At 32.3% G+C, this 57,671-nt stretch carries 52 protein-coding genes and 1 rRNA gene (1 of these 53 running past the window's edge); 23 read left to right on the top strand and 30 right to left on the bottom strand.

Annotation, left to right across the window (positions count from 1 at the left end):
• The 3 genes from rrf to EV144_RS00015 all read left to right on the top strand — a co-directional run.
• Nucleotides 1–79: ribosomal RNA gene (rrf, locus tag EV144_RS00005) — 5S ribosomal RNA — on the top strand; the annotation flags it as partial.
• A 160-nt stretch (nt 80–239) separates the two neighbouring features.
• Nucleotides 240–692, top strand: coding sequence for a DUF1569 domain-containing protein (locus EV144_RS00010; RefSeq protein ID WP_134144940.1), 453 nt, complete (start codon nt 240–242; stop codon nt 690–692).
• A 20-nt stretch (nt 693–712) separates the two neighbouring features.
• On the top strand, nt 713–1,147 hold the full coding sequence (locus EV144_RS00015; RefSeq protein WP_134144941.1) for a nuclear transport factor 2 family protein: 435 nt from the start codon (nt 713–715) through the stop codon (nt 1,145–1,147).
• Between the two features lie 4 nt (nt 1,148–1,151).
• On the opposite strand, the gene EV144_RS00020 is transcribed toward EV144_RS00015, so the two are convergent.
• Both EV144_RS00020 and EV144_RS00025 read right to left on the bottom strand, forming a co-directional pair.
• A complete protein-coding gene (locus tag EV144_RS00020) occupies nt 1,152–1,796 on the bottom strand; it encodes an endonuclease III domain-containing protein (protein ID WP_134144943.1) in 645 nt (214 codons plus the stop codon).
• 44 nt (nt 1,797–1,840) lie between these two features.
• The gene (locus tag EV144_RS00025; RefSeq protein WP_134144945.1) at nt 1,841–2,707 is read right to left on the bottom strand and encodes an alpha/beta fold hydrolase; all 867 of its coding nucleotides are present in this window, start codon (nt 2,705–2,707) and stop codon (nt 1,841–1,843) included.
• 139 nt (nt 2,708–2,846) lie between these two features.
• On the opposite strand from EV144_RS00025, the gene EV144_RS00030 reads away from it, so the two are divergent.
• The 6 genes from EV144_RS00030 (at nt 2,847) to EV144_RS00055 (ending at nt 12,483) form a co-directional block, all read left to right on the top strand.
• Nucleotides 2,847–4,274, top strand: a complete 1,428-nt coding sequence (locus EV144_RS00030; protein ID WP_134144947.1) for a glycogen synthase — start codon at nt 2,847–2,849, stop codon at nt 4,272–4,274.
• Nucleotides 4,264–5,544, top strand: coding sequence for a glucose-1-phosphate adenylyltransferase (locus EV144_RS00035; protein ID WP_134144949.1), 1,281 nt, complete (start codon nt 4,264–4,266; stop codon nt 5,542–5,544). The genes EV144_RS00030 and EV144_RS00035 overlap by 11 nt, the downstream gene beginning before the upstream one ends.
• A 63-nt stretch (nt 5,545–5,607) precedes the next feature.
• Nucleotides 5,608–7,518 carry a 1,4-alpha-glucan branching protein GlgB gene (gene glgB / locus EV144_RS00040; RefSeq protein ID WP_134144951.1) on the top strand — a complete coding sequence of 637 codons (1,911 nt, stop codon included), beginning with the start codon at nt 5,608–5,610 and terminating at the stop codon, nt 7,516–7,518.
• Between the two features lie 195 nt (nt 7,519–7,713).
• Nucleotides 7,714–10,113: a glycoside hydrolase family 31 protein gene (locus EV144_RS00045; RefSeq protein ID WP_134144953.1), complete on the top strand. Its 2,400-nt coding sequence runs from the start codon at nt 7,714–7,716 to the stop codon at nt 10,111–10,113.
• Nucleotides 10,114–10,198: 85 nt separating this feature from the next.
• Entirely contained in the window at nt 10,199–11,008 is an 810-nt protein-coding gene (locus EV144_RS00050; RefSeq protein ID WP_134144955.1) for a M48 family metallopeptidase, read from the top strand.
• Between the two features lie 149 nt (nt 11,009–11,157).
• Nucleotides 11,158–12,483, top strand: coding sequence for an MFS transporter (locus EV144_RS00055; RefSeq protein WP_134144956.1), 1,326 nt, complete (start codon nt 11,158–11,160; stop codon nt 12,481–12,483).
• A 183-nt stretch (nt 12,484–12,666) separates the two neighbouring features.
• Here EV144_RS00055 and EV144_RS00060 read toward each other — a convergent pair whose 3' ends face one another.
• From EV144_RS00060 to EV144_RS00075, 4 genes are read right to left on the bottom strand one after another with little or no spacing between them, the layout of a single operon-like run.
• Nucleotides 12,667–13,392, bottom strand: a complete 726-nt coding sequence (locus tag EV144_RS00060; protein WP_134144958.1) for a head GIN domain-containing protein — start codon at nt 13,390–13,392, stop codon at nt 12,667–12,669.
• Between the two features lie 17 nt (nt 13,393–13,409).
• Nucleotides 13,410–14,471 carry a hypothetical protein gene (locus EV144_RS00065; protein WP_134144960.1) on the bottom strand — a complete coding sequence of 354 codons (1,062 nt, stop codon included), beginning with the start codon at nt 14,469–14,471 and terminating at the stop codon, nt 13,410–13,412.
• Nucleotides 14,455–14,991, bottom strand: coding sequence for an anti-sigma factor (locus tag EV144_RS00070; protein WP_134144962.1), 537 nt, complete (start codon nt 14,989–14,991; stop codon nt 14,455–14,457). The genes EV144_RS00065 and EV144_RS00070 overlap by 17 nt, the downstream gene beginning before the upstream one ends.
• Nucleotides 14,988–15,542, bottom strand: a complete 555-nt coding sequence (locus EV144_RS00075; protein ID WP_134144964.1) for an RNA polymerase sigma factor — start codon at nt 15,540–15,542, stop codon at nt 14,988–14,990. The genes EV144_RS00070 and EV144_RS00075 overlap by 4 nt, the downstream gene beginning before the upstream one ends.
• Before the next feature lie 384 nt (nt 15,543–15,926).
• Between EV144_RS00075 and lon the strand changes: the two genes are divergently transcribed.
• From lon to rpsA, 7 genes are all read left to right on the top strand, one after another.
• Nucleotides 15,927–18,380, top strand: a complete 2,454-nt coding sequence (lon, locus tag EV144_RS00080; protein ID WP_134144966.1) for an endopeptidase La — start codon at nt 15,927–15,929, stop codon at nt 18,378–18,380.
• Nucleotides 18,381–18,675: 295 nt separating this feature from the next.
• On the top strand, nt 18,676–19,695 hold the full coding sequence (porQ, locus tag EV144_RS00085; protein ID WP_134144968.1) for a type IX secretion system protein PorQ: 1,020 nt from the start codon (nt 18,676–18,678) through the stop codon (nt 19,693–19,695).
• A gap of 5 nt (nt 19,696–19,700) precedes the next feature.
• Nucleotides 19,701–20,303, top strand: a complete 603-nt coding sequence (locus tag EV144_RS00090; protein ID WP_134144970.1) for a murein L,D-transpeptidase catalytic domain-containing protein — start codon at nt 19,701–19,703, stop codon at nt 20,301–20,303.
• A 51-nt stretch (nt 20,304–20,354) separates the two neighbouring features.
• Entirely contained in the window at nt 20,355–21,047 is a 693-nt protein-coding gene (gene cmk, locus EV144_RS00095) for a (d)CMP kinase (RefSeq protein WP_134144971.1), read from the top strand.
• 68 nt (nt 21,048–21,115) lie between these two features.
• A complete protein-coding gene (locus tag EV144_RS00100; protein ID WP_134144973.1) occupies nt 21,116–22,492 on the top strand; it encodes a nucleoside permease in 1,377 nt (458 codons plus the stop codon).
• Between the two features lie 92 nt (nt 22,493–22,584).
• A complete protein-coding gene (locus EV144_RS00105) occupies nt 22,585–23,127 on the top strand; it encodes a hypothetical protein (RefSeq protein WP_134144975.1) in 543 nt (180 codons plus the stop codon).
• Nucleotides 23,128–23,444: 317 nt separating this feature from the next.
• A complete protein-coding gene (gene rpsA, locus EV144_RS00110; RefSeq protein WP_134144977.1) occupies nt 23,445–25,223 on the top strand; it encodes a 30S ribosomal protein S1 in 1,779 nt (592 codons plus the stop codon).
• A 147-nt stretch (nt 25,224–25,370) separates the two neighbouring features.
• Here rpsA and EV144_RS00115 read toward each other — a convergent pair whose 3' ends face one another.
• From EV144_RS00115 to EV144_RS00125, 3 genes are read right to left on the bottom strand one after another with little or no spacing between them, the layout of a single operon-like run.
• Entirely contained in the window at nt 25,371–25,898 is a 528-nt protein-coding gene (locus tag EV144_RS00115) for an ExbD/TolR family protein (protein ID WP_134144979.1), read from the bottom strand.
• 11 nt (nt 25,899–25,909) lie between these two features.
• Nucleotides 25,910–26,434 (bottom strand): ExbD/TolR family protein, encoded by a 525-nt coding sequence (locus EV144_RS00120; protein ID WP_134144981.1) that lies wholly within the window; start codon nt 26,432–26,434, stop codon nt 25,910–25,912.
• Nucleotides 26,435–26,445: 11 nt separating this feature from the next.
• Nucleotides 26,446–26,979 carry an ExbD/TolR family protein gene (locus EV144_RS00125; RefSeq protein ID WP_410501171.1) on the bottom strand — a complete coding sequence of 178 codons (534 nt, stop codon included), beginning with the start codon at nt 26,977–26,979 and terminating at the stop codon, nt 26,446–26,448.
• A 292-nt stretch (nt 26,980–27,271) separates the two neighbouring features.
• Between EV144_RS00125 and EV144_RS00130 the strand changes: the two genes are divergently transcribed.
• Complete coding sequence (locus EV144_RS00130; RefSeq protein WP_134144985.1) at nt 27,272–27,826, top strand: fasciclin domain-containing protein; 555 nt, start codon at nt 27,272–27,274, stop codon at nt 27,824–27,826.
• An 82-nt stretch (nt 27,827–27,908) separates the two neighbouring features.
• On the opposite strand, the gene EV144_RS00135 is transcribed toward EV144_RS00130, so the two are convergent.
• From EV144_RS00135 to EV144_RS00165, 7 genes are all read right to left on the bottom strand, one after another.
• The gene (locus EV144_RS00135; protein WP_134144987.1) at nt 27,909–28,751 is read right to left on the bottom strand and encodes an EamA family transporter; all 843 of its coding nucleotides are present in this window, start codon (nt 28,749–28,751) and stop codon (nt 27,909–27,911) included.
• 126 nt (nt 28,752–28,877) lie between these two features.
• Entirely contained in the window at nt 28,878–29,018 is a 141-nt protein-coding gene (locus tag EV144_RS00140; RefSeq protein WP_134144988.1) for an SsrA-binding protein, read from the bottom strand.
• Nucleotides 29,019–29,147: 129 nt separating this feature from the next.
• Nucleotides 29,148–30,959, bottom strand: coding sequence for a M56 family metallopeptidase (locus EV144_RS00145; protein ID WP_134144990.1), 1,812 nt, complete (start codon nt 30,957–30,959; stop codon nt 29,148–29,150).
• 7 nt (nt 30,960–30,966) lie between these two features.
• Nucleotides 30,967–31,335, bottom strand: a complete 369-nt coding sequence (locus EV144_RS00150; RefSeq protein WP_134144992.1) for a BlaI/MecI/CopY family transcriptional regulator — start codon at nt 31,333–31,335, stop codon at nt 30,967–30,969.
• Between the two features lie 30 nt (nt 31,336–31,365).
• On the bottom strand, nt 31,366–32,958 hold the full coding sequence (locus tag EV144_RS00155) for a M56 family metallopeptidase (protein WP_134144994.1): 1,593 nt from the start codon (nt 32,956–32,958) through the stop codon (nt 31,366–31,368).
• A gap of 21 nt (nt 32,959–32,979) precedes the next feature.
• Nucleotides 32,980–33,348: a BlaI/MecI/CopY family transcriptional regulator gene (locus EV144_RS00160; RefSeq protein ID WP_134144996.1), complete on the bottom strand. Its 369-nt coding sequence runs from the start codon at nt 33,346–33,348 to the stop codon at nt 32,980–32,982.
• Nucleotides 33,349–33,512: 164 nt separating this feature from the next.
• Entirely contained in the window at nt 33,513–34,730 is a 1,218-nt protein-coding gene (locus EV144_RS00165; protein WP_134144997.1) for an MDR family MFS transporter, read from the bottom strand.
• A gap of 96 nt (nt 34,731–34,826) precedes the next feature.
• Between EV144_RS00165 and EV144_RS00170 the strand changes: the two genes are divergently transcribed.
• From EV144_RS00170 to EV144_RS00190, 5 genes are all read left to right on the top strand, one after another.
• On the top strand, nt 34,827–35,426 hold the full coding sequence (locus EV144_RS00170) for a DUF1684 domain-containing protein (protein WP_134144999.1): 600 nt from the start codon (nt 34,827–34,829) through the stop codon (nt 35,424–35,426).
• Nucleotides 35,426–36,073 carry a TatD family hydrolase gene (locus EV144_RS00175; RefSeq protein ID WP_134145001.1) on the top strand — a complete coding sequence of 216 codons (648 nt, stop codon included), beginning with the start codon at nt 35,426–35,428 and terminating at the stop codon, nt 36,071–36,073. The genes EV144_RS00170 and EV144_RS00175 overlap by 1 nt, the downstream gene beginning before the upstream one ends.
• A gap of 104 nt (nt 36,074–36,177) precedes the next feature.
• Nucleotides 36,178–36,891 (top strand): ThiF family adenylyltransferase, encoded by a 714-nt coding sequence (locus EV144_RS00180; protein WP_134145003.1) that lies wholly within the window; start codon nt 36,178–36,180, stop codon nt 36,889–36,891.
• A 136-nt stretch (nt 36,892–37,027) separates the two neighbouring features.
• Nucleotides 37,028–37,690: an HAD family hydrolase gene (locus EV144_RS00185; RefSeq protein ID WP_134145005.1), complete on the top strand. Its 663-nt coding sequence runs from the start codon at nt 37,028–37,030 to the stop codon at nt 37,688–37,690.
• Between the two features lie 71 nt (nt 37,691–37,761).
• Nucleotides 37,762–38,604 (top strand): DUF2911 domain-containing protein, encoded by an 843-nt coding sequence (locus EV144_RS00190; RefSeq protein WP_134145007.1) that lies wholly within the window; start codon nt 37,762–37,764, stop codon nt 38,602–38,604.
• Nucleotides 38,605–38,918: 314 nt separating this feature from the next.
• On the opposite strand, the gene EV144_RS00195 is transcribed toward EV144_RS00190, so the two are convergent.
• From EV144_RS00195 to EV144_RS00260, 14 genes are all read right to left on the bottom strand, one after another.
• On the bottom strand, nt 38,919–39,545 hold the full coding sequence (locus EV144_RS00195; RefSeq protein ID WP_134145009.1) for an MCP four helix bundle domain-containing protein: 627 nt from the start codon (nt 39,543–39,545) through the stop codon (nt 38,919–38,921).
• 40 nt (nt 39,546–39,585) lie between these two features.
• A complete protein-coding gene (locus EV144_RS00200; protein ID WP_134145011.1) occupies nt 39,586–40,314 on the bottom strand; it encodes an alpha/beta hydrolase in 729 nt (242 codons plus the stop codon).
• A 67-nt stretch (nt 40,315–40,381) separates the two neighbouring features.
• A complete protein-coding gene (locus tag EV144_RS00205) occupies nt 40,382–40,873 on the bottom strand; it encodes a hypothetical protein (protein ID WP_134145012.1) in 492 nt (163 codons plus the stop codon).
• Nucleotides 40,874–40,941: 68 nt separating this feature from the next.
• Nucleotides 40,942–42,672, bottom strand: coding sequence for a sodium:solute symporter (locus tag EV144_RS00210; protein WP_134145014.1), 1,731 nt, complete (start codon nt 42,670–42,672; stop codon nt 40,942–40,944).
• 122 nt (nt 42,673–42,794) lie between these two features.
• Entirely contained in the window at nt 42,795–45,326 is a 2,532-nt protein-coding gene (locus tag EV144_RS00215) for a PIG-L family deacetylase (protein ID WP_134145016.1), read from the bottom strand.
• Between the two features lie 324 nt (nt 45,327–45,650).
• Nucleotides 45,651–47,282, bottom strand: a complete 1,632-nt coding sequence (locus tag EV144_RS00220; protein WP_134145018.1) for a hypothetical protein — start codon at nt 47,280–47,282, stop codon at nt 45,651–45,653.
• 218 nt (nt 47,283–47,500) lie between these two features.
• Nucleotides 47,501–48,019 (bottom strand): hypothetical protein, encoded by a 519-nt coding sequence (locus EV144_RS00225; protein ID WP_134145020.1) that lies wholly within the window; start codon nt 48,017–48,019, stop codon nt 47,501–47,503.
• Between the two features lie 188 nt (nt 48,020–48,207).
• Nucleotides 48,208–50,037 carry a hypothetical protein gene (locus tag EV144_RS00230; RefSeq protein ID WP_134145022.1) on the bottom strand — a complete coding sequence of 610 codons (1,830 nt, stop codon included), beginning with the start codon at nt 50,035–50,037 and terminating at the stop codon, nt 48,208–48,210.
• 58 nt (nt 50,038–50,095) lie between these two features.
• Nucleotides 50,096–51,196 carry an AI-2E family transporter gene (locus tag EV144_RS00235; RefSeq protein ID WP_134145024.1) on the bottom strand — a complete coding sequence of 367 codons (1,101 nt, stop codon included), beginning with the start codon at nt 51,194–51,196 and terminating at the stop codon, nt 50,096–50,098.
• Nucleotides 51,197–51,299: 103 nt separating this feature from the next.
• Nucleotides 51,300–51,830, bottom strand: a complete 531-nt coding sequence (locus tag EV144_RS00240; protein WP_134145026.1) for a mechanosensitive ion channel domain-containing protein — start codon at nt 51,828–51,830, stop codon at nt 51,300–51,302.
• Between the two features lie 10 nt (nt 51,831–51,840).
• Nucleotides 51,841–52,425, bottom strand: coding sequence for a Maf-like protein (locus EV144_RS00245; RefSeq protein WP_134145028.1), 585 nt, complete (start codon nt 52,423–52,425; stop codon nt 51,841–51,843).
• Complete coding sequence (locus EV144_RS00250) at nt 52,418–53,344, bottom strand: geranylgeranylglycerol-phosphate geranylgeranyltransferase (protein ID WP_134145030.1); 927 nt, start codon at nt 53,342–53,344, stop codon at nt 52,418–52,420. The genes EV144_RS00245 and EV144_RS00250 overlap by 8 nt, the downstream gene beginning before the upstream one ends.
• A gap of 133 nt (nt 53,345–53,477) precedes the next feature.
• Nucleotides 53,478–54,005: a KdsC family phosphatase gene (locus EV144_RS00255; RefSeq protein ID WP_134145032.1), complete on the bottom strand. Its 528-nt coding sequence runs from the start codon at nt 54,003–54,005 to the stop codon at nt 53,478–53,480.
• The gene (locus tag EV144_RS00260) at nt 53,989–54,750 is read right to left on the bottom strand and encodes a Rossmann-like and DUF2520 domain-containing protein (protein WP_134145033.1); all 762 of its coding nucleotides are present in this window, start codon (nt 54,748–54,750) and stop codon (nt 53,989–53,991) included. The genes EV144_RS00255 and EV144_RS00260 overlap by 17 nt, the downstream gene beginning before the upstream one ends.
• A gap of 258 nt (nt 54,751–55,008) precedes the next feature.
• Between EV144_RS00260 and ccsA the strand changes: the two genes are divergently transcribed.
• Nucleotides 55,009–57,671 carry the 5' portion of a cytochrome c biogenesis protein CcsA gene (ccsA, locus tag EV144_RS00265; RefSeq protein ID WP_134145035.1) on the top strand. The gene runs 538 nt beyond the window's last position, so only the first 2,663 of its 3,201 coding nucleotides appear in the window; the start codon lies at nt 55,009–55,011; its stop codon lies beyond the right edge, outside the window.

Below are 57,671 nucleotides of genomic sequence, written 5' to 3' on the forward strand. Positions count from 1 at the left end.
TCCCATCCCGAACAGAGTAGTTAAGCCCGCCTGCGCAGATGGTACTGCAGTATTGTGGGAGAGTATGTCGTCGCCTTTCTTTTGAAAAACCCTGTCCTAACCGGATAGGGTTTTTTGTTTTATATTGATTTTGGATAATTTGTGAAAAGTTATCATTTGTAATATATTACGGATTAATTATGGATTTAATTTTAAAATTTTAATACTTTTGTTTATCGTAATTTTGAATTTCCAAATAAATGAATAATATTTTTTTAAAAGAAGATTGTCAAACCATCATTAATCGAATAAATCAACTGAAACCTGATTCTGTCGCGTTATGGGGAAAGATGAGTGTTTCGCAAATGCTTGCACATTGTAGTGTATCTTATGAAATGGTTTACGAAGATATTCATAAGAAGCCAAATGGTTTTATGAAATTGATTTTAAAATCATTTGTAAAAAATAAAGTGGTTAGTGATAAACCTTATCCTAGAAACAATCCGACGGCTCCACAGTTTATTATAAAAGATGATCGTAATTTTGCTATTGAAAAATCAAGATTAATAAATTATATTATTAAAACTCAGGAATTAGGGGTAAATGAATTTGAAGGTAAAGAATCTCATTCGTTTGGAAAATTAACTGCCATAGAATGGAATAATATGTTTGCTAAACATTTAGATCATCATTTAAGTCAATTTGGCGTTTAATCTAATCTCTCAAATTTGCCATGAAACAAAATATAATTTTAATTTTTCTTTTTATCGGATTCTCAGCGACTGCTCAAAAACAAGATGTGCAGAAAGTTATTGAAGATTTCTTTATTGGATTTCATCAAAAAGATACAGTTAAACTACAATCTGTCTGCTCAGATAAAATTATTTTACAATCTATCAGTGAGAGTAAAGTAAAAGGAAATAAATTGTCTAATGAATCTAGAGCTGAATTTTATAAATCAATTTCATCGATTCCTTCAAATATGAAATTCAACGAAAAAATATTAAGTTATACTATTCAGATTGATGGTAGTATGGCTCATGTTTGGGCTCCGTATGAATTTTATATCAATGATAAACTAAGCCATTCAGGAGTAAATACTTTTACTTTATTCAAAGAAAAAGATAATTGGAAAATTATTTATCTAATTGATACACGAAGAAAATAGCTTTTTAAACAACGTGAGTTTTATAATATAGACAGTCATCTGCCATTAAGCAAATTTCGCATTTAGGTGTTGGTCTGCAGATTTCTCTTCCCAAAAAGGAAATAGCCATTCCGATTTCTGACCAGATGGATTTTGGAAGGACTTTCATAAGGTCTTTTTCAACTTTATTTCCGTCTTTAGCTTCTTTAATTATTCCCAGTCTTGGCGCTACTCGTATTACATGTAGATCTGCAATTATTCCTTCAGCCGGTTTACCTGTTTCTCTCAAAATAACATTGGCCGATTTTCTGCCAATTCCTTTTAATGCTGTCAGGCCTTCCATTGTAGATGGTATATTTTCATCTTTTTTAATGATTTGTGCTATTTCTAGCAGCCAATTTGCTTTGGTTGGATAATTTCTAACTTTACTTATATATGGAATAAATGTTTCAATATCTGTTTTTGATAGACTTTGAAGGGTAGGAAACTTTTCAAATAAAGCCGGAGCAATTTTATTTATATTAGCATCAGAATCTTGTGCAGACAAAACTACCATTACAAGTAGTTGGTAGGTATTGTGGTAATCTAAAGGATGTTTTTCACCTTTATATTTTTTTATAAGAGGTTTCAATTTTTCTCCCCAATCTGATGTTTCTTCAAATAAATCCATTGTATCTCTCTTTAATTTGATTAAAAAATGTAACTATTATAAAGTTAATTACTTTTTATAAAATCCAGGACTTTTTTAATAACATTTTGATTTCCAAGTATCTTTCTATGTCCTAGTTTATCTGTCAAAAATAAAGTTCCATTTTCTAAATGTTCGTGAATATGTATTCCTGCTTTTACAGCAACTTCGGGATCATCATTATCATGAATTACTAAAACGGGAGTTTTAATTTGCATTGCTGCTCTATACGCAGAATAATTATCCATTTTGGTTTGGTATTTGTTTTCAAAATAAGCACACAGAAGATTGCTCATTTTTGGTTTTAAACCCAATTTTGAAATAAAGTCATCTAAAATATCCTGCACAATATCACCACTGCCAATAATAACTGCTTTCTCTACTTTTAAACCATTTTTTATTGCATTTAAAACTGACATTCCCCCTAATGAATGTCCAATTGCAACATCAAAAGGACCGTATTGCTTTTCGATTTCCAGAATAGATTCTATAAAATCGGACATTATTGTAGTTCTACCTTCTGATTTTCCGTGAGCTGGAGCATCAAAACTTATGGTAGAATATCCGTTTTGTAAAAGTTCATCAGCAATTTTAAATAATTGAGTTCCTCTTCCAGACCAACCATGAACTAATAAAATCTTCCTTTCGCTTTTTCCATATTCATAGGTAATAATGCTTTTTTCTATTGCAGGAACGTACATTTTATTTTGGATGCTTTTACGATCCATTTCTAATTCTCTTTTAGGAACTTTATGTTTTATGGGAGTTGTAAAAAGTTTTGCAGCATATTTTGTAGCCAATTTAGTAGAAATAAAAGCGCATATTTTGCTGGATATTATAATAAAGCGTGGAATTTTTAAAGATTGAATAGGATTAGAAGTCTTTTTTGACATATTGATAAATTTTATTTCAAGTCCAAATTTCGTTTATTTTTTCCTAAATTTAAAGAACATAAAAGTAGTATAATTAATGACTGCTTACTGAAAAGAAGCGGTGATTTAATTTTAGTAAAATGTTTTATAAAATTCTATAATGGAAATATTTCATATTAGTGCAGAATGTTACCCTATGGCAAAAGTCGGTGGTTTGGCCGATGTGGTAGGAGCATTACCTAAATATCAAAATAAGGCTGGTCATAAAGTCCGGGTAGTTATACCGTGTTATGATACTAAATTTAAAAAAGAAAATGAATTTGAATGCGTTCATTGGGCCAATATCAAATTAGGAAACTTTGATTTTCCTTTTAGTATTTTAAAAGAAACTACCAATAAATTAGGATACGAATTGTATTTGGTTGAAATCAAAGAATTATTCGATCGTCCGAATATATATGGGTATGAAGATGATATTGAGCGATTTTTATCTTTTCAGATCGCAGCATTAGATTGGATTTCGGGTAGAGAAACTATTCCCGAAATTATAAACTGCCATGATCATCATACAGGTGTAATTCCGTTTATGATTAAATATGCTTATAAATATGAAAATTTAAGAAGCATTAAAACAGTGATTACCATTCATAATGGTTTATATCAAGGATGGTTTGGATTTGATAAATTACATTATCTGCCAGAATTTAATTTAATGCACGTTGGTTTTTTAGAATGGAATAATTCTATTAATTCATTAGCTGTTGGAGTTAAATGTGCTCAGGCAGTTACGACAGTTTCGCCTAGTTATTTAAATGAAATTAATATTGCAGCAAACGGTCTGGAAGATTTATTTAAATCTGTAAGAAATAAATCTAAAGGGATTTTAAACGGAATAGATATTGAAGTTTGGGATCCATCAAAAGACATAATGATTAATGAAAATTACTCCATTAAAGATTTTGAAGCTGGAAAACAAAAGAATAAAGAAAAACTGTGTGAGCAATTTGACTTAGATCCTTCAAAACCTTTATTTAGTTTTATTGGACGTTTGTTTGAAGAAAAAGGTGGTGATTTATTGCCTCAAGCTTCGGCTTTGGCTTTATCAGAGAATTTTGAAAATATAAATATCCTGATTTTAGGATCTGGAAATTCAGAAATAGAATCTCAATTGCTGCAATTGAGGAATGATTACAATGGCAATTACAACGTATTTATTGGTTATAATGAAGAATTAGCACATTTGATTTATGCAGGTTCAGATTTTATTTTGATGCCTTCTCGCGTTGAACCGTGCGGTTTAAACCAAATGTATGCACTGCGTTACGGAACGGTGCCGATTGTGAGAAGAACAGGCGGTTTGCGTGATACTGTGATTGATTTTGGTGATGATGGAAATGGGATTTGTCACGATCAGGCGTCTGTTGGAGATATTTGTTATTCTATAAATCGAGCTGTAAAATTATATGCCGACAAAATAAATTTCAATACTATTATTGAAAGAGGAATGAATACTGATCATTCCTGGGAAAGAGTATGTGAGGAATACATAGAGATATACAACTTAATAATTCAGAAAAATGAAGTTTAAAAAGAAAAATGTAGTTGCGATTATTTTAGGAGGCGGGCAAGGATCACGCTTGTTCCCATTAACAGAAACAAGATCTAAACCAGCTGTGCCAATTGGAGGAAAATACAGATTGGTAGATATTCCGATTTCAAATTGTATCAATTCAGATATTTTTAAAATATTTGTATTAACGCAGTTTAATTCTGCGTCTTTAAATGCGCACATCAAAAACACTTTTAATTTTAGTATTTTCAGTCAGTCATTTGTCGATATTTTGGCGGCTGAGCAAACTCCCGATAATCCAACTTGGTTTCAGGGAACTGCAGATGCTGTTCGCCAATGTATGGCGCATTTTCAAAAACACGATTTTGATCATGCTTTAATTTTATCTGGAGATCAATTGTATCAAATGGATTTTAATGAAATGCTGGAAGCTCACATCGCAAGTAATGCAGAAATTTCGATCGCTACGTTGCCTGTAAATGCTAAAGATGCCCCGGAATTTGGAATCCTTAAAACGAATCATGAAAATTGTGTAGAAGCTTTTATAGAGAAACCAGATGCTTCGCTTTTACCTGAATGGGAATCTGAAGTAAGCGAAGAAATGCACGCAAAAGGTAAAAAATACCTGGCATCAATGGGAATTTATATCTTCAATAAAGGACTTTTAGAAGATCTAATGGCTGATCCTCATACTAAAGATTTCGGAAAAGAAATTATTCCTCATGCCGTTGGAAAACATAAAATATTAAGTTACCAATACGAAGGTTATTGGACAGATATCGGAAATATCGAATCTTTCTTTGAAGCTAATATTGGTTTAACGGCTGATATTCCGGAGTTTAATTTGTTTGATAATGACAACAAAATCTTTACACGTCCGAGATTATTACCGCCATCAAAATTTAGAAATTCGATTATCAATCAATCTTTAATTTCTGAAGGTTGTATTATTAATGCTAAAGAAATTAAAAGTTCTGTGATTGGTATTCGTTCCCGAATTGGAGAAGGAACTATTTTAGAAAATTGTTATGTAATGGGGAACGATTTTTATCAGGATCTTGACGAATTGCATGAGGATACTCATAATAATAAAATTCATGTTGGTATCGGAGAAAATTGTTTTATAAAAAATGTTTTGGTCGATAAAAACGTGCGTATTGGAAACAATGTTCACATTAATGGCGGTAAGCATTTAGACAATTTTACAAATGAATTATACACGATAAAAGACGGAATTGTTGTCATTAAAAAAGGAGTTGTCCTTTCGGATAATTTTAGAATAGAATAACATTTAAAATTCCAATATAAAAAATCCAAATTCCAAATTTCACCATTGCCTTAAAAACCAAATATGAATAAAGTTATTACGCATTCTCTTTTTACTGATTTTGATATTGATTTATTCAAAGCTGGGAAACATTTTAAATTGTATGAAAAGCTTGGTGCACATTTAATTGAAGTAAATGGAGTAAAAGGTGTTTATTTTGCGGTTTGGGCTCCAACAGCGGCTTCTGTTTCGGTTGTTGGTGATTTTAATTATTGGACACAAAACGAACATCAATTGCAGGTAAGATGGGATTCTTCTGGAATTTGGGAAGGTTTTATTCCTGAAATTGAAAAAGGAGCACTTTATAAATATAAAATTGAGTCGAATATTGATGGAATAGTAACCGAAAAAGCAGATCCTTTTGCTTTGTATTGCGAAAAACCGCCACATACCGCTTCTGTTGTCTGGGATTTAAATCATGATTGGAAAGATGAAAAATGGATGCAATCACGCAAGGAAAGCAACCGTTTAGACAAACCGTATTCAGTTTACGAAATACATTTGGGTTCCTGGAAACGCGGCGATCATAACCGATTTTTGACTTATCTGGAACTTGCCGACGATTTAGTTAAATATGTAAAAGAAACTGGTTTTACGCATGTTGAATTTATGCCAATTATGGAATATCCTTATGATCCTTCTTGGGGTTATCAACTAACAGGATATTTTGCGCCGACTTCCAGATTTGGGAAACCACAGGATTTTATGGTTTTGGTTGATAAATTACATCAGGCTGGAATTGGAGTTATTCTAGATTGGGTACCGTCGCATTTTCCTGATGATGCGCATGGTTTAGGTTTCTTTGACGGATCACATTTATACGAACATCCAGATCGCAGAAAAGGCTATCATCCGGATTGGAAAAGTTTGGTTTTTAATTACGGACGAAATGAAGTTCGTGCTTTTTTGATTAGTAATGCCGTTTTTTGGTTGCAAAATTATCATGCCGACGGATTACGTGTTGATGCCGTAGCGTCAATGTTATATCTTGATTATTCAAGAGAAGAAGGCGAGTGGGAACCTAATATTTATGGAGGAAGAGAAAATCTGGACACGATTAGTTTTCTTAAAGAATTTAATGAAGTAATCTATGCTAATTTTGATGGAGTTCAGACCATTGCAGAAGAAAGCACTTCTTTTCCGATGGTTTCAAGACCAACTTTTACAGGTGGTTTAGGATTTGGAATGAAATGGATGATGGGATGGATGCACGATACTTTAAAATACTTTCAGAAGGAAACGGTATATAGAAAATATCATCAGAACGAGTTGACTTTTTCTATGACGTATGCTTTTACGGAGAATTTTATGCTCCCGTTTTCGCATGATGAAGTGGTTTACGGAAAAAAATCTATTGCCAATAAAATGCCGGGTGATGAATGGCAGAAATTTGCCAATTTACGTTTATTATATGGCTATATGTTTACACATCCCGGAACTAAATTATTGTTTATGGGTTCTGAATTTGGTCAAAGCGGCGAATGGAATTTTGAAAATAGTTTAGACTGGCATTTACTTCAATATGATTATCATTCGGGAATAAAAAATGTAATTACAGATTTAAATCAATTGTATAAATCGCAGCCGGCATTGTACGAAAAACAGTTTAGCGGAGAAGGTTTTGAATGGATTAATTATTCCGATCACCAAAATGCGGTTTTGTCGTACATCCGTAAAGGAAATAATGCAAAAGAAAATTTAATTATTGTCTGCAATTTCACTCAAGTGGTACGAGAAAATTATAGAATCGGAATTCCGGTTAAAGGTACATTAGAAGAAGTTTTTAATAGTGACTCTAAATCTTATGGCGGAAGTGGTATTAAAAATTCTAATGTTTTAAAAACGGAATCTGTGCCGTATGACGGAAGAGATTTTTCAATAGAATTAATTTTGCCTCCATTAAGTGTAGTCGTTTATTCGATATCAGAAAAATAAGATATTCTTTTTGGGCCTTAAGATTTTATCATTTTTGAGCTTTAAAATTGATGAATTATTGATTTTTGTATTCGTAATTTAAAACTCATATAGAAAAAACGTTTTCGTTAATAAACCTTTTATTCATAGGACGTTACTAAGTTTTTTTATATGTTTGAAATAGCATTACGTTAGTATAATTAATTCATTAGTATTATGATTACAAATACATCATTAGAATATAAAGGCGATTTATATCCATCTAGAATTGTTTCTTTTGATCATCAGGGAGATTCTATTTCTTTTCATACCGATAATAAAGTAATCTTAAAAGTTACTGTTTTAAGAGATAGTTTAATTCGATTTCGTTTTACAACTAAAGTGTATTTTAGTAACGACTTTTCGTATGCTATCGATAAAACGCAGCTTCATGGTTATAATTTTTTAGAATTAACCGAAGAAGAAACGTATTTTCAAATCCAGACCAGTAAAGTAAAATGTAAAATTCAAAAAGCAGATTTGCGTTTGTCTATTTACGATTTAAACGATTTTCTTGTTTTAGAAGACGAACTTGGTTTTCATTGGGAAGAAAGTTATGAATATGGCGGAAACATCGTAAAAATGAGCAAATCTTCTAAAGACGGAGAATGTTTTTACGGTCTTGGCGACAAAGCCACTCAAATGAATTTAAAAGGCAAAAGAGTCGAGAATTTTGCCACAGATCAATATGCTTATCAAAAAGATCAGGATCCTTTGTATAAAGTGGTTCCGTTTTATATTGGTTTGCAAAACAAACAATCTTACGGTATTTTCTTTGATAATACTTTTAGAACCTTTTTTGATTTTTGTCAGGAAAGAAGAAATGTTACGAGTTTTTGGGCAGAAGGTGGTGAGATGAATTATTATTTCATTTATGGCCCGCAGATGCAGGATGTTGTAACAACTTATACAGATTTAACAGGTAAACCAGAATTACCGCCGCTTTGGGTTTTAGGATATCACCAATGTAAATGGAGTTATTATCCGGAAAGCAAAGTAAAAGAAATCACTTCAAAATTTAGAGAACTAAAAATTCCGTGCGATGCCATTTATCTGGACATTGATTATATGGAAGGTTTTCGATGTTTTACCTGGAGCAAAGATTATTTTCCAGATCCAAAACGAATGGTTGCAGAGCTGGCAGAAGATGGTTTTAAAACCATTGTAATCATCGATCCGGGAATTAAAATTGACAAAGATTATTGGGTTTATAAAGAAGGTTTAGAAAAAGATTATTTCTGCAAAAGAGCCGACGGACCTTATATGAAAGGAAAAGTTTGGCCGGGAGAATGTAATTTTCCAGATTATACAAATCCCGCAGTTAGAGAATGGTGGGCAGGATTATTTAAAGAATTAATTTCAGATATTGGTGTAAAAGGTGTTTGGAATGATATGAACGAACCTGCTGTTATGGAAGTTCCAAATAAAACTTTCCCAATGGATGTTCGCCACGTTTACGACGGAAATCCTTGCAGCCACAGAAAAGCACATAATATTTACGGTACTCAAATGGCACGTGCTACTTATCACGGTGTAAAACGATTTGCATACCCGAAAAGACCTTTTGTAATTACAAGATCAGCTTATTCTGGAGCACAGCGTTATACGTCGTCGTGGACAGGCGATAACGTAGCCACTTGGGAACATTTGTGGATTGCCAATATTCAGGTACAGCGCATGTCTATTTCAGGAATGGGTTTTACAGGTTCTGATATTGGAGGTTTTGCAGAACAGCCAACTGGAGAATTATACGCGCGTTGGATTCAGCTTGGCGTTTTTCATCCTTTCTGCAGAACACATTCATCTGGAGATCACGGAAATCAGGAACCTTGGGCTTTTGATGAAGAAGTGATCAATATTACAAGAAAATTTGTGAGCCTTCGATATCAATTACTTCCGTATTTATATACGATGTTTTGGCAGTATATAGAAGAAGGAGTTCCGATGCTGAAACCGTTGGTTTATTATGACCAAGACGATACGCAGACACATTATAGAAATGATGAATTTATCTTTGGAAATCAAATATTAGTATGTCCGATTCTTGAACCTAATGCTGTAGGTAGACGTATGTATATACCAAGAGGTGAATGGTATAACTATTGGACAAATGAGTTTGCAATAGGAGGAAAAGAAGTTTGGATTGATACTAAATTTGATGAAATTCCGGTTTTTGTAAAAGCAGGAGCTGTGATTCCAAAATATCCCGTACAGCAATATGTTGGCGAATTAGAATTTGATGAATTAACCCTTGATTTATACTTCAAAAACGGGAAAGAGAAATCTGTTGTTTATGAAGATGCACAAGACGGCTATGATTACAAAAAAGGACGTTATAGTTTCTTATCTTTTAGAACTATCGGGAAAGAAAAAGAACTGATTGTACAATTGCATAAAGAAGGGAAATACGATACAAATTATAGTAAATACAAAATCAATTTGATTGGTCTTCCTTTTAAAGTTGCCGAAATTGAAATTGATAATGAGAAAATCGAATTTGATAAAACAGCCTTTGAATTAAACCATTTTTTAATTGTAGATAAAGAATTTAATGAGCTTCATATTATTGGAGAATAGTCTAATTCTGATACTTTTTTGCCGAATTGTATAAATTGATATTTTAGAATAATTATTATTTTTGTGTTATAAAAAACTAAAAATTATGAAAAAATATTTGCTTTTAGGAATCTTCAGTGCTCTTGTAGTGGCTTGTGCAACCAACCCAATTACAGGAAAGCAGAATCTGAATTTTGTTTCAAACAGCGAATTATTTCCAACTTCATTTCAACAATACAGCACGTTTTTAACTGAAAATAAAGTTATTACAGGAACAGCTGATGCAAAAAGAGTTGAACTGGTAGGTTCGAGAATTAAAGCCGCTGCAGAAAAATATCTTATTTATTTAGGTCAGTCACAATATCTAAAAGATTATCGTTGGGAATATAAATTGGTTGAAAACAAAGAAGTAAACGCATGGTGTCTTCCGGGTGGAAAAATCGTGGTTTATTCGGGTATTTTACCGGTAACACAAAACGAATCAGGCTTAGCGACAGTAATGGGACACGAAGTTTCGCACGCATTAGCCAATCACGGTGCGCAAAGAATGAGTGCAGCACAATTGCAAGAAATTGGCGGACAGGTTTTAGGCGCAGCAACAAGTGGTAAATCAGCACAGACGCAAGCGATCTTTTCTCAGGCTTATGGTATGGGAACAGAAGTAGGAGTGATGCTGCCTTTTAGCAGAAGCAACGAAACAGAAGCAGACAAAATAGGATTGACACTTATGGCGATTGCCGGTTACAATCCAGATGATGCTGTAACTTTTTGGAGCAGAATGGCTGCAAACTCAGGAGCAGCAGGAACACCAGAATTTATGAGCACACACCCGTCTGATGCAACAAGAATTGCTAATTTAAAAGCATTAATTCCAGAAGCAAAAGCAACAGCGCTTAAAGTTGGCGTTGTTAGATAAAATCAAAATACAATTAGACATAAAAGATCAAAGCTATTCTATAAAAAGAGTAGCTTTTTTTTTGAAAAAAAATAGCGTTCTTAACGCTCAAATAATCAATTCTTAATAAAAAAGAGATAAATTCGCATTCAATTAACAAAACCATTTCTATGAAAAACCTACAAAAAGGAGATAAAAAACTGCTAAACGCCTGGGCATTTTACGATTGGGCCAATTCAGTTTATACACTTACCATTGCTTCGGCAGTATTTCCAATTTTTTACGAAGCGCTATTTTCAGAACGTGATCATTATATTGATGTTTTTGGAATGCACTTAAAAAATTCAGCTTTAATAAGTTTCATTACAGCTTTTGCTTTTTTGGTTGTTTCTTTTATTTCTCCTTTTTTATCTGGAATTGCAGATTATGTAGGGAATAAAAAGGCTTTTATGAAGTTCTTTTGTTATTTGGGAGCTTTATCTTGTATGGGATTGTATTGGTTTGATCTCGATAATATTTATCCGGGTTTACTTTTTTATTTTCTTGGATTAATTGGATTTTGGGGAAGTTTAGTTTTCTATAATTCGTATCTGCCAGACATTGCTTTTCCAGAGCAGCAAGATAAAATTAGTGCCAAAGGATATTCTTTAGGATATATTGGAAGCGTTATTTTATTGATTATCAATCTGGCAATGATCATGAAACCAAAACTTTTTGGAATCACAGGAACAGACGGAGAAGCGGCAATGAAAGCCATGCGATATTCTTTTGTAATGGTAGGAGTTTGGTGGATTTTATTCAGCCAATATACTTATTATTATCTGCCAAAAGGAAGTAAAGAAACAACACAAAAATTAACCAAAAGTGTTTTCTTTAATGGTTTTAAAGAATTAAAGAAAGTTTGGGCTTTATTAAAAGAAAACATTCCATTAAAACGTTACTTAGGAGGTTTCTTTGTTTATAGCATGGCAGTACAGACTGTAATGCTTGTAGCTACTTATTTTGGAGCTCAGGAAATTCAGTGGTCATCAAAAGAAGAAAGTACCATAGGTTTAATTATTTGTATTTTATTAATACAGCTTGTAGCAGTTTTAGGTGCTGTTTTAACGTCTAGAGCTTCAGATAAATGGGGAAATATTCCAACTTTAATTGTAATTAATATTATCTGGGCCGTGTTTTGTGCACTTGCTTATTTTATCACTTTACCAATGCATTTTTATGCAATGGCAACAATGGCAGGACTTGTAATGGGCGGAATTCAGGCTTTATCACGATCAACCTATTCCAAATTATTACCAGAAACAGAAGATACCGCTTCGTTTTTTAGTTTTTATGATGTTGCCGAAAAAATAGGAATCGTAATCGGAATGTGTGTTTACGGGATTATCGATCAAATTACAGGAAGTCCGCGCGCGGCAATTGTAATATTAGGAGCTTTCTTTGTAATAGCAATTTTTCTTTTAAGAAGAATACCAAAAAATGCGACTTCAAAATAAGAGCATTTTAAAATTATAAAAAAAACGTCACAAATTCTTCATTTAGAACTTGTGACGTTTTTTGATTTTAACCTTTTATATATTGATTGATGAATGAAACTCGATAATAAAAGAGAAATAATACTGTTCTTTTTTGAGTTTGATTTGATGAGTTTAAATCTTTTATTATCGAGCTTTTTAAAATTATGCTTTTGATATATTTCCAGATCCAGAAACCTTTACATCACGTTTCTCTGGGTTTCCATCATATTTAATATTTCCAGAGCCAGAAACTCTTGCTGTTAATTTTTCTGCACAGCTTACACGGCTGTTGCCAGAACCAGAAACATTTGCATCTACATTTTTAGATTTCAATTCGGTAGTATTAATATCGCCAGAGCCTGCAAGTTTAGTAATTAAGTTTGTTGTATTTCCTTTTAGTTTTACATTTCCAGAACCGCTTAAGCTAACTTCAACATCATTAGAATCAATATCTAATTTAAAGTTTCCTGAACCAGCTAATTTCACTGCAAACTTATCGTTCTTAATTTTATCTTTAGTAATAATATCGCCAGAACCAGCAAGGCTTACAGCATTTATTTTTTCAAAAGGAATTGTGATTTCAATTTTATGACCAATGCTTTTTCTAATTTGCGTTCCTTTTTCAACATATATTTTCAAAGTATTTTCTTCAACTTCCACTTTTATAGCAGAAACTAAATTTTCTTCCCCTTTTATAGTAATGTTTCCTTCTTTTCCTGCGACTAAATTAACATCAAAAGAACCTCCGATTTTTATAGCATCGTAATCGCCTGTTTTTCTGTTTTCTGTAACTGTTTTACCGTTTCCGGAAATTTTATTCGATTGTGCATTTGTTGTAAAAACAACTAAAAACACACCGTAAACTGCTAATTGAATTAATTTTTTCATTGCTTTATTTTTTTAGATTATTGTTTTTTGGTTAAAGTTACGTTTCCGTAAGTAGAAGTAATTTGCACTTTATTCTGACCTTTTTTCTTATGATAACCGTTGATGTTTTTAGAATTATTTTTGGTTTCTGTAGTCGTAATTTCTAAATCTTCACTGTTTCTGATATTAGAATATTTTGTAGAAATATTAAAATCAAAAGCATAATTGGTGTTGTAACCCACAGAAACATCGGTATATCCTGAATTGATATTTACATTTCCGCCATTTCCGGTTATGGTGCCAATATTTACTTTGCTGTAATTGGTATTAATATTTATGTTATCTGAAATTTCGCCAATAGCAATAGTCAAATAATTTCCGGAACCGTTGAACGAATTAATTTTCTGAAATTTTAAATTTCCATAATTACAGTCGTATTTAATGTTTTGTCCGTCAGAAACAATAACATCTGTATAGTTAGAATCCAAATTAATATTTCCCGAATCAGTAATTTTCAGACCAGAATATCTTGCCTCAATAGTACCGCTTTTAATATAATCGATAGTTGAATTTTGACAATATGCAATGGCAACGCGGTTACTAGAACCATTTAATTTTCCTAGTACAACTTTACCGTATTTACAAGTAATATCAGAAGTTCCTTCAATGTTTGCCACATTGATATTTCCGTATTTATTAAGGAGTTTTACCGATCCGTTTTTAGGAATTTTAATCACATAATTAATTTCAAAACTATTGGCTCTGGTATTGCTTTTCATAATAGAATTGCCAATTGTAGTTTCAGCCGAAACCATAGATTTAAGAGCCGTAATGTTTACGTCGATGCTGCTTAACTTTTCATCCACCCATTTCTCGTCTGCACCAGAAACTTTTATAGTAATGTCAAGATCAATTTTGTCTTCATCCCAGGTAGATATGGTTACGTTACCGTATTTATTATCAATATCAATTCCGGCATTCGAGTTTACGATATACGTTTTTTTAATGTTTTTTTGTTTTGAAATAAAAGTATCATCATTTGAAAACCCCAAAAAAGGAATCAAAAGAAGTAAGATTAGTATGCTATAATGTTTTTTCATGAGTGGTAGTGTTTTTTAAATTTTCATTTTCTTCAATGCGTTTCAAAACCGTCTGCAGAAAAGATATTCTGGTCTGCAGGTTGCTAATCATCGCATAAATAATCTGTTTGTTTTCGCCGTTTTTTTGCAGTTCGTTTATAATTTTTTGATAATCAGCATCAAAAACTTTCATTTGTTTTAATGCATCAGTAATAATCTGCTCATTTTCTGGCGAGCTTTTTTCTTTTAATTTTACTAATTCGTTATCGATCAAAATGTTGAAGATAGAATCAGTACGTTTGGTCTCTTTAGAAGCAAATTTGAATTCTTTAGGTTTATCTACTTTATAAAATAATGATATTCCCAGCATCAGTACAATAGACGCCGCAACGGCCGTCACAAACCAATACTTTTTCTTCGGTTCTTTTTTATTTAATTTGTTTAGAAAATCCAGCTGATGATCCGAATTTAATTCCTGTACATCCCACTGATTTTCAAATTTTTCAAATAATTGCTCTAAATTGTCATTCTCCTTTTTCATAAATCTTCTAATTTTTTTCTTAAACTTTCTTTAGCTCTGCTTAGTGTTGTACGACAGTTAGCATAACTGATATTCAAAATTTCGCAAATTTCCTCTTGATCGTAGCCTTCAATATAAAAGAGATTCAGCACCATTCTGTAATTGTCCTTAAGGCTTAAAATTGTATCTAATACTTGTTTCACTTTAAGTGAATTAAAATCGATACTTTCAGAAAAAAAACTGTCGTCTTCTTCTATTTTATAAAGAGTCTTACTCAGATCTTCGACTTGAAACTGGTTGTTTTTTTTATAAAAATCAATACTATAATTGACAATTATTTTTTTTAACCACGCTCCAAAAGCAACTTCCTGCCTGTAGTCGTTAATTTTTGTAAAAGCTTTCAGAAAACCTTCCTGCATGACGTCTTGTGCAAAATGTTCGTCCTTTACGATCCTGTACGCTACGTTATACATAGCTTTACAGTATCTGTTGTAAATTTCGAATTGTGCTTTTTGATTGTTCTCTTTACAAAGCGCTATTAATTCTTCGATATTTTGGCTGCTAATATTCAAGTAATGGTTGCTAGTTTATTATAATGACATTAGTTTTTTTAGATTGTTACACTTTTGATAAAATTAATTTTTATTTTTTTATAAAGCGTTATATAACATTCTGAATAAAAGGTATTTAATACAGAAAGTTTTTACATTAATAAATTGAAGATAATTTGCATTAAACATAAAATAGCAGCGTTAATCAGCGTTTTGGCACTCATGCAGATGTTTATACACAACATTTCAAAACGCTCTTTTTGCATTTGGCATAATGATTGTCTATTTTTACGATCTATCTTGTATATGATACACTTATGGCTGTTTAATCAAAAACAAACCAATCTAAGACTGTATTTACGGTTAGAATAAAATTTTTAATGACAAAACGACTTATATATTATTATGTCAAACCATAAAATACTTACAATTGACAATCTGTCACTTCAAGAATTTGATTCAGAAGCAGAATTAATTCCATTATTAACACCAGAAGACGAAGAAGAAATGAATAATGAAGAGTTACCGCTCTCATTACCAATTTTGCCTTTACGTAATACTGTATTATTTCCTGGAGTAGTAATTCCTATTTCTGCAGGAAGAGATAAGTCTATAAAGCTTATAAACGACGCCAATGCCGGAGGGAAGATTATTGGAGTAGTTTCTCAAATCAATGAAGAAGACGAAGATCCGTCTAAAGATGATATACATAAAATAGGTACAGTAGCAAGAATTCTGCGCGTTTTAAAAATGCCTGACGGAAATGTTACCGTAATTCTACAAGGTAAAAAACGTTTTGAAATTGATGAAGTAACTTCTGAAGAGCCGTATATTACAGCAACAATAAAAGAGGTTACCGAAGAACGTCCTGATGAAAACGATACTGAGTTTACAGCTATTCTAGATTCTGTAAAAGAATTGGCTATTCAGATTATAAAAGAAAGTCCAAACATTCCTTCTGAAGCAACATTTGCCATTAAAAACATTGAAAGCCAGTCGTTTTTAATCAATTTTGTTTCTTCTAATATGAATTTATCGGTAAAAGAAAAACAAGGACTTTTATCAATAAACGGACTAAAAGACAGAGCGCTGGAAACTTTACGTTATATGAACGTTGAGTTGCAGAAATTAGAATTGAAAAATGACATTCAGTCAAAAGTTCGTTTTGATTTAGACCAGCAGCAACGTGAATATTTCCTTCACCAGCAAATGAAAACCATTCAGGAAGAATTGGGAGGCGTTTCGCAAGAAGAGGAAATGGACGAAATGGGACAGAAAGCGAAAACCAAAAAATGGGACGAAAAAACGCAGAAACATTTCGAAAAAGAATTATCTAAAATGCGCAGAATGAACCCACAATCACCGGATTTTGGTATTCAGCGTAATTATTTAGAGTTATTTTTAGAATTGCCTTGGGGCGAATATTCTAAAGATAAATTTGATTTGAAACATGCTCAAAAAATATTAGACAAAGATCATTTCGGACTTGAAGAAGTGAAGAAAAGAATGGTAGAACATTTGGCAGTTTTAAAATTGCGAAATGATATGAAATCGCCAATTATATGTCTTACAGGACCTCCGGGAGTTGGTAAAACCTCTATTGGTCGTTCGGTAGCCGAAGCTCTAGGACGTGAATACGTGCGTATTTCGCTTGGTGGTTTACGTGACGAAGCTGAAATACGCGGACACAGAAAAACATACATAGGAGCAATGCCGGGAAGAATTATCCAAAGTTTAAAGAAAGCCGGAACTTCTAATCCTGTTTTTATTTTAGATGAAATTGATAAACTTTCAAGCGGCAACAGCGGTGATCCTTCTTCTGCATTATTAGAAGTTTTAGATCCAGAGCAAAACAGTTCTTTTTATGATAACTTCCTGGAAATGGGTTACGATTTATCTAAAGTAATGTTTATTGCAACGTCAAATAATATGGCAGCAATTCAGCCGGCATTACGTGACAGAATGGAAGTAATCAAAATGTCAGGTTATACAATTGAAGAAAAAGTTGAAATTGCAAAAAGACACCTTTTTCCAAAACAATTAGAAGCGCACGGACTTACTGCAAAAGATTTGACAATTGGTAAAAAACAATTAGAGAAAATTGTAGAAGGATATACACGCGAATCTGGTGTTCGTAATTTGGAAACTAAAATTGCTCAGGTTATTCGTAATGCAGCAAAAGCTGTAGCAATGGAGGAGGAATACAATAAAAAAGTTACCGACGAAGATATTATTACCGTATTAGGAGTGCCAAGATTAGAGCGCGATAAATACGAAAATAACGATGTTGCCGGTGTAGTTACAGGTTTAGCGTGGACAAGCGTTGGCGGTGATATTTTGTTTATAGAATCTTTAATCTCTGAAGGAAAAGGTTCTTTGACCATTACTGGAAATCTAGGAAATGTCATGAAAGAATCGGCTACAATTGCTTTAGAATACATCAAAGCAAATGCTAAAAAGTTGGGACTTCCAATAGAATTATTCCAAAAATACAATATCCATCTGCACGTTCCGGAAGGAGCAACGCCAAAAGACGGACCAAGTGCTGGTATAGCAATGCTAACGTCTTTAGTTTCTTTGTTAACGCAAAAGAAAGTAAAGAAAAGCTTAGCAATGACAGGAGAAATTACGCTTCGTGGTAAAGTTTTACCAGTTGGCGGTATTAAAGAAAAAATCCTAGCAGCAAAAAGAGCCAACATAAAAGAAATCATTTTATGCCACGAAAACAAAAGTGACATAGACGAAATTAAAGCTGAATATCTAGAAGGTTTGACATTTCATTATGTAAAAGAAATGAGCGAAGTTTTAACTTTAGCCTTAACAGATCAGAATGCTAAAAATGCTAAAGTTTTAAAATAAAATTTAAGATTAAATACCAATATTAGAAATTCCAAATTCCAAACTTGTTTTGGTCTTTGGAATTTTTTTTATCTCGTACTGATTGGAATTTACTTGAATTATTGGAATTTGGAATTTCAAAATTGGAATTTATCAAAGGTTGGAATTTGGAATTTTTAGCGGTTTTCAACGTAATTTGGAATTTGAAAAACAGTAATAGTTTCTGATTTACAGATAATTATAAATTTTATTTTATAAGTTATATAATTTTATCTTTGTATTTGCGTTATTCCCATATAGGAACGCCAAAAAACGAATGTTAAAACCCCTTGTTTTATTTTTCATGATACTAATTTGTTCGGTTTCTTTCGGGCAGGTTGGAGGGCGTTACACTTATCAGTTTTTAAATTTAACTACTTCACCAAGGCAGGCAGCGTTAGGCGGAGATATTATTACAATATATGACGAAGATGTTAATCAGGCCATGTCTAATCCCGCACTTATAAACGCGGATATGGACAATCATCTGGCTATGAATTACGGTAGTTATTATGGGGAAGCTTCTTATGGAACTGCATCCTACGCTTATACATACGACAGACACTTGCAGACTTTTTACGCTGGTGTAAGTTATGTAAATTATGGTTCTTTTGAAGGATATGACGAAAACGGGCAATCAACATCTGATTTTACAGGAAGCGAAGGCGCACTTACTTTGGGATATGCTTATAATGTGCCTTATACAGATTTGTTTATTGGTGTAAATGCAAAGTTAATAACTTCAACTTTAGAAACTTACAACTCTATAGGTGGCGCCATAGATTTAGGTTTTTTGTATTTAATTGAAGAAAACAATGTAAATTTGGGCCTTGTAATTCGTAACATAGGAACACAATTTACAACATACTCGGGAATAAAAGAAAATTTGCCATTTGAAATAGTAGCCGGAGTTTCGCAAGAATTAGAACACGTACCGCTTCGCTGGCATCTTTCGTTAGAAAACCTGCAGCAATGGAATATTTCTTTTTCGAATCCAGTTCGTGGAGGAACCAATATAGACGGTTCAACAAATGAAGAAAAAGTTTCATTTGTTAATAATGCTTTAAGGCACGTTGCTTTTGGAGTGGAACTTTTCCCGCAAAAGGCATTTAATTTAAGATTAGGTTACAATTTTAGAAGAGGAGAAGAATTGAGAGTTGAAGAACAGCGTAATTTTTCGGGAGTCTCATTAGGATTTGGTTTAAAAATGAATAAGTTAAAGTTTAATTATTCATATTCTAGATATACGTTAGCAGCAAATACAAGTCTTTTTGGTTTAACCTTAAATTTTCAATAATTTACATGAAAATATTCAATTTATTTTTGTTTGTTACTGTAGGGTTTTTAACGAGTGCAAAACTTTACTTTAAAGAAGAAACTGTAATGACCAGTCTAGAAATAGAAAGGATGAACAGCAAAGTAAGCGAAATAAAAAATATGATTAATATTGATCATAAATACAATACAAAAATCGCTTTTTTAGTAGATATGAAAGTACCTTCCGGAAAAAACCGGTTTTATGTTTATGATTTAGAAAACAACAAAATATTAGATCAAGGTCTTGTAGCGCATGGTTCTGGTTCAGAAACCGGAATAAAAGGAAATCTTAGATTTAGTAACACACCAAACTCAAACTGCACCGCATTAGGCAGATATGTTATTGGTAAAAACTATAAAGGTATCTTTGGAAAAGCTTATAGATTAACCGGTTTAGATGAAACCAATAATAATGCAGAAAAAAGAGCCATCGTTTTACATTCCTATTCAGCCGTGCCAGCAGATGAACAAGATTATTACATTAGTATGAGCCACGGATGTCCAATGGTAAGCGAAACATTCTTTAAAAGAATTGAAAAAATAATTGATAGTTCTAAGTCGAACATTATTTTAAATGTTTATTATTAGAATATTACAATTTAATAGAATAAAAATCACTACAATTTAAAATCACCCATTTTGGAAAAAATTACCATTGCTATCGACGGATTTTCATCAACAGGAAAAAGTACTTTAGCAAAACAATTAGCAAAAGAATTAGCCTATGTATATGTTGATACTGGAGCTATGTACCGTGCAGTTGCTTACTTTGCAATGCAAAATCAATTAATAGGAGCAGATTCTTTTGATAAAAAAGCCTTGATTGAAGCTTTACCAAAAATTCAGTTAGAATTTAAATTCAATGCCGATTTGGGTTTTGCCGATATGTATTTAAATGGTGAAAATGTTGAAAAACAAATCAGAACTATTGAAGTTTCGAACTTCGTAAGTAAAGTAGCAGAAGTTTCTGAAGTGCGTGCTAAATTAGTAGAGCAGCAACAAGAAATGGGTAAAAATAAAGCTATAGTTATGGATGGCAGGGATATAGGAACTGTTGTTTTTCCAAATGCCGAACTTAAAATATTCATGACTGCCAGTGCCGAAACCCGTGCACAAAGACGTTTTGATGAATTACAGCAAAAAGGGGATAATGTATCTTATGAAGACGTTTTGAAAAACGTTGTTGAGAGAGATCATATAGACACGCACCGTGAAGATTCTCCTTTGGTAATTGCAGATGACGCCATAGAAATTGATAATTCTTATTTGAGCAGAGAAGAACAATTCTCGGCAGTTTTAGAATTAGTGAATGAAGTTGTTAAAACGGTATAATTTTTTGTAGATATCATTTTTAATGGTAGTTTTACCACTTCATTTTTACTAAAGACAATTTCATTTATATGGGAATTAAAAACAGATTGATTTTAATGAGCTTTCTTCAATTTTTTGTTTGGGGAGCCTGGCTTATAACAATTGGAAATTATTGGTTTGGAACTAAAAACTGGGAAGGAACTCAGTTTGGTCTTGTTTTTGGAACCATGGGAATTGCCTCTTTATTCATGCCTACACTTACTGGTATTATTGCAGACCGATGGATTAATGCCGAAAAACTATATGGAGCACTTCATATACTTTATGCAATAGTTTTATTCAGTATTGCACATGTAACGACACCGGATAATTTTATATATGTAATGTTTGCTGCAATGTGCTGTTATATGCCAACAATTGCGTTAAGTAATTCTATTTCATATACTTCATTAAAATTAAATAATAAAAATATAGTAAAAGATTTTCCACCAATTCGTGTTTGGGGTACAATAGGTTTTATTGTTGCCATGTGGATTACCAATTTGAGTGGAAGTAAAGCAACTGAATATCAGTTTTATATTGCTGGTATTGGTGCTTTAATTTTAGGAATTTATGCTTTTACGCTTCCAAAATGCGTACCGCAGAAATTGATTAAAGAAAATGCAACTCTTGCAGAAACACTAGGTTTAGAATCATTTAAGTTATTTGGAACTTACAAAATGGCTTTGTTCTTTGTTTTCTCTATGTTTCTAGGAGGAGCTTTACAATTGACAAATGCTTACGGAGATGTATTTTTAGATGAATTTAAACATTTTCCAAAATATGCAGATTCTTTTGTAATTCAATATTCGACAATTATTATGTCGATTTCTCAAGTATCAGAAACCTTATTTATTTTGGCAATTCCATTTTTCTTAAGACGTTTCGGAATCAAACAAGTAATGCTTATCAGTATGCTGGCTTGGGTTTTACGTTTCGGATTATTTGCTTTTGGAGATCCTGTTGGAGGTTTATGGATGATTATTATGTCTTGTATCGTTTACGGAATGGCATTTGATTTCTTCAATATTTCAGGTTCATTATTCGTAGAAAGTAATACAGATTCTAAAATTCGTTCTTCTGCGCAAGGTTTATTTATGATGATGACTAATGGAGTAGGAGCAGTTTTGGGAAGTTTGACTTCTGGCTGGGCAATTGATCGTTTCTTTACAAAATCATTTCATAATACTACAGAGTTAGCAGGGTTTTTACAAACAGAATCAACAAATTCTAAAATGTTAGATTTTGTAAAAGGACAAGGAAATTCTATTTCAGCCAATGGAATTTTCAGCAATCCAATTATGATGAAAGACTGGCATACCATCTGGTTGTCTTTTGCGGCGTATGCATTAGTTATTGCAATTGCTTTTGCAGTTTTATTTAAACATAAACATGATCCGAAAGAGATTGAGAATTTGAGTCATTAAAAATATTATTTTGATATATCAAACCCGACAGGTTTTTAAAACCTGTCGGGTTTAGTTTTTAAAGAAAGTTTTAATTGGAAAATTTCATAATTATGATAAAATATATCAGGCAGGTTTTAATAATTCTAACTTTGTTTTCTTTTGTTATTGTTTATGCGCATAAGGATAGGATTGAAATACCTCAGAGCTTTGTTTTTACTTTAAAAAGTAAAGAAGTTATTCGTTTTAATTCTTCTGATTCAAAACTTGAAAAGTTTTGTGAAGATATTGTTAGTAAGAAGGTAGAGTTATCGGAAGTTCAGTTATATTACAAAACTGGTGAAGTTGTAACTGTTCAATCTGATGGAGTAAACTGGACATTATTAAAAATAACATTTAGAGGAAAAAGTTTGTATGTTCCTGAAAACAAAATAAAAAAGATTTCTGAAATTCACTTTTCAACTTTGAATTTATTTTGGTCTGGAGAAAGTAATGCATTTAACTCTCATTATTTATGTTTGAGATTTTATATAGGAACTAAGCGTTCATTTGATGTTTTTCCGAATTTAGAACTACATTTTGAAAATCGCAAATTTTCAAAAGCTGAAGTTTGGGTGCAAACAAGTGAAAATTCCAGACATGGAAAAGCTTTTTAGTTTTTAAAGATCTTTTGAAAACTAAAACTTCTAACTTCGATAGAAGTGGAAAACCTTTTATGTCGGGGTTTGTCATAAAAGATTGTAACGGATAGCGGGACAAAAGGCCTCGAAAAACCTGAAAATCTTCTGCTTCTGACCAATACTCGGATAATGATCTCAATTTGTTTTGTAAGTCCAAAAATTTGTAGTAATTTTGCAAACCTTTTGGCAGAGAAGAGTTTCCATTAGGAATCAACTATTTATGTAAAACAACTTCTGTTTTTTCTATCGCTTTATGAAACTCGAGAAAAACAGAATACAAATTTTTTATCAGCATGTCTGAACAATTAAAATCACAAGAAGAGTTTTTAGCAAATTTTAACTGGCATAACTTCCAAGAAGGAATTGATGCAGTAGATGAGAAAAACTTATTAGAGTTTGAAGAACTAGTATCAAAAACTTTCATCGCTACAGATCAAGAAGAAGTAGTTGAAGGAGTTGTTGTTAGAATTACAGATAGAGACGTTATCGTTGATATCAATGCTAAATCTGAAGGTGTTATTTCTTTAAACGAATTCCGTTACAACCCAAACTTAAAAGTAGGTGACAAAGTAGAAGTATTAATCGACATCCGTGAGGACAAAACAGGTCAATTAGTATTATCTCACAGAAAAGCACGTACTATCAAATCTTGGGATAGAGTTATTGCAGCTAATGAAACTGGAGAAATCGTTAACGGTTTTGTTAAATGTAGAACTAAAGGAGGTATGATCGTTGACGTATTCGGTATCGAGGCGTTCTTACCAGGATCTCAAATTGACGTTAAGCCAATTAGAGACTACGATGTATATGTAAACAAAATGATGGAATTCAAAGTGGTAAAAATCAACCACGAATTCAAAAACGTTGTTGTATCTCACAAAGCGCTTATCGAGGCTGATATTGAAGTACAGAAAAAAGAAATCATCGGTCAATTACAAAAAGGACAAGTATTAGAAGGTGTTGTTAAAAACATTACTTCTTATGGTGTGTTCATTGACTTAGGTGGTGTTGACGGATTAATTCACATTACTGACCTTTCTTGGAGTAGAATCAACCACCCAAGTGAAGTTCTTGAATTAGACCAAAAATTAAACGTTGTAATCCTTGATTTCGATGATGAGAAAACAAGAATTCAATTAGGATTGAAACAATTAAACGCTCACCCATGGGATGCTTTAGATGCTAATTTAACAATTGGTGATAAAGTAAAAGGTAAAGTAGTTGTAATCGCTGATTACGGTGCATTTATCGAAGTTGCTGAAGGTGTTGAAGGTTTAATCCACGTTTCTGAAATGTCATGGTCAACTCATTTACGTTCTGCACAAGATTTCGTAAAAGTTGGAGATGTTGTTGAAGCTGTTATCTTAACTTTAGATAGAGATGACCGTAAAATGTCATTAGGTATCAAACAATTGACTCAAGATCCATGGACTGACATTACTTCTAAATACCCAGTAGGTTCTAAACATACAGGTATCGTTAGAAACTTTACAAACTTTGGTATTTTCGTAGAATTAGAAGAAGGAATTGATGGATTAATCTACATTTCTGACCTTTCTTGGACTAAGAAAATCAAACACCCATCTGAATTTGTAAATGTTGGTGAAAAACTTGATGTAGTTGTATTAGAATTAGATGTTGAAGGACGTAAATTATCTTTAGGTCACAAACAAACTACTGCTAATCCTTGGGATCAATACGAAGATTCTTTCGCTGTAGGAACTATCCACAATGGTGAAATTTCTGAAATCGTTGACAAAGGAGCTACTGTAGAATTCGGAGATGATATCGTTGCTTTCATTCCTACTCGTCACCTTGAAAAAGAAGACGGAAAGAAATTGAAAAAAGGTGATTCTGCTGATTTCAAAGTAATCGAATTCAACAAAGAATTCAAAAGAGTAGTTGCTTCTCACACTGCTATCTTCCGTGAAGAAGAAGAGAAAAACGTGAAAGCTGCAACTGAAAATACTTCATCTAACTCTACTACTAATGCACCAGCTGCAACTTTAGGAGATAACAATGATGTATTAGCTGCATTAAAAGCTAAAATGGAAAAAACTGAGAAAAAATAATTCTTAGTTTCCTCTAAATAGAAAGTCCCACAGTAATGTGGGGCTTTTTTTTTTTATTTTGTTTCAGGTTTTATTTGTTTCAGGTTTCAAGTTTCGTCTGTCAGTTCGAGCGGAGTCGAGAACCTTTTGAAACCAAATTTTATTCAATTAATTAGAAGCTAATAATTTAGTTTCTTCAGGAGTAAATTCAGGTATGATCGCGTAAGAAGTAATTCCTGTTATTTTCATTTCATCAAGAATATCGACTAAATTACCATAATTAGATTTTTTAGTAGGTTTAATAATTACTGTAATGCCTTGACTTGGCTTACCTAATTTGGCAGAATATTCTAGCACAGTTTTTTTTCTGGCTAATAATTCTTTTCGTATTCCTTCTTTACCATATTTAACTTCTTTTGGAGAAATTATCGGAGAATTTAGAATTCCCATGTAATATATTAATTTATTATTCTCACCTAACATTACTGTTATTGATCGATTTTCTCCACTATGACGTGGAGGGCAATCACAACATCCACGATCTTGTCCTGTAGCATATTCCATAACTTTTGGTTTTGATAATTCACCAACAACCATAAAAAATATAATCAGGAGAAAAGAAACACTGACCATCGCTGTTAAATCTATTCTTGTACTTAATTTTTTGCTTCTAATTTTTTGAGGAAGGTTTTTCATAAGATGATTTGTTAGTTTGAAGCCAATAATTTTGATTCTTCCAAAGTAAATTCGTCTACAATGGCATAAGTATCGATTTTTGCAATTGCCATTTCATCCAAAATATCTACAAGATTTTTAAAATTAGATTTTTTACTTGGTTTAATTATTACAATAGCTCCGCTTTTAGGTTTTCCTAACGCAGTAGAATACTCCAGTATTGCTTTTTGTTTATTAAGCAATTCTTTATGTATACCATTTTCTCCATATGTAAGCTCTTTTGGTGCTTCTCGAGGATAATCTAATAAACCTGAATATGTTACTATTTTGTTATTATCATCTAATAAAATTGTATAAATTCGGGTTGCGTCGACACATCCAGGATGACAATCGTCACAGTCATAATCTGGCAGACTTAAATCCATTATTTTAGGCTTTCTTAATTCAGTCGCAACCATAAAAAATATGATCAGCAGAAAAGAAACACTTACCATTGCTGTCATATCTACTCTAGTATTTAATTTTTTGCTTCTAATTTTTTGAGGAAGGTTTTTCATAAGATGATTTGTTAGTTTGATGCTAATAATTTAGATTCTTCCGGACTAAAATCACTTACAATTGCATAAGTGTCAATTTTTGCAATTGCCATTTCATCCAAAATATCTACAAGATTTCTAAAATTAGATTTTTTACTTGGTTTAATTATTACAATAGCTCCATTTTTAGGTTTTCCTAAGGCAGTAGAATGCTCAAGTATTGCTTTTTGTTGGTTTATTAATTCTTTTCTGATTCCAGTTCTGCCATAATCCATTTTTTTAGGAAGTTGATCGGATAATCCATATATTCCTGAATAGGTTATAATTTTGTTATTATCATCGAGTAAAACAGTAATTACGCGATTACCTGTATCCATGTGGCATATAATTTTCCCTTTATATTCATAATATTTATCAGGCAGGCTTAAATCCATTATTTTTGGTTTTCTCAATTCAGTTGCCACCATAAAAAATATAATCAGCAGAAAAGAAACACTTACCATTGCTGTCATATCTACTTTAGTACTTAATTTTTTACTTCTGATTTTTTTATTAGTTTCCATAATTAGACTTTTTAATTGTTTTTTAAACTATTGAATAAAGAAATCTGAATCGAATTACCTTTTATAAATATAATTAAATTTTCATTTGAAATGTTAAAAAATATTAAATATAGAAAACTACTTAATCGATTATTGCAATTATTTTAAAAAATTATAAAAATAATTTCATCAATTAAAGGCTTGTTTTACAGTGTTTTTTGAAGACTTTTTAATGAATTTTATTGTTTTTTATTTTTTCATTAAAACCAAAACAATTATTACAGCGTAAATGAGCTTATAACTTAAAACATTCATTATGAAAACTAGAAAATTTTTAGCAGCAGCAGTTTTAGCATTAGGATTTGCATTTACATCTAATGCACAAAAAACAGTAATGGTAGGAGGAGCAGCAATGTATCCAAACAAAAACATTATTGAAAACGCTGTAAATTCAAAAGACCATACTACTTTGGTTGCAGCTGTAAAAGCAGCAGATTTAGTAACAACTTTACAAGGAAAAGGGCCATTTACTGTTTTTGCTCCAACAAATGCTGCATTTGATAAACTTCCAAAAGGAACTGTTGAAACATTATTAAAACCAGAAAACAAAAAAATGCTTCAAACTATTTTGACATACCATGTTGTTGCTGGAAAAATGAATGCTTCTGATATTGCAAAAGCTATTAAAATGGGTAAAGGAAAAGCTACTCTTAAAACGGTAAGCGGTGGAACTTTGACAGCTTGGATGCAAGGTAAAGATTTATACATCAGCGACGAAAGCGGTAACAAAGCAAAAGTTACTATTGCAGATGTAAACCAATCAAACGGAGTAATTCATGTAGTAGATACTGTATTGTTACCAAAAAAATAATTCCAATTTTGGATAGCAAATTATTTAAAAAAGTCCTGTGTTTACAGGACTTTTTTGTTTTATACAGTTTGTTTTTTATTAATTATCTTTTGGCTGTTAGTGTTGATCCTGCAGAAGCAATAACAACACAGATAACAGCTAATATTTCGTAAAGGTTTAATTTTTCCTGAAGAAATATAAAAGCACAAATAGAAGCTGCAGCAGGTTCTAAACTCATTAAAATACTAAAAGTTCGTGGAGGCAGTTGTCCTAATGCTTTCATTTCTAATGTAAACGGAATAGCACTTGACAAAAGCGCCAAAGCAACTCCTAAACCAAATAGTCTTGGAGTTAGATTAATTAATCCGTTTTCGTAAAAACCAAATGGTAGAATTAAAAGTGCCGCAAAAAGCATTCCGGTAGTTACAGCATCTCCATCGTTCATAATCTTTGATATTTTACCACCCAGAATAATATAAGCGGCCCAAAGTGCACCAGCCAAAAGAGCGAACAAAACTCCTAAAGAATCAATATGAGTATTCGACCACGGTGCGATTAAAATGATTCCAGTCGCAGCTAATAAAACCCAGCAATAATCTATTAACCGTTTTGAACCAATTATGGCAACTAATAAAGGACCGATAAACTCTAAAGTTACGGCCAGACCAATATTAATTCTTTCTATAGCAAGATAAAATACTAAATTCATTGCTCCTAAAGACAATCCGTAAGGAATAACAATTTTCCATTGTTCTCTGGTGATTTTTGAAAATTTAGGACGATAAGCCAATAATAATATTAAAGCAGAAATTCCGATTCTCATAGAAGCTGTTCCCGCGGCTCCAAGTGCAGGAAATAAGGTTTTGGCAATTGCCGCGCCACATTGAACGCTGATAATAGCCAAAAGTACTGCCGGAACAGGAGGGAGGTTAATTGATTTTTTCATGGAATGTTTAAGCTGAAAAGCAAAACTACAAATTAGTAAGCACAAAAAAATTTGTGTGTTGGAAAAGAATTTGATTGTCGAAGTTACAGAACAATCAAGCTTGCATTTTAAAATAAAGTCGGACTATTAACCTAAAGCACGTTTAGTTACGTAAGCACGATATCCAATAAGGGCCATTTGCCACTTTTTTGCTTTGGCAATATCTAAACCTTGTTTGGTAAAACTTGGCAGAAGAATTTTATTTAGTTTAGCTAAAATTTTGAACATAGCAGTAGGATTTTTTTCAAAGATATAAAAAAAGACTTTGCGTTTAAGGCAAAGTCTTTTAAGTTATAGATTTTGAGAAATTTAAATTATCAAAATAAGATTTTTATCTTTGTTTATTTTTATGAAGTTCTAACTTTTTTTTGATTCTTTTTGTTTTCTAAGTTCTTCTCTTTGATCTAGAAACTTTTGTCTCTCATTTAATCTCATTTCTTTTTCCTGCAGTTTCATTTGTTTTTCAAACTGCTTCATATCAACTTCAAACTTCTTCATGTTTTTTGCGTACTCGCTGTCAGAACCAAATTTTAGTTCCATATCACGACCAAATTTCTCCATGTCAGCATTATATTTTTCCATGGCTACTTGATATTTCTCCATTTCTTTATTAAAAACGGCAGAACGTTTTTCCATAACTTCTTCCATTTCTTTTTCGAAAGAAGCCATTATTGGTTCTAAGCGTTCCATTTTTTTATCAAATTCCTCCATTTCTTTTTCAAATTTTTTCATGGCAGCTTTATCATTTAGATTTTTAGGAGCTATAGGTGGCTTTGGCATATTGGCAATAGCTGCAGCCGGAACTTGTGGCATTGGTCCCTGAGGAAATTGAGGTACTGTTGGAGGTGTTGGCGCATCTGAAACATTTGGTACGTCTGGAGTATCCGGGATATCCGGTGCATCAGGAGCATTTCTTACTACAACTCTGTCGTTTTCTACTGTCATTGGCGCGTCTGATTCACCTTCTGTAATTAAATTGACTTTTTTAGTTCCGTCACTTTCTGTAGAAATAACAATAGAACATTCTTTAATAGCGTTATTTCCTTCTATCTGAATAGTTTGAACTTCTTCTGTACCGTTCTTAATTTCTACCAGAATGTTGATTAATTCATTCTTTGAGTTTCTTTTTACTTCAGAAATTACAACATCAACATTATGTTTTGTTTTTAAAGTTTTAACAAGAGCAGTAAGTTCTTGATCTGTTGTAGAATAGGTGATTTTATAAACATCATTATCCTTAGCTTGATTTTGAGTAATTTCTTTTTGAGATTGTTTTTTTTCCTGCGCAATAGTTTCCATTTGAAATAAGAAAATAAAGGCGCCAAGTGCAGGGATAATGGCAGAATACTTCCAGTAGTTTCTGTTTTTTGATTGATTTTTGTTTAACATGACAATTCGCTTTTTGATTAATGATTGATAAAAATGATTGGTAATAGCAGCACAATTTTCGTGTGTTGTTATTTTTAAAAGCGTGTACTGATACGCTTTTTTGTCAGTGATTTTTTTTGATGCCACACTATCGGCAATAAATTCCAGGTTTTGCAATATCGCTTTCTTGTAAAGCCAAATAATCGGGTTGAACCAAAATAAAATACAAAAGATTCTCGAAATCAAGACATCAATCGTATGATGTTGATCGCTGTGTACTTTTTCATGTTCAAGAATACTTTCTAATTCTGCCGCAGTGTACATTGATGAGTTGTACACTATATAATCAAAATAAGAAAATGGAGCAATGTTTTCATTTACATCTATAAACTTAAAGTCTGCTTGTTGTTTTATTGTTTTACCTTTTAAAACGGAATTTAAACTATAAAAATCCAAAGCAAATTTTAGCATAAAGGCAAGAAATCCTATACTATAGACAGCTATCCAGATTAAATTCCAATTAATGGCAAAACTCTCTTTTACAATTGTCTGCGGAACATAACCAGAAGAATAACTATAATTAGCTGCAGTGTCTAAAGCCGTTGAAACCGGGGCAGGCTCAATCCATACAATTTGTGTATACACTACAAACGGAAGTATAACAGATGTAACTAATCCGGCCAATAAAAACCATCGGCTGCTATTGAAAAATGTTTCTTTGCGTAACAAAAAATAATAAGCAAAATAAAACATTGCTACTAATCCGCTGGATTTTGCGATATAAATGAAAAGTGCTTCCATAAAACGATTATTTTGTTTCTTTCGGGTTTTCTATCATGGCTAAAATTTCTCTTAACTCTGCTGCAGAGATTTTTTCTTCTTTAGCAAAAAAGGAAACCATACTTTTATACGAGCTATTAAAATAATTATCAATTGCTGTATTCATAAACCCATTTCTATAGTCTTCAATGCTTACAATTGCGTAATATTGATGCGTGTTTCCAAAAGCATTATGGCTCACATAACCTTTCTCTTCAAGATTACGAACAATAGTAGAAAGTGTATTATAATGCGGCTGATCTTCTGTAATTTCTGCCTGAATTTCTTTTACAAAAGCTTTTTTAAGCTTCCATAAAATCTGCATGATTTCTTCTTCTTTATTGGTTAGCTTTTGCATTTTTAAAATTTTTAAGTTTAGTCAAAAAGATTATTTACGTGTTTGAATAATCAGAACACCATCTTTTCCTTTTTCGCCATATTTACTTGTTGCCGTTTCGCCTTTTAGAACATTTACAAACTCAATATCTTTAGCGTTTATCTCGTTATAGTCAAAACCAGCAGGCATTTCTTCACCATCAACAATTACAAGTTGGTTTCCTAGTTTAGCATTGGCTTTTGCACCATTTGAAACTGCAATAGTCGAACCGCCTTTTGTAGTAATTATTTTCGTAGTATTATCATTATTTGTAATTATAGTAGTGCTAACATTTGTATTAGTATCATTGTTAGTTTTTGCACTACTATTAGAATTAGTGCTAACATGGGTTTCTGTTTTTGAAGTTAGTTTTTTGCTTTTTACAATTTTCGGTTCTTTGTTTGTTTTAGAATTACTTACTGTATCATAAGTCTCGATTCCGACTTTCTTACTGCCGTTTTTATCTGTAGTAACCACAACTCCAAAATCTTCAATAACAGCATCATTGCGTGTCTGAATTGATTGCGCAACCTGATTACCATTTTTAATGTCAATTTTGATTGACGTTAAATCGTTTGCAGCATTTCGTTTAATTTCAGAAGCTTCAAAATCAATATTGTGCAATGATTTTAAATTTTCTTTAATTTTCTTTAATTCTGAGTCAGTAGAACTTTTCTTGATTTTGTAAATGTCTACAGAACCAATTTCGCCCGCAGTTTCTTTTGTGGTTTGTTGTCTCTCTTTTGCAATTACTTCAACTTGAAATAATAGTACAAAAGCGCCCAGAGCTGGTACAATTACAAAATGTTTCCAAATACTTTTCTTGTTTGATTGATTTTTGTTTAACATAACGATTCGTTTTTTGATTAATGATTGATAAAAATGATTGGTGATCGCAACACAATTTTGATGTGTTGTTATTTTTAAAAGCGTGTATTGATACGCTTTTTTGTCTTCTATTTTTTTGAAAGCCTCGCTGTCGGCAATAAATTCAAGATTTTGTATGATCGCCTTTTTGTATAACCATATAATAGGATTGAACCAGAAAAGAATACAGAAAACTCTGGAAACCAGTACGTCTATAGTATGATTTTGATCGCTGTGTACTTTTTCATGTTCCAGAATACTTTCTAATTCAGCAGAACTGTATAAGGAAGAATTGTAAACGATATATTCAAAATAGGAGAAAGGGGCAATGTTTTCGTTTAAATCAATAAATTTAAAATCGGCTTGCTGCTGAATTTTTTTTCCTTTTAATATTGAATTTAATTTATAGAAATCTAAAGCAAATTTTACCAGAAGTACCAAAAGACCAATTCCGTAAAGAGATAGCAAGATAAAATTCAACTGCAATGGATTTTCCTTTTGAATATTTTCGATGTTAGAAAGTTCCTGAAAATTTAAACCTGAAACTGGTTCTGGATCTATCCAGACGGTTTTAGTGTAAACCAGAAACGGAAGTGCGACAGAAGTAATTAAACCCGCCAATAAAAACCATCTGTTGGCATTAAAAAAAGTTTCTTTTCTAAGCAGAAAATAATAAGCCGTATAGAATAACGCTAATAAAGCGGATGATTTTAGGATAAAAATAAAAAGTGCTTCCATAACCTATTATTTTTTTAGTTGTTATTTGTCTTCTTTTGGATTTTCGATCATTGCTAAGATCTCGCGTAATTCTGCCGCAGAGATTTTTTCTTCTTTAGCAAAAAACGAAACCATACTTTTATAAGAGCTGTTAAAATAATTGTCTATCGCAGTACTCATAAATCCCTTTCTATAATCTTCAATACTTATAATAGGATAATATTGGTGAGTGTTTCCAAAAGCGTTATGACTTACATATCCTTTTTCCTCAAGATTGCGTACAATAGTAGAAAGTGTATTGTAATGTGGTTGATCTTCTGTGATTTCGGCTTGAACTTCTTTTACAAAAGCTTTTTTAAGCTTCCATAAAATGTGCATAATTTCCTCTTCCTTGTTCGTTAGCTTTTGCATGTTTTCTAATTTTAATTCAAACCTACAACTATTTTTCTAGTTACACAACTAAAAATATAGTTTGTTAACTATTTTTTTAGTTTTAGTTGAATTTAAGGCATAGAAAAGGTACTCAATTTAAGCGTATTAAATTGAAAATGAATAATTTATGTTAAAATAAATTTTTAAGCTACTTTTTCGTCTATCAAAGCTTTCTTAATCCAGAAACAGCAAAGTGTCGCTATAACTCCGGTAGAAGCCATAAAAAGCCAGTTGGTTTGATAGCCTAATCTTGTAATAATTTCAAATCCAACTTTTGAACTTATAATATGGGCCAAACTAAAACTCATAGTATAAAGCGCCATATATCTACCTTCCTGACCGCGCGGCGCGCGGCTTAAAGCAAAAGCATTAGAGAAGGGAAAGGTGAGAATTTCTCCGATAGAAATACAAATCATACTGATAACCAGCATTCCTGCCCATATATTAATAAGCAATAAGAAGAAACTTAATGCCATAATAAAAGAACCTACAATAATAATTTTTATTTTAGGAAAACCTTTTCTTTCCATAAAACCAACCGTTGGCATTTCTAAAGCAAAGATTAAAAGACCGTTAAGCGTCATTAACAATCCTGTTTGAAACTCTGTTAAACCAAATTTTTCGTTATGATATAAAGGTAAAGTCGTAAAAAGCTGAAAGAAAATCATAGCCGTAACAAAACTCACAAATAAGAAAACCCAAAAGATTTTATCCTGAAAAACAGATTTTACAGCCACAGCACTTTCGATTTTATCATCATGTACAACTTTTTTCTTTTCCTTAACTAAAAAAGCAAAAATTGAAATTGCCACAATACAAGAAGCACCATCAACCCAAAATAATCCAGAATAACCAATTCCCATAATAATCAGACCGCCCAGAGCTGGACCTGCTGCAAAACCAAGATTTACCGCCAGACGAACTAATGTTAATGCTCGGGTTCTGTTTTCGGGTTTTGCGTATGCGCCAAGCGATACAAACATTGCTGGACGAAACATATCGGCAATGGTCATTAAAAGAAACATTGCAACGCATAAAGCTTCAAAAGTTGTAATATACTGTACGAAAAAAAGCGCTACACCACTGGTAAACAAACTAAAAATCATGATTTTGTAAAAGCCAATTTTATCAGATAATTTACCGCCAAGCCAAGAACCAAGCATTGAGCCAAAACCAAATGCAACCATAATCCAACCCACTTGATTATAAGTAAAATGAAGATCTTCTTTTAGATATTTTGACAAAAACGGAAGTACCATTGTACCGGCACGGTTGATAAAAGTAACAATAGCAAGTATCCAAATCTCTCTAGAAAATCCTTTAAAATTATTAATGTAGTGTGTAAAAGCGGTTTTGAGCATTATAAAAAAATATTTGCAACAAAGTTAAGAAACTTTGTAAGCTTAAGCGGTTGGCTTTTTGTTAGTTTTGAACTATTTTTGCTGAAAATTTCTACCATGAAAACTGCAGCTGTCCTTGTTTTATTGCTGACTATTAATTTTGGATTTGCCCAAAAGAACTTTAAGAAAAGTGATGTCGAAAAATTTCAGAAGAAAATAAACGCTGAATTTGCTGATGCTAAGACAAGTCCGTTGATGACAGAGGATTTAAAAACTTTTAAAGCATTAGATTTTTATCCTATAAATAAAACTTTTTTTGTGAATGCTGTTTTTGAAAAAGCAAAAAATGAAAAGGTTTTTGAAATGAAAACTACAGGAACAAGAACGCCGCAATACATTAAATACGGAACTGTTACTTTTAAAATTAATGGAGCAAGCTATCATTTGAATGTATATAGAAATATTGAACTTTCTAAAACTCCGGAATATAAGAATCATTTATTTTTGCCTTTTTCTGACTTAACCTGTGGTAAGGAAAGTTATATTGGTGGTAGATATATAGATTTAGAAATTCCGAAAGGAAATACAATAGCAATCGATTTTAATCAGGCTTACAATCCGTATTGTGCTTATAGCTACAAATATTCTTGCCCGATTGTGCCATTAGAAAACGATTTAAAAGTGGCTATAAAAGCTGGCGTAAAAACTTTTCATTAATGGAATACTTCAATTTTCATACACATCAATCTAAAAATCAGGCTAATGTTTTGGAATTGGTAAATCAATACCCAAACGAGTTTGATGCTTCGATTCCTTTTTATTCTATCGGAATTCATCCGTGGTATATTCAGGAAAACAGCATTGACGCTGATTTGAAAATTATCGAAGAAAAATTGCAAACCGAAAATTGTCTGGCAATTGGCGAATGTGGTTTGGATAAAAGAATTGAAGTACCGTTAGAATTACAGATTTCGGTATTTGAAAAACAATTGGCTTTAGCCGAAGAATTTAAAAAACCAGTCGTAATTCATTGCGTTGCTGCTTTTCAGGAAATCATTGCCATCAAGAAGAAATTAAAAATTTCGGTTCCGATGATAATGCACGGTTTTTCTAAAAACAATCAAATTGCAGCACAACTTATAAAGGAAGAATTTTATCTTTCTTTTGGAAAATACCTGCTGAAAAATCCAGAGTTAGAAACCGTTTTTAAAAGTGTTCCAAACGATCGCTTTTTTCTGGAAACCGATACAATAGAAGAAACAATTGAACAGGTATATGATTTAGCTGGAAAATATAAAAATATAAATTTAAAAGAGTTAGAAGATATTATCTCAAGTAATTATAGAACTGTATTCAATAAATAAAACAAGATTTCAAAAGGTTCTCGACTACGCTCGAACTGACAAACGTCAAACCTGAAACTTGAAACCTGAAACAAAAATAATTAAAAAGAACAAAAAGAACATATATGGCAGAGTGGACAGAAAGAGCTGAGCTTTTATTTACAAAAGAGGGATTAGTAAACTTGCAAAACTCAAACGTTTTGGTAGTAGGTTTAGGTGGAGTAGGATCTTTTGCAGCCGAATTTTTGGCAAGGGCAGGAGTAGGAAGTATGACAATTGTAGATGGTGATGTTGTTGATATTACGAATATTAACAGACAATTACCAGCTTTGCATTCGACTGTTGGTGAGCCAAAAATTAAAATTGTGGGTGATCGTTTAATGGATATCAACCCAGAATTAAAACTTACACGTGTACAGGAATTTTTATCTCCTGAGCGTGCATTTGAAATTGTTTCTTCTGAATTTGATTATGTTTTGGATTGTATTGACAGTATTACGCCCAAACTAAATTTAATTATGGGAGCAAAACGCAATAGAGTTAAAATTATCAGCAGTATGGGAGCGGGCGGTAAAATGCTGGCTTCTAAAGTAAAAGTTGCAGATATTTCAAATACAACAAATTGTTATTTCTCTAAAACAATCCGTAAACGCTTAAAAGAAGTAAAAATCAACAAACTGAAAGTAGTTTTTTCTTCTGAAATCCAAGATGCAAAAAGTTTAAAACTAACAGACGGAAAAAATTTCAAAAAGTCGTTTTACGGAACAAACAGCTATATGCCAGGATTATTTGGCTTACATATGGCAGAAACAGTAATTAGATATTTGATTTCTAAATAAGGTACTAAGCTTCTAAGCTACTAAGGTTCTAAGTTTAAAAACTTTGTCTAAACTTAAAGCTTTAAAAACAGAGTCGTAGAAGCTTAAAAAAAACCTTAGAACCTTAGCAACTCAAAACCTCAGACCCTTAAAAAAAATGATTAAAACAGTAATTTTTGATATGGACGGCGTTATTGTCGACACAGAGCCCGTTCACCGTTATTCTTATTACCTTCAATTTTCGGAATTGAATATTGAAGTTCCTGAAGAAATGTACACTTCATTTACAGGATTTTCGACACGAAATACATTTCAGACCTTAAAAGGATTTTTCCCGACAATAGAGCAGGAAGTTGAAGATTTGATTCAGAGAAAAAGAAATATTTTTAATGAAGCTTTTGATACCAAAGAAGATTTGTATTTATTAGAAGGTGTAGAAGATTTGATTAAAGATTTGTATGCCAGCGGTATTCAGTTAATTTTGGCTTCATCGGCATCAAAGGTTACGATCGACCGCGTTTTTACAAGATTTAAACTGCATCAGTATTTTACGGATATTGTAAGCGGGGAAGATTTTCCACAATCAAAACCAAATCCGGCAATCTTTATTCATGCAGCATCTTTGTCTAAAGCACCAAAAGAGAACTGTATTATCATCGAAGACAGCACAAATGGGGTAAAAGCGGCCAAAGCTGCAGGAATATATTGTGTGGGATACAACAGTGAACATTCAAAAATGCAGGATTTATCAGAAGCAGATATGATTATCAATCATTTTAATGAACTAGACGCTCAAAAAATATCACAGTTAGGTGCTTGAATTATATAAAATTTAACATTTGTTCCCTAATTGAATTTGTAAATTTGAACAAAATAAAATAAACTCCGAAAATGAAAAAACTACTTATTGCATTGGCCATTATTTTGGCTCCTTTTGCTGCAGAAGCACAAATAAAAACTCCACAAGCAAGTCCTAAAGCTTATATCAAACAAACTGTTGGTTTAACAGATGTAGAAGTTACCTATTCTAGACCGGGTGCTAGAGGCAGAGCTGTCTTTGGAAACTTAGTTCCGTTTGGTAAATTATGGAGAACCGGAGCAAACGAAAACACTATTATTAATTTTAGTGATGATGTTGTAATTGATGGTAAAACTTTGAAAAAAGGAAAATATGCAATATATACAATTCCTAAAATCGAAAGCTGGGAAGTAATTTTCTATCTTTCTACTGATAACTGGGGATTGCCAGAAAATTGGAGCGATGCTTATGTTGCTTTAAGAACTACTGTAAAAGAAGAAGCATTACCAACTCCAGTTGAGACTTTTACAATCGGAATTAATGGTTTAGATCCGAACTTTGCTTATTTAGAAATGGCTTGGGAAAACTCTCATGTAGCTTTAAAATTTGAAGTTCCAACAGCTAAAACTGCAACAGCAAGTATTGAAAAAACTTTAGGCGGACCATCTTCTAATGATTATTTTGCAGCTGCAACTTATTTATTTCAATCTAACGGAAATATCGAAACTGCAAGAATATATGTAGATAAATCTCTGGATATGAGTACAGATAAACCGTATTTTATTTCAAGATTAAAATCTTTGATTCAGGCAAAACAAGGTGATAAAAAAGGAGCTATCGAAACTGCAAAAGCTTCTTTGGCTGCTGCAGAAGCTGCTAACAATCAAGATTACGTAAAAATGAACAAAGACAGCATTGCTGAATGGAGCAGATAAAAAAAATATTCTTTTTGAATATTTTTTAAATTTCAATAATTTAAAAATCCAAATTCCAAATTTCTGGGGTTTGGATTTTTTTTTGTGATTGACACGTTTTTGTTATTTCGAAGAAAGGAGAAATTGCACGCGGGATTCAAGTATTGTGATTACGAGTGTGATTTCTCCTTTCGTCGAAATGACAATACTTTGAGTATATTAAAAATCTATTATTAGTATATTTAAAATGATTAATATTACTTATTTCCACAAACATCCATAATAATCAACATTTGGAATTTGGAATTTTTAAAATTGGAATTTGCCTGAGGCTTTTAATTCAAACTAGGCGGTTCTGGAATTTTGATTGTTTTCTTTTTCTTTATAATCAATAAATAAAAAGTAATACCGCCCAAAATAATAAGTAAGGCAATCTGAAGCTGCCCAAGACTATTATTACCGCTGTACATCTTATTTGCGGCCGCTAATTTTGCTTTTCCTTCTGTAATTTGAATCTGAGATAATAATTCTAACGTTTTTAAAGCATCATCGCTAGACTTGGCAATTTGATCCCAGTTATTATTAGCTGTTTGTTTATTGATTGTTTTGCAGGAATTTAAAAAAGCATTAAAATAGGTTTTCTCTTTTGGAGTTAAAACGGTTTTGCCGTACAAATCATCTATTTCGTGAACAATTTTGAGTGTATTTATAATTTCATCTTTTTTGATATTATCGCTTAAAGTCAATTTTTCGGCTTCTGCTTTTATAAAATGAAGTTCTTTTGAATATTGAAATATATATTGTGAAACAACCAAACGATCTTTATAAATCGCATTGATATTTTCGTTGACATTTTTAGAATTTCGAAGTGTATTAAAATTCGTCAAAATAATAATAAGCATCACAATCAGTAAAATGAAAGCAGCTTTGGTTTTGTTGCTGTATTTTTTTAAATCTTTCATTGTTTTCTTTTTTGAGTTGCTATTAAATTGGAATTTTAAATTATTCTATAAATTTCAATATAATTTTTAAGGTTTCAGATTGTTGCTTTTCGCGTGAAATGTGAGCACTATTATCTCCAAACTGAAAACCATAATAGCCAAATTGTGCGTGATTGGCACCCTCGATTTTTATAAATTCTGTAGCAGCCGGAAGTTTCGATTTATTTTTGATTATAGTATATTCATCGGCTACACCATCATCTGAACCATATATTTTTAGAATCGGAATTTTACTTGCTGCAAGGGAAATATCTCTGGGATGTGATGTTCCAATCAGAATTAGTTTATCAATTAAAGAAGGATTTTCTTTTACGAATTGTGCCGCCATTTTTCCGCCTTGCGAATGACCGGCCAAAATATAAGTTTTACTTTTGTCAGTAAATAATCCCAACTCTTTGGGAAGATTATAACCTTTTGAAGCCAGTCTCCAGGGCATTTTAATTAAATAAACTTTAATGTTGTTTTCAGAGATTTTCCTGCACAAAGGAACATAGGCTTTTGGATCAACCATTGCGCCTGGATAGAAAATTAAAATTTTTGTTGATTTTTTTGAAGGTTCAAACAAAAAATAATTTTCGTTATCGGTTACTACAATTTCATTATTGCTTTTTAAATCATTATCTGAAACTCCATGTGACTGATAAGAATATAGAATCCAAATTGTAAATGAAACTGCTAAAAAGAACCAGATTCTCTTTGCTATTTTTATGATTCTGGATTTTCTTTTCATTTAGCAATTCATTAGAAATATAATAAAAGTAAATAAAAATAGGAACATTTACTTCATTCTGTATATCTTAATTTTGCTGCTTGGTATTCCTATATAATAAAGACATAGTTTGTTCATTTATTATATCGGCTGCTTTTGATAGAAAATAAGGGCTTGTACATTCTGCATAACTTATATAAACAATATGATTATCGTCTTGCAGATTTTCATTTTTTGTTTTGGCAGACAAATAACTATCCGTTCCCATAATCATATAAACGGGATTTCCTTCGCGATAAAGCTGTGTTGCAATTCCTCTTAATAAATCTTCGCCTGCCTGTTGTGCTTCTTTTTCTCGAAAAGACAATAGCATCATACAGTACATTAGCGAGCATACATCTGTTCTTTTATAATTTGGATATTTTTCAAAAAAGACGGCTCCTTGATTTAAATTTTTAAAGCGCTTAGTGTACAGTTGATCAGCGATTGAGTGGTCTTCAAATATTGAATCCTTAAAATTTTGTGCCTGTATTTGCAGACAAAACCCAAATAAAAGAATTAAGATTAATTTTTTAAGCATAATTATAATTCATCAATTAAAAAAGAAAATCTGCTCAATCAGCAAAATCTGCGTGCAAAAAAAACTATTTATTCTTCAATAACCTCAAGTTCATTCTTTTTGAAAAACAAAAATTGCATCAATAAAGCTAAAACAATTGTCAGCATTGCGCCGATAAAATTCAGCCATAAATAACCTAGTTTTTCCTGACCACTTGGGTAAATATAAATCATAAAATAATAGATTATAAAAATGGTCAATTGGCTGATAATAGCACTGTAAAACATTGGTTTTGCCTGAACTCTACGCAGATAAAATCCAACCAGAAATATTCCTAAAACAGTTCCGTAGAAAATAGAACCAATGATATTTACTAACTGAATCAAATTTTCAAATAAGGTTCCTACGCAGGCAAAAAGTATGGCTACAACTCCCCAAAAAAGCGTAAAAAATTTGGTTGCATTGAGATAATGCTTTTCAGATTTTTCGGTTTTTAAGTTTCGTTTGTAAATATCAATTGCAGTTGTAGAAGCCAATGCATTTAATCCGGAAGCTGTAGAAGACATTGCTGCCGAAAGAATTACAGCCAATAATAAACCAATTAATCCTTTCGGTAAATAATGCAGGATAAAATGAAAGAATACATAATCTTTATCATTGGTTTCGCTGTTACTGTCGGCTTTCGAAATAATTTCTTTGGCGCGATCGCGTAAGTCCTTTTCTTTATTGGATAAAGCAACCAGTTCTTTACGCAAAATAGGATTGTCGTAATCCTGGTTTAACTGATCGATATATAATAAGTTAATTACTTTTTTGTCTTCAGAAAGCGTGCTTAGTTTTTTCTCCAAAGCATGATATTCTTCTTTAAAAGCAGATTTTTCAATTACAACTTTGTTATTCGGATTAAAATTTAGAGGAACTGGATTGAATTGAAAAAATACAAAAACCATAACTCCGGTTAACAGAATGAAAAACTGCATCGGCACTTTTAAAAGTCCGTTCATAATCAATCCCATTTGACTTTCGCGAACCGATTTTCCCGATAAATAACGTCCAACCTGCGATTGATCGGTTCCAAAATAGGAGAGAGCCAAAAAGAAACCACCTGTAATACCGCTCCAAAACGTATATTTTTCTTCTGGATTAAAAGAAAAATCTACAATATTCATTTTATCGTTTGCGCCCGCAATATGCAGCGCACTTGTAAAAGTCATGTCGTTTGGCAGGTAATGCAGAATCAGAAAAAATGTGATAAACATTCCAGACATAATAACAAACATCTGCTGTTTTTGTGTAACGTTTACGGCTTTTGTTCCTCCAGAAAAAGTGTAGATAATTACTAAAAGCCCAATCATAATGTTCATGATTGTAAGATTCCAACCCAAAAGAGCGGATAAGATAATGGCTGGCGCATAAATGGTAAGTCCGGTTCCTAAACCTCTTTGAACCAAAAATAATATAGCGGCAAGCGAACGAGTTTTTACATCAAATCGTTTTTCTAAAAATTCGTAAGCGGTAAATACTTTGTTTTTATGATATAACGGAATAAAAGTCAAACAAATGACAATCATGGCAATTGGAAGCCCAAAATAGAATTGTATAAATCCCATTCCGTCATGATAGGCCTGACCCGGAGTTGATAAAAAAGTAATTGCGCTGGCTTGTGTTGCCATTACCGAAAGCCCAACGGTGTACCACGGAGTTTCGTTGTTTCCTAAAATAAAATCTTCAACGTTTTTACTTCCTTTTGTTTTCCAGGATCCATATCCAACAATGAATAGAAGTGTTACAATTAGTACGATCCAATCAAATAGCTGCATAGGTTAAGAATAAAATTGCATGATTAAGAAAAAAATCACAATATATATTGCGTTGGCTACCAAAACATAAGTGTAGCTTTTTTTCCATTTTTTTGTTTTTTTTGCTTCCATTTTGTTTCGACTTATTGCTTTATATCTTGTTTTGGAGCTTCTATTGGTTGTTTTAACGAAATCATATTCGATAGTAATCTATAAGCGCCAACAACGCCTTCCGGAAGTTCTCTAAAGAAGCTTAAACCAGTATAAATATAATATCCTTTTCCGTATGGAGCGACTAATAATGCTCCATTCTTTGCCGATTCTCCTTTGTCATGTGAGGATATAATAGGAGTAAAGGCAGGATCGTATTCGTTCGGGTAATATAATCCTTGTTCTTGCGTCCATCCTTCAAAATCTTTAGTGCTGATTTTGTTTGGCGTATTTAAAACCGGATGATTTGGTGCCAGAAAAGTGACTTTTGCATTTTCTTCGGTTACACGATCATTAGAAATTTTTAATGGATAAGGCGCCAGCTGATTGGTTACCGTTTTTCCAAAAGTATTGTACTGTACAATCATGTTTTTACCGCTTTTTACAAAATTAAAAAGGATGTTTTGTTTGTTTGCCAAAGCATTTACAGTATTGTAAGCACGGATTCCGGTAATGACAACATTAAAAGAATCTAATTTTTCGGGCGTAATTTCTTCTGGTTTTATAATAGTTACTTTGTATCCCATTTGGGTTAAACTTTCTGGGACTTCGTCGCCTGCACCCATAATATAAGCAATGGCATCGCCAGAAGTTTTTAGATCTATTCTAATCGCTTTTGATTCTGCTGGTTTTAAAACCATCTGTTTGGTAATGTGGTTGAAATCAATAATGGTTTCGTCTTTATCAAAACGTTTATTATCTACAATTGCAACGGCTTTTAAAACCGTTTCTTCTGGATTTACAGGAGGTGTAACTTCAAAATAATAGATTTGATCGCTTCCTTTTTTATCCAAAGAAAACGGAATTTGTTTTGGAGAAACCAACCAGTTTTTTGGAAGTTCTAACTGTAGATTTCCGGCAACGGCATCTTTTCCTGCGCGAACTTTTACAGGAACCATTTTACTTTTGGTATCTCTAAAAATCAACACTTTTTCTAAAATCGATGTAGTAACTTCTGGTACAATATCTAAGAAATTATACATTTCGCCTTTTACGCCGTCGTTGTATTTGTAAACAACAGTGCGCTCAAACGGAATTTCGACGTTGTTAATTTTTACATTAAAAACAACTTTTACTTCTCTTATAATATCTGGAATTCCTATATTTTCCTGATTAGAAACGGTGTACATACCAACAGTTGCTTTTTCTTTTAACCAATAAGGCTGTGTGTATTCGATATTAGAAGGAAGTTGTAATTGTAAGTTTATTTTTTGATCGTCATTGTCTTTTAGTGTCACATTTTGAGCCGTATTTTTATTATCTGGCAAAGTCGTAACACTTGTTAGCTGCATAACTACAGAAGAACGATTTATGGCTTCAAGACTTAATTTTACAGTACTTCCCGGTGTTGCTTCCTGCTCACTTGCAACTGCTTCTAAATAAAGGCCAGAGCAAGATGCAATAATGTTTTTTATTGATTCTGATTTTAGGCTTTTCCAGTGACCGTCTTCTAAAGCTTCGATCATTGTATAGGCTTTTACTAAATCAGAAAGGCTTGCTGATGGATTGCTGAAATCGTATTTTTCTATAATTTTAGAAATTAAATCTCCAATTGGTTTTCCGTTTTTAACACGATTCCAAGAAGTGTCAATTCCATCAAATAAATTATCACGGTCTTTTGCTTTCTCACCATTAATTAATTCTAAATATTCGGTTTCTAAACCACGAACGCCAGTGCTACCAAAACCTTGCGATTGGTGTCGGCTTCGGCTTAAAGCGGCGATTTCCTGATTCGATTTTCCAAGTCCGGTATAATAAACTCCTGTTTCAAATCTTGTAAATTTTTCTTTATTGGCAGCATCAAATTTTTCCTGACTTCCGTAAAACCACCAAGATGGATTAAAAAACTGGCGTTTTACCTGCCAAGGCGTAACGTATTTTAATTGTTCCGGATATACTTTTGGATCATTCGTTAAATTAAAACTTTCAACGCTCAACATGGCTGACGATGTATGGTGTCCGTGTGTAGTTCCTGGCGAGCGATGATCAAATCGATTGATAATTACATCGGGTTGAAATTTTCTGATTGTCCAGACCACATCGGCAAGGACTTTATTTTTATCCCAGATTTGTAAAGTTTCGTCTGGTGTTTTTGAAAAACCAAAATCATTGGCACGAGAAAAAAACTGTTCGCCGCCATCTACTTTTCTAGCTTCTATTAATTCCTGTGTTCTGATAACACCAAGTAATTCACGCAATTGCGGACCTATTAAGTTTTGTCCGCCGTCACCACGGGTCAAAGATAAATATCCTGTTCTCGCATTCATATCGTTTGCTAAATACGAAATCAAGCGCGTGTTTTCGTCATCTGGATGCGCAGCAACATACAATACAGAACCTAAAAAGTTCAGCTTTTTTATTTGATTGTAAATTTCTACAGAACTCGGTTTTACTGGTTGTTGGGCATAAGAAATAGAAATGCTTATTAAAAATAGAAAAAGTGCTTTGATCTTAATTTTTCGCATAGCGTGGTTTAATGTTTTTTAGAAAGTGGCTCAAAAATACTAATTATATCTTTGAACCGTATTTAAATGAATTGTTAATATTTGTTAATGGCTTATTTTGAATGAAGACATAAAAAAAGCCGCCTGAAAATCGGGCAGCTTTTTTTAAGTGTGGTATTCTTAGGATTACAGAATTATTTGTTTTTCTGTGTGTTTGTATTTTTGAGAAGGTTTTACGCTTCTTTTACTTTTTGTTTGGACTTCTTAAATCATTAAAAGATAATTTGTAAGAAAAATCAATGCAAATGTAAGACATTTTTATATTAAAATAAGGTAAACTTTAAATTATTTTAATTTATTTTCTGTGTCTTTGTAAGTTCCTGTAATCGTAACATTACTGTTTTTGGTTACTTTTCCGTATATTGTGATTGAAGAATCGCTTCCGATAAAATTAATTTTGGCACCACTATTTAATCTTAAATCTCCCCAAATTACAACTGAACCTTCAATTTGCAATGTTGCATTACTATTAATTATAAGTTCTGTTGGATTTGACTGCTGGTATTTACCTTGCGCTAAACTTCCTCTCATATTAAATGTACTGTTGCTATTTAATATTAAACTATTTTGAACAGAGATAGAACCACAGTGCGTTAAAACAGCATTAGAATTTACAATTACCGAATTAATTGCTGTAGCTCCGGCGTATGATTTAGTTTCATTAGAATTTAAAATCAAATCTTTACCTTGATTGTATATTCCGTAAGAAGAACAGCTTGCAAACGTAGTATTTGGTTTTTCCATTTTAATGATTTTCAAACCGCCAGTTCCGCTTGCTACATAAATATAGTTACCGCTAGATTTTACATAGTTTGAAGAACCTGCAATTCCTAAAGCACCAAGTAAGCTAAGTTGAGAACCAGTTTGGTAAACATTAAGTCCTAATGCTCCATTGGCAACAAAAGCATAACCGTCGTTTACAGAAACAGCATTTGTAACGTTATCTTCTCCTGCAGTTGCAATTCCAATTGTTTGTAATTTAGAACCGCTTGCCATATCATAAATTCCAAGACCTTTTGCTCCTTCAGAAACTAAAAGTTTTGTACCATCAAAATCCATAGTTCTTTTTGCACCGCTTACATCTGTAGAAGTTGTAAAGCTTTTTTGCAAAGCAAGAGTAGATTGATTGTAGATATTTACTCCTTTTGTTCCGCTTAATGTTACAAGATTTTCACCGTTTAATGCAATAGAACGTAAATCTGCAACAGCAGTTTTTCCAGCAACAGCTTTAGTAGAAGCATTTATTTTAAATAAACTTCCGGCATCGCCAGTTACTGCAAAATAAGAAGCTGTATTTGCTGCAACGTCTGTTGTAACTCTGCTTTCTAAATAATTAACTTTATAATTGTCTGTAAGTAAACCTCCGTTTAATTGCATATTAATCACTATTGCAGGACTCGTAAGCAACGGATCTTTGTCTACATCTTTTGCTGCTCCAATAATTAAGTTTCCGTTAGAGTAGGTAAGAGATGTAATATCGGTATTGGCAATTAAAGCCGATGTAACTAATTTTGGTTTGTAAGGATCTGAAACATCAATAACGTCAATTGCTCCAGAATAAACATCGCCTCTCATAATATAAGATACATAAGCGTAATTTCCGTTTACAGCAACATGACTTGCTTGTAATGTTTTTCCGTTACCATCTACAGGCGGGTTTATTTCTGCAATTTGTACTAACGGAAAAGTCGTAGTAGCGATAGCATTTGAACCAGCAAGTTTTTGAGTTGATGTATTATTTTCTAATGAAATTACTCCAGAATTGGTATAATCAAGTCTTGCGTTTAAGGCAGACTGATCTGTCGTAATTGTAATGTTATTTATAGACTGTCCATCAGTCGGTTTATCATCATTATTGTCACAAGAAATAAAAAGAGACGCAACTAAAAATGTAAATAAATAAACATTCTTTTTCATAATTTTTTTTGGGTTTTTTAAAATTCGGTGCAAATGTAAGACAAATTTATATTAGAATAAGGTTAAATTGATGAATTATTTGTGCAAACTATTTGTTTAACAGTTGTTTATAGATAATATTTAGTGTTTTAACTAATTGTCTTACAATTAAATCATAAAAAAAAGAGAGTATCAATAATTTGATACTCTCTTGTATTGATAATCAGCCCCCAAACTAATTATCTTCTTCCGTGATTCCCATGATCGTGGTGATCGTGGTGGTCATCATGTCTATCGTGACGATCATCATGTCTCTCATGTCTTTCGTGTTTATCATAACGTTTGTAATCTCTACGATCGTTATAGCCATAAACAGGTCTTGGTCTGTAAGGTCTTTGAGGCGCACCATGGTATCCTTTATAATAAGTTACTCTATGACGGTCAAAGTAAGTATAAGGAGTTCTACCGTGGTAGTCATTCAACACTACTTTATAACCTCCGTATAAATCATAGTTTCTGTATTGTCTTGGTAAGTAAGTAGTTCTAACCCATCTTCCTCCACCAAAATAAATAAATTGCGAAGCTCTAACATCATAATAAGCTTCAATGTCTGGCAGGTAATAATATTCTGTTTCAGCATATCCTGCAGGTCCCCAAGCTGGAGGAGTTCCAATATTAACGTTAATCGATACTTGAGCTTGTGTGGCATTTGCAACCATTAGAAATAATCCGGCGATTGCTATTTTTAGCGTTTTCATTTTTTTTGATTTTTAATGTTAATCTTGTATAGTGATATTCATATACTGTGCCAAAAAAAATAAATGAACGTATTTGGTCGAATAAATCTGCATTTCAACGAATGGTTTTTTATATACTATTAATGTAAAGTGTTGATTTATAATTTGTTTTTTAAAGTTTAAGATTTAATAAAAAAAGAGAAGTTTTTTTATTTATAATTGACTATTCTTGGTTTTGCCAGTTCAAAATTCTGTAAACCATAATCGGATGTTTCAAAAGTATTAGTTTTAAAAGCATTGTCTCCCTGTTGTGGAATACTCGGATAATAAGAAATTGATAACTGAAAAGAACTGAAAACCAAATAGTCATTGCTGATTAGTAATCCCAACGTAACTTTAGAATACGCTTTGTTATGCGTCATAGAACTATTTGGGTTTCCTAATACTGCTATCGAATAATTAAAAAACGGATTCATACGAAATCCCCAAAGTGCGTGAGGGGAGTAGGTTTGGGTTTGAAGAGACAATACTGCTTTACTTGTTCCGTACAAAGCACTGTTGAAACCTGCTAAACCATTTTGTTCGTTTATATTAAGCTGATCTCCAATAATATCTTCACGATTAATACCCAATACAAATTTGGGATTAATAAATTGTCTTAGTTTCCAGTTTCCGATAGTGAATAATTTGGTAAAATAATTAGATTCGAATAAAAAGGCGGTCTGATATGTTTTGGATTGACGGAAATAAGTTCCGGCTTCAAAATTCATACTTAAAAAACCTAACCTATAATAATTACCAAAAGAAAACTGAGCGCCAACATACGGTCTCCAAAAAGTATTCTTATATTGATAACCAAACGTGATTCCGTAAATTCTTCCTATAGGAACGTCTTCGGTCTGTCCGTTTCTAAAAATATAACTGTCTTTGATAAATCTTCTGGTATTAAGGCCGACACCGCCTAAAATCAATTTTTCATCCGAATAAAAATCTGTTGGATCATAAACGCGAGTAGGAGATTCGCTGTAATCTACATTTAGAAAACGGCCCGCAACAATAAGATTGGTAATCGCTTTATTTTCATCTTCAAAAACTTTAAAAGCGTGTCCTGCCCACACATCCTGAGATGTATATTTTAACGGCTGATACGCATAAGTTGAATCAGGCGCCTGCAATGTATCTCTTCTATAACTTTCATCAACATAAACACCGCCTGCCCATTTGGTTAGAGGAGAATAGAAATCACGTTCAACATCAATACTTTTTAGGTAATTATTATCCAAATCCATTTTGTAATGAAGGATTGTACTGATATAAGTGTTTTTGATATTAGGAATAGTGTAGGTTGCTTCGTTACCATTTCTGCCATCGTCAAAACGATTGGTAAAACGATATTCAAGCTGTTGACCGCTGCCAAAAAAGTCTTTTTCTTTAAATCCAAGAGAAACCCGATTGCTGGAAATTGAAAATCTTGGAATTGTACTCCAGGAATCCAAAACACGAATCGTTACATCTACAGAATCCGATTCTTTTGATACTAATTGTTTTGAAATTCGAACGGCTGTAACATAACGCTGTGAACGTATTAAACGCTCGGATTCCTGAACTTTATAACTGTCATAAGGTGTATTTCTTCTAAAAAGAAGCAAATTTTTAATCGCTATTTTTTTTGTTTTTAAGTGCAGTTTATTTCCGGTTCTTTCTCCCCAATTTTTTGGAGCTACAGTAGAATCTGCTACCGAGTGCCCAAAAGGATCTAAGGTTACAATATTAATTCTACGAATAATTTTACCGTTATAATCTGCAGTATCTTTAGAAACTAAAAGTTCTTCTTTTTTCTTCGGTTTTTTGGGTTTAAAAAGCAGTTTATCCATCATTTGGGTAAACTTATTTTTCTTAGAATATTTTCTAATTTTCGTATAAACCTCTGTGCTGTCTTTTTTTTGAGGATCTTTTTTTGTTTTATCTACCTGACCGTAACTGCCTTCTATACAAAAGCATAAAAAAATAAAAAAAAGTATTTTTTTGTTGAAAGGCATGGATAAGATTGTTCTAAATTTATTTAATAAACAGCGGGTAAATTGGTGATTTTTGTACTTAATTTTCAGTTTTCATTCTTCGCATTCTCCATTTAAATTTTCGCGGTACATGATTTCCCATGAGATAACCCCACGGTTCAAGAGATTCAATTCTGTCAAAAATAATTTTTAAAATTGCTAATAACGGAATCGCTAAAAACATTCCAGAGATTCCTGCAGCAGCTCCGCCGACAATAATTCCGATAATCGAAACAAAAGCGTTGATTTCTACTTTAGAATTGATAATTAAAGGAACGAGTAAATTATTATCAATTAGCTGTACAATAACATTTACGATTAAAATACTTAATATAATAGAGGTTTCTCCTGTTCCGGTTAAAGAAGCAAAAAGTGTAATTACACCTGCAATTGCAATACCAATATACGGTATAAGATTAAGAATTCCCGTAATCAGGCCAAGAAGTATGAAATATTTAACACCAACAATATAAAGTCCTAAACCTGTTAGAATAGAAACAATAATCATTTCTAAAATTAAGCTTACGATATAATTGTTTATAGAGACTTTTATCTGAGATAAAATACCTTTCAGCTTCATGTGATCTTCACTGTTTACCAATTTTGCCAGAAAAAGAATAAAATGGTCTTTATAGATAAGAAACAGAAAAGTATAAATAGGTATTATAGTAAAATCTAAAAGCAAATCTGATAACGAAACAATAAAAGAACCTATAGAAGCATTACTATTTTTTACAGAATCTTTGGTAACAGTATCCAGATATTTCTTTTGTTCGCCAATGCTTACATGAAAATTTTCATTTATAAACTTATGAATTTCAGCTATAAAAGCATTGATGTTTTTCTTGATAATATCAAAATCACTCGCTATATTTTTTACCTGATAAGAGATGAAAACCAAAATACCTACAATAAATGCAGCAAATAACAATACACAAATTGCAGCCGCAATATGACGCGGTATTTTAATTTTTCCGTTTAAAAAAGTAAAAACTGGCAGCAGTAGAACAGCAAACAAAAATGCCATTAAAACTGGCGTAATGATGTCTTTCCCAAGACAGAAAATAAAAGCAAAACAAATTAAAGTTATAAGAACAAAGCAAAGTTTTGCGTAAAAAGGTAAAGGTATAGGTCGAATCATTTTATTGAAGATTAAGCTCAAATTATAAAACAAATATTACACTTTATTTGAATTATTTCGTTTTAGCTTTTCTTCCAGACTTTATAAAATTCCCATTACGTTTTTAGTCAAAAAACTCTTTGTCTTCAAACTTTGGTGGCATAATTGAAATCCCTTTTTGAAGTAATAAATTGTTTGGGAATATTGTTTTTTCGCCTTCTTTGGTTCTTAAAGTCACATGAAATGCGCTAATGTCTTCAATCTCTGCTTCAATAGGAAAATCTTTGTCGTAGATTTTTATAGTATCTCCAATTCTAAACGGAAATGAAAAAAACAGAATCATTCCAGAAGTAATATTGCTTAGAATAGACCATTGTGCAAACATAGCCACACCAATAACAGTGGCAATTGATGAAATTGTGATAAATATATCTTTGGTATTAACTCCCCAGATTATAATCAGACTTATGATTACCAATATGTTCATAAACACGTGAATGTATTTGATTACCAAATTGGTGCGATGCTCAAATAAATGACTTGATTTTGCAAAATTGCGAATTAATTTTGCTACAATCATTCTTAATGAGACTAATGCAATAAGGAGAATTATGGTCGCTAAGATTTCCTGGCTATATTCTTTAAAAGAAAACATAAATAAATTTTTACACTAATGTACTCAAATATTCGTAAACTTTTGCAGTCGGAAGCCCCATAACATTGGTATAAGAACCTTCAACTTTTGTAACAGCCATAAAACCAAACCATTCCTGAATACCATAAGCGCCGGCTTTATCATACGGTTTGTAATTTTCTATATAATATAAAATAGCTTCGTCAGACAAATCTTTGAAGGTAACTTTGGTAACATCATTTACAAGAGTAGAAGAAGTGTTAGTCTTAAAACAAACCGAAGTAAAAACTTCGTGAGTTGCATTAGACATTGATTTAATCATGGCAAAAGCATCTTCAGCACTTTTAGGTTTTCCTAAAGCTTTATTTTGATGCCAAACAATCGTATCGCTGGTGACCAAAATTTCATTTTCTTTTAGTTCGCCGTCAAATGCATCTGCTTTTAGTTGTGCCAGAAAATCGGTGATTTCTACCGCTTTAAGTTCAGGAGGATATATTTCTTCGATATCCTTTAAACGAATTTCAAAATCAAGATCTAAATCCTTAAAAAACTGCTGTCTGCGTGGTGATCCAGAAGCTAAAATTAGAGTGTATTTTTTGAGTTTATCTTTAAGCATTGTATTTATTTTTTAGGGAAATAATCAGAATCGATAAAATTCCGAAAAATAAAATTAGTTTTAAAACAGAACTCAAATGATGAAAATCTTTTTGAGTTTTTGCGCTGAATATTTTTACTATGAAATATAAAAGAGGAGCAAGGACAAAAATAAACGCATAAATGGTAACAAAATACAGCTTGTTTTCCATAAAATATTTATCAATATAAAGCAGTGATGCTATAAATGGAATTATAGCAAATCCTAAAGCTATTTTTGCAGCACGACTTTTCCCGATTGCAACCGGTAAAGTATTCATTCCTTGATTGTAATCGCCATCCATATCTTCTATGTCTTTAACTATTTCGCGAACAAAATTGATCATAAAAGCAAACAATGCATAATCTATTAAAATAGAAAAAAGACTCGCCATCTGAGCCTGATTTTCGGCAATTGTAGCCGGAAAAATATCAAAAATACCAATGATAAGAACACTTACAGAAAGCAAAGCGGCTACTACAAAATTTCCTAAAATCATAATTTGTTTTAAGGTTGTAGCATAAAAATAAAGTATCGAAGCGATCAGAATAAAAAGCGAAGCGAAACTTGGTTTATGGATAATGTTAGACAACGCAAAACCAATTGCAACACCAATAATATTAAGTCCGATATAAATATTATAAGCAGCAGTTTCAGAAATTCCTTTTCCAACTACAACATCTTGTGGTTTATTGATGGTGTCTGTAGCGACATCAAAAATATTATTTATCACATAACCCGCCGCAGCCAGTAAAACCGTACTTAAAACCAATAATCCGTATTGCCAGTCAGCCAAAGCCAAAGGAACGTCTTGTTGTTTTAAAAAAGCGTAACGAAATAAAAGCTGCATAAAAGCAAGCATTAGAAGATTCTTGTATCGAATGAGTTTTAGGAATTTCATTTTTTTTTTTTAGGTTCAAAGGTTTTTTTGAGGTTCAAAAGTTCAAAGGTTCTGAGTGGCTAAGGCTTTTTTTAAGAGGCTAATATTCTAACTAATAGCTAACTACTAAGGACTAACGACTCATACCTCAAAACTAATCATGCTGTCCATTAAAATATTCCATCCATTTTCCCTGTACTTTCATAACTTGTTCAATAACGTCTCTTACAGCGCCGCGTCCGCCTTTTACGTGCGAAATATAACGACAGATGTTTTTAATTTCAGGACTTGCATCTTGCGGGCAGGTTGGTAAACCGACTAATTTCATTACATGAAAATCCGGAATATCATCACCCATATACAATACATTTTCTGGATTAATGTTATGTAGATCAGTGTATTCTTTAAATGTTTTAACTTTATCGGGAGTTCCTAAATAAATGTCTGAAATGCCTAAATTACGTAGACGAATACGAACGCCTTCATTGCTTCCGCCAGAAATAATACATACGTTGTAACCGCTTTCGATTGCAGCTTTCATCGCGTAACCATCACGTATATTCATTGTGCGAAGCATTTCTCCTTCGTTGGTTACAAAAACGGAACTGTCTGTAAGTACGCCGTCAACATCAAAAACGAAAGTTGTGATGTCGTTCATTATTTCTTTATAACTTTTTGCCATTATTTTGAATAGATTGTGTTAGAATTTTATAAATGTCTTTTTGATTTTTATTTTGTAAAAACGCAAGATGGGCGTCTATCGTATTGGTATCTTGACGAATAGCTGGGCCAGTCTGGGCATCTGCCGGATCGAGTGTATTAATTTTATCTGCAGTTTCCTGAATTAAAGGCTTTAAAACATCAAAAGAAACCTGATTTTCTGTACAAATATCTTGTCCAATTTGGTAAAGATGATTTGTAAAATTATTTACAAAAACAGCCGCAACGTGCAGTGCTTTTCGCTGTTCTGAATTGATAGAAAAAATAGCAGTAGAAATACTTTTTGCTGCTATTTCTAAAAGTTTATAATCGGCAGTATTTTCAGCTTCCAAACAAATCGGAATAACAGAAAAATCTACATTTTTAGTTTTAGAAAAAGTCTGAAGGGGATAAAAAACACCACGTCGGTTTTTGCTGTCTAAAATATAAAGAGGAGAAGTTCCAGAAGTATGTACAACCAATTGATTATTAAAAGGAAGCTGAGAAGATACATCAGAAATTGCATTATCTGAAACGGCAATTATATACAAATCAGACGGTTCCAGATTCTCATAATCGGTCACAATTTTTTCTGGACTTACTAAATAAAGCACTTTTTCTTTTTGTCGGGAATATACCTGTTTGATTTCAACAGATTTACTTGCAGAAAAAGCTTTAATTAAGTGCTGTCCTACATTGCCCGAACCAATTATTGTTATCTGAATCATATCAGCAAAATTAGCATTATTTCTTGTCAGGAAAAATTTTTGCCACAGATTGCTCGGATTTAAATCATTTTCTGGTAATTTATATAGTGTATAACCCCTCAAAAAATATTTTTTTTTCTCTAAAATAAATCATCGCTTTAATCTTGTTAATCTCAAGCAATAACAAATCTTTTAGTTTTTATTAACAAAAGTCAAATATCGGAACTCAACATTTTTAAGTACTTTTGTGCCACTTTTATACAATGTAATTCCTTAAAAATGGATAAAAAAATATTCTCTTTTTTGTTTTCTACACGATTAATGGCCGTTCTTTTTTTAACATTTGCTGTCGCAATGGGTGTTGGAACTTTTATCGAAAGTAAATACAATACCGATACTGCCAGAATTCTTATTTATAATACTTGGTGGTTTGAGGCAATAATGGCCGTTTTCATGCTTAATTTCTTCGGAAACATCAAACGTTACCAATTACTTAAAAAGGAAAAATGGGCTACTTTATTACTGCACATTGCCTTTGTTTTTATCCTTTTAGGCGCTTTTATTACTCGTTATATTAGTTACGAAGGAATGATGCCAATTCGCGAAGGAGCGGCAGAAAATCAAATTTATTCAGACAAAACATTCTTAACTGTCTTTGTTGACGGAGATTATAAAGGTCAGCCGCGAAGAAGAGTTTTTGAAAAAAGCCTTTTATTATCGCCAGTTACCAATAACGATTTTAATGTTTCAGGAAAATTTGATGAAACTCCTTTTGAAGTAACCTATTCAAAATACATAATGGGAGCGAAGGAAGTAGTTAAACCAGACCCAAAAGGAACGGTTTATCTTAAACTTGTTGAAGCCGGTTCTGGCGGACGTGAAGAACATTTCCTTAAAGAAGGAGAAGTACAAAACATTCACAACGTTTTATTTGCGTTAAATAAACAAACAGACGGTGCGATAAATATTAATACAACTGGTGAAAAATATACCATTCAGACTCCTTTTGAAGGGACTTTTATGCGAATGGCAGATAAACTGCAAGGCGCTGTGACCAAAGAAAATGTACAGCCTTTAATGATGCGCTCTTTGTATAGCATTGGCGATATTAGAATTGTTTTTCCAGATCCTGCCATGAAAGGAACTATTGCTTATGAGTCTGATAATGATTTTAAAGCAAAATCGCATCATGATGCCTTAATTGTAAAAGTTAAAGCAGAAGGTCAAGAAAAAGAAGTAACACTTTTAGGTACAAAAGGAAGTGTTGGCGATGCAAAAACAGTTAAAATTGGTAATATCGAATATTCTTTATTTTACGGAAGTAAAGCCTATGTTTTACCTTTTAAAGTAAAATTAAATGATTTTATTGCTACTAAATATCCAGGAACAGAAAAAAGTTATTCTGCTTTTGAAAGTAAAGTAACCGTTCAGGATTCTACAGAAACTTTTGATGCGGCGATTTATATGAATCACGTTTTAGATTATAAAGGATATCGTTTCTTTCAATCGTCTTTTGATCCGGATGAAAAAGGAACTGTTTTATCTGTAAACCACGATTTCTGGGGGACTTCTATCACGTATTTAGGATATTTTATGTTGTTCTTTGGTTTGATGGCTATCATGTTTACCAAACATTCTCGTTTTGCAGATTTAAAACGTAAACTAGAAGGTGTTAAAAAGAAAAAAGAAAAACTAATTACAATTTTGGTTTTAATGTTGAGTTTGAGCAGTTTTGCGCAACAATCTCCGCATATACATTCTCACGAGCATGATCATACAGCAGATCCTAACGATCACGCCAACCACATTACTGCACCGCCAAGTCAGAAACAATTAGATTCTTTATTGACAATTTATAAAGCGCCGGAAGCTCACGCAGCAAAATTTGGTCGTTTGATTATCCAGGATGCAGGCGGAAGAATGAAACCGATTAATACATTTTCGTCTGAATTACTTAGAAAAGTAAGCCACGACGATAAGTATAACGGAATGAATTCGGATCAGGTATTCTTGTCTATGACGCAATATGCTCAGGTTTGGATACAAATTCCGATTATTTATCTTAATCCAAAAAATGATAGTATCCGTAGGATCATCGGAATTGATAAAGAAGCAAAATTTGCTCCTTTTGTAAAATTCTTTGATGAAAACGGAAATTATAAGCTTTCCAGATATTTAGATGATGCTTACAAAGCAGCAAATCCAAATCAGTTTGAGAAAGAATTTATCGAAGCAGATAAAAAAGTAAACTTGATGGAATCTGCTTTGAGCGGTCGTATTTTAAAAATATTTCCAGTTCCAAACGATCCCGGAAACAAATGGGTTTCTTATTTAGAACGTGAAGGTGCTAGTTTTAAAGGAATGGATTCTACTTATGTAAACCAAATTATTCCGCTTTATTTCAGTGCATTAAATAACGGATCAATTTCTAAAAACTTTAATACTGCTGATCAATTGGTAGAAAGTATCAATGGTTTCCAAAAGAAATTCGGAAGCAAAGTACGTCCAAGCGACCAAAAAATCGATCTTGAAATTGCATACAATACCTATGATATTTTACCAAAAATGTTTTATTGGTATTCAATGTCAGGAATTTTTATGTTGATATTTACTTTATTCAATATTTTCTTTGATAAAAAAGCTTTACGCATAACGGTTAATGCATTTCATATATTAATCGGAGTAATATTTGCATTTCATACCGTTGCCTTAATCGGGCGTTGGTATATATCAGGTCACGCACCTTGGAGTAATGCTTACGAAGCGATTGTATATGTGGCATGGGCAACGATGTTCTTTGGATTGGCTTTTGACAGAAAATCAAAACTAACGGTAGCTTCGGCAGCATTTGTTACGTCTATGATTTTTATGGCAGCAAATGCAAACTGGATCGATCCTGAAATTGCAAATTTACAGCCTGTTCTAAATTCTTATTGGTTAAT

The organism is Flavobacterium sp. 270, assembly GCF_004368785.1.
Taxonomy (GTDB): Bacteria; Bacteroidota; Bacteroidia; order Flavobacteriales; family Flavobacteriaceae; genus Flavobacterium.

Bases quoted from the DNA above. Each gene is read 5' to 3' on its own strand.
- EV144_RS00010 (WP_134144940.1), top strand. From the start codon at position 240: ATGAATAATATTTTTTTAAAAGAAGATTGTCAAACCATCATTAATCGA.
- EV144_RS00015 (WP_134144941.1), top strand. From the start codon at position 713: ATGAAACAAAATATAATTTTAATTTTTCTTTTTATCGGATTCTCAGCG.
- EV144_RS00020 (WP_134144943.1), bottom strand. From the start codon at position 1,796: ATGGATTTATTTGAAGAAACATCAGATTGGGGAGAAAAATTGAAACCT.
- EV144_RS00025 (WP_134144945.1), bottom strand. From the start codon at position 2,707: ATGTCAAAAAAGACTTCTAATCCTATTCAATCTTTAAAAATTCCACGC.
- EV144_RS00030 (WP_134144947.1), top strand. From the start codon at position 2,847: ATGGAAATATTTCATATTAGTGCAGAATGTTACCCTATGGCAAAAGTC.
- EV144_RS00035 (WP_134144949.1), top strand. From the start codon at position 4,264: ATGAAGTTTAAAAAGAAAAATGTAGTTGCGATTATTTTAGGAGGCGGG.
- glgB (WP_134144951.1), top strand. From the start codon at position 5,608: ATGAATAAAGTTATTACGCATTCTCTTTTTACTGATTTTGATATTGAT.
- EV144_RS00045 (WP_134144953.1), top strand. From the start codon at position 7,714: ATGATTACAAATACATCATTAGAATATAAAGGCGATTTATATCCATCT.
- EV144_RS00050 (WP_134144955.1), top strand. From the start codon at position 10,199: ATGAAAAAATATTTGCTTTTAGGAATCTTCAGTGCTCTTGTAGTGGCT.
- EV144_RS00055 (WP_134144956.1), top strand. From the start codon at position 11,158: ATGAAAAACCTACAAAAAGGAGATAAAAAACTGCTAAACGCCTGGGCA.
- EV144_RS00060 (WP_134144958.1), bottom strand. From the start codon at position 13,392: ATGAAAAAATTAATTCAATTAGCAGTTTACGGTGTGTTTTTAGTTGTT.
- EV144_RS00065 (WP_134144960.1), bottom strand. From the start codon at position 14,471: ATGAAAAAACATTATAGCATACTAATCTTACTTCTTTTGATTCCTTTT.
- EV144_RS00070 (WP_134144962.1), bottom strand. From the start codon at position 14,991: ATGAAAAAGGAGAATGACAATTTAGAGCAATTATTTGAAAAATTTGAA.
- lon (WP_134144966.1), top strand. From the start codon at position 15,927: ATGTCAAACCATAAAATACTTACAATTGACAATCTGTCACTTCAAGAA.
- porQ (WP_134144968.1), top strand. From the start codon at position 18,676: ATGTTAAAACCCCTTGTTTTATTTTTCATGATACTAATTTGTTCGGTT.
- EV144_RS00090 (WP_134144970.1), top strand. From the start codon at position 19,701: ATGAAAATATTCAATTTATTTTTGTTTGTTACTGTAGGGTTTTTAACG.
- EV144_RS00100 (WP_134144973.1), top strand. From the start codon at position 21,116: ATGGGAATTAAAAACAGATTGATTTTAATGAGCTTTCTTCAATTTTTT.
- EV144_RS00105 (WP_134144975.1), top strand. From the start codon at position 22,585: ATGATAAAATATATCAGGCAGGTTTTAATAATTCTAACTTTGTTTTCT.
- rpsA (WP_134144977.1), top strand. From the start codon at position 23,445: ATGTCTGAACAATTAAAATCACAAGAAGAGTTTTTAGCAAATTTTAAC.
- EV144_RS00115 (WP_134144979.1), bottom strand. From the start codon at position 25,898: ATGAAAAACCTTCCTCAAAAAATTAGAAGCAAAAAATTAAGTACAAGA.
- EV144_RS00120 (WP_134144981.1), bottom strand. From the start codon at position 26,434: ATGAAAAACCTTCCTCAAAAAATTAGAAGCAAAAAATTAAATACTAGA.
- EV144_RS00130 (WP_134144985.1), top strand. From the start codon at position 27,272: ATGAAAACTAGAAAATTTTTAGCAGCAGCAGTTTTAGCATTAGGATTT.
- EV144_RS00135 (WP_134144987.1), bottom strand. From the start codon at position 28,751: ATGAAAAAATCAATTAACCTCCCTCCTGTTCCGGCAGTACTTTTGGCT.
- EV144_RS00140 (WP_134144988.1), bottom strand. From the start codon at position 29,018: ATGTTCAAAATTTTAGCTAAACTAAATAAAATTCTTCTGCCAAGTTTT.
- EV144_RS00145 (WP_134144990.1), bottom strand. From the start codon at position 30,959: ATGGAAGCACTTTTCATTTATATCGCAAAATCCAGCGGATTAGTAGCA.
- EV144_RS00150 (WP_134144992.1), bottom strand. From the start codon at position 31,335: ATGCAAAAGCTAACCAATAAAGAAGAAGAAATCATGCAGATTTTATGG.
- EV144_RS00155 (WP_134144994.1), bottom strand. From the start codon at position 32,958: ATGGAAGCACTTTTTATTTTTATCCTAAAATCATCCGCTTTATTAGCG.
- EV144_RS00160 (WP_134144996.1), bottom strand. From the start codon at position 33,348: ATGCAAAAGCTAACGAACAAGGAAGAGGAAATTATGCACATTTTATGG.
- EV144_RS00165 (WP_134144997.1), bottom strand. From the start codon at position 34,730: ATGCTCAAAACCGCTTTTACACACTACATTAATAATTTTAAAGGATTT.
- EV144_RS00170 (WP_134144999.1), top strand. From the start codon at position 34,827: ATGAAAACTGCAGCTGTCCTTGTTTTATTGCTGACTATTAATTTTGGA.
- EV144_RS00175 (WP_134145001.1), top strand. From the start codon at position 35,426: ATGGAATACTTCAATTTTCATACACATCAATCTAAAAATCAGGCTAAT.
- EV144_RS00180 (WP_134145003.1), top strand. From the start codon at position 36,178: ATGGCAGAGTGGACAGAAAGAGCTGAGCTTTTATTTACAAAAGAGGGA.
- EV144_RS00185 (WP_134145005.1), top strand. From the start codon at position 37,028: ATGATTAAAACAGTAATTTTTGATATGGACGGCGTTATTGTCGACACA.
- EV144_RS00190 (WP_134145007.1), top strand. From the start codon at position 37,762: ATGAAAAAACTACTTATTGCATTGGCCATTATTTTGGCTCCTTTTGCT.
- EV144_RS00195 (WP_134145009.1), bottom strand. From the start codon at position 39,545: ATGAAAGATTTAAAAAAATACAGCAACAAAACCAAAGCTGCTTTCATT.
- EV144_RS00200 (WP_134145011.1), bottom strand. From the start codon at position 40,314: ATGAAAAGAAAATCCAGAATCATAAAAATAGCAAAGAGAATCTGGTTC.
- EV144_RS00205 (WP_134145012.1), bottom strand. From the start codon at position 40,873: ATGCTTAAAAAATTAATCTTAATTCTTTTATTTGGGTTTTGTCTGCAA.
- EV144_RS00210 (WP_134145014.1), bottom strand. From the start codon at position 42,672: ATGCAGCTATTTGATTGGATCGTACTAATTGTAACACTTCTATTCATT.
- EV144_RS00215 (WP_134145016.1), bottom strand. From the start codon at position 45,326: ATGCGAAAAATTAAGATCAAAGCACTTTTTCTATTTTTAATAAGCATT.
- EV144_RS00220 (WP_134145018.1), bottom strand. From the start codon at position 47,282: ATGAAAAAGAATGTTTATTTATTTACATTTTTAGTTGCGTCTCTTTTT.
- EV144_RS00225 (WP_134145020.1), bottom strand. From the start codon at position 48,019: ATGAAAACGCTAAAAATAGCAATCGCCGGATTATTTCTAATGGTTGCA.
- EV144_RS00230 (WP_134145022.1), bottom strand. From the start codon at position 50,037: ATGCCTTTCAACAAAAAAATACTTTTTTTTATTTTTTTATGCTTTTGT.
- EV144_RS00235 (WP_134145024.1), bottom strand. From the start codon at position 51,196: ATGATTCGACCTATACCTTTACCTTTTTACGCAAAACTTTGCTTTGTT.
- EV144_RS00240 (WP_134145026.1), bottom strand. From the start codon at position 51,830: ATGTTTTCTTTTAAAGAATATAGCCAGGAAATCTTAGCGACCATAATT.
- EV144_RS00245 (WP_134145028.1), bottom strand. From the start codon at position 52,425: ATGCTTAAAGATAAACTCAAAAAATACACTCTAATTTTAGCTTCTGGA.
- EV144_RS00250 (WP_134145030.1), bottom strand. From the start codon at position 53,344: ATGAAATTCCTAAAACTCATTCGATACAAGAATCTTCTAATGCTTGCT.
- EV144_RS00255 (WP_134145032.1), bottom strand. From the start codon at position 54,005: ATGGCAAAAAGTTATAAAGAAATAATGAACGACATCACAACTTTCGTT.
- EV144_RS00260 (WP_134145033.1), bottom strand. From the start codon at position 54,750: ATGATTCAGATAACAATAATTGGTTCGGGCAATGTAGGACAGCACTTA.